Here is a 57308-nt window from a genome sequence, read left to right on the forward strand (position 1 = left end):
AACACCCCGGTGACCGCCAGCGAATGCCAGAACGTGGCGTCCTCGGTGAACAGCTCGCGGTAGTTCGCCCACCCCGCGGGCTTCGACACGCCGGCACGCAGGTCCGTGTGGCTGAACGACAGGACCACGATGGACACCAGCGGAACCAGCACGAACAGGATGAACCCGATCATCTGCGGGGTGATGAGCAGGTAACCGGTCAGCGTCTCGCGGACGCGGCGCCGTGCGACCACGACGTCCCCCTAACTCTTCTCGCGCAGCAACGGGCCGACTTCGCCGCACAGTTCGGACAGTGCCTCCGGCACGTTCGCGCCGGGCGACCACAGCTCGTCGAACACCGGCTGCGCCGCGGTCTTGATCTCCGGCCAGGTGCGCGGGTACTGGAACGCCTGCCCCTCGGTGATGCCCGGCACCAGGATGTTCGTGACCGCGTCCGGCGGCAGCGCGGTCCCGGCGTACACCTGCGTGGCGTCGGCGAGCACGGACTGGCGCGGGGGCGGGAAGAACCGGGCCAGCTCGCGCATCGAGCGTTCGCTGGTGAGGAACTTCAGGAACTCGATCGCCAGGTCGCGGTGCGGCGCCTGCTGGAACACCACGAGCCCGGCCTGCCCGGTCACCTGCGGCTGCCCGCCGGGGCCGGCGGGCAGCGGCGCGAAACCGTACTGGAACTTCGCGCCCTTCAGCTGCGACAACCGGGAGAGCTGGGTGATCGTCAGCGCCGCGTTGCCGGCGTAGAAGTCCGCCTGCGCGCCGGGCGGCACCGCGGTGCCGTCGGCGAACGCCATGCGGTGCAAAGTTCCGATTGCCCGCGCGGCTTCCGATGAGTCCATTGTGCACTCATCCCCGGAAGCGAAGCGCGCGCCGTAGGCCCGCAGCAGCGGGTCCAGCGTCGGCCACGACACCGGCAGCGGCCCGTACAGGCTGCCTTCGTTGCTCTGGAACACATAGCTCCCGCTCGGCAACGTCGACTGCAACTCGCGCGCGAGACCGGCCAGCCGGTCCCACGTCCACTCGCCGCGCGCGGCCAGCTCCGCGGGATCCGGCAGACCGGCCCGGGCGAAGAAGTCCCGGTTGTAGACGACGAAGAACGGACTGGTCGAGAACGGCACCCCGTACACGGCGTCCCCGTCCTGCCAGTTCGTGAAGGCGCTCGGCACGAAGTCGCCCAGCCGGTACGCGGGGTCCGCGCGCAGGGCGGGCCCGACGTCGGCGAGCACCTCGGTGGCGGCCATGCCGACCGCGTCCGGCGCGCCGAGCCAGCCGAGGTCCGGTGGGTCACCACCGGCGAGCCGGACGGACACCTTCGTCGTGTAATCGGCCTGCGGCACGGTCTGGATCCGCACCGGCGTGCCGCCGTGCTGGGCCGAGAATTCCCCGGCGAGCCGGTTGAGCAGGCCCAGCTGTTCCTGGTTGGACGTCCAGACGGTCATGGTGACCGTGTCGGCGCCGGCGCGGTCGCCGATCCCGCAGGCCGCGGTCAGCGCGACCGCGGAGACGGCGAACAGGCGCCCCCATCGCTTTCTCATGCAACCTCTCCGTTGGGGTCGTCAGTCTCAGGCGCGGGTGAGCGTGGTCCCCTCGTGCTGGGGGCACTCGACGGTGCTGATCGCGTCGCCGCCGCCCTCCACCGCGGCCAGCAGCTGCTCCAGCGCGCGGCGGCCGACCAGGCGGCCGGGAATGCCGTAGCCGGACCAGTGCTCGTCCGCGCTCTCCTCGGAGATCCCGGCCACGGCGATCGGCAGGCCGGGGGCCACTGTCCGCACCGCCTCGGCGTAGCCGGTGTTCTCGGCGACGACGGCGGTGACCCCGCTCTCGCGCAGTTCCCGCACGAACGCGGGGGAGATCTCGTCGAGCTTGGGGAAGGACGACGACACCACGAGATCGCCGTCGCGCAGCCCGGCGAGCCGGTCGGCGGTGGCGGGCAGACCGGAATTGGCGCCCACGTACCGGACCTCGCGGTGGCCGAGCGCGGCGATCCGGCCGGCCAGCACGCGCCCCGCGCCCCGGTAGTCCGGCGACACGTTGGGCACCTCGCGCCCGTCGTCGAGGAACCGCCGCCCGATGAAGACGAACGGGTACTGCTCGGCGACCAGCTGCTCCAGGTCGGCGGGGATCTCGTCCCGCCCGAGCAGCACGGCGCCGTCCACCAGGCGCAGCTTGTTCTCACCGCCGGCGTAGATGCTGCGCACCGGCCCGGACATCGCGGCGCTGGTGAACAGCAGCAGGTCGTTCCCGGACTCCTCGGCGGCTTCCTCGATGCCCAGCAGGAACGGGTGGTAGAGGCTGCGTTGCGCGGTGCCGAACACGCGCTCGTAGGTGAAGATCCCGAGCAGCTGGCTGCGCCCCTTCGCCAGGCGACGCGCGAGCGGATCGGCGCGGTAGCCCATCTCCCGGGCGATGTCGAGCACCCGCCGCCGGGTCTCCTCCGGGATCGTCGTCGCCTTGTCGCGCAGGATCAGCGATACCGCCGCCTGGGTGACCCCGGCGCGGCGCGCGATGTCCGCCTGCGAGACCCGGCGTGGCCGGCCCTGGCCAGTTATGCGCATAACTAAACGATGTCAGCCGTGGATCTGGTCTGTCAAGCCCGGCTGGAGTAGAACGAGATCATGGCGATGGAGCTGAAGGTGGACACCGACCCCGCCGAGGTGGGGTTCGACCCGCGGCGGCTGGACCGGATCGAGGCGCACTTCGCCCGGTACGTCGACGACGGGCTGCTGCCCGGATGGCTCGCCGTGGTCAGCAGGCGCGGCAAGATCGCCTACGTCGCGCGGCGCGGGCACCGGGACGTCGAAGCGGGCCTTCCGGTGGAGGTGGACACGCGCTGGCGCATCTTCTCGATGACCAAGCCGGTCACCTCCGTCGCCGCGATGATCCTGTACGAGGAGGGCGCCTTCGAGCTCACCGACCCGATCGCGCGGTGGCTGCCCGAGTTCGCCGCGCCGCGCGTGTACGTCAAGGGCTCGGCGCTCAAACCGGTCACCGAACCGGCCACCGAGCCGATCCGCGTGTGGCACCTGCTCACCCACACCGCCGGGCTCACCTACGGCTTCCACCACGCGCATCCGGTCGACGCGATCTACCGCGCGCACGGCTTCGAGTGGGGCACCCCGCCCGGCGCCGACCTCGCCGAGTGCACGCGGCGGTGGGCCGAGCTGCCGCTGGCCTTCCAGCCGGGCGCGGAGTGGAACTACTCCGTGGCCACCGACGTTCTCGGCCGGTTGATCGAAGTGGTGTCCGGGCAGCCGCTCGACGAGTTCTTCGCGCGGCGGGTGTTCGAGCCGCTGGGCATGGGCAGCACCGGCTTCGCCACCGACTCCACCGAGAAGTTCGCCGCGCTGTACGTGCCGGATCCCAGCACGCGCAAGGCGGTCCGCAACGACGCCTTCGGCCGGAGCGGCCTGGCGAAACCCGCCTGCCTGTCCGGCGGTGGCGGGCTGGTGTCCACCGCGGCCGACTACCACCGGTTCACCCAGTTCCTGCTGGGCCGCGGCGAACTCGACGGCGTCCGGCTGCTCGGCCCGCGCACGGTCGGCCTCATGGCGAGCAACCACCTGCCCGGTGGCGTGGACCTGGAGGCCTACGGCCGGCCGCTGTTCGCCGAAATGCCCTTCGACGGGTTCGGGTTCGGGCTCGGGTTCTCCGTGCTGGAGGACCCGGTGAAGGCGAAAACCTTGTCCAGCAAGGGCGAATACGCGTGGGGCGGCGCGGCGAACACGGCGTTCTGGGTCGATCCGGCCGAGGAGATCACGGCGCTGTTCTTCACGCAGCTGCTGCCGTCGAACACCCACCCGATCCGGCAGTACCTGCGGCAGCTGGTGTATCAGGCGGTCGTCTGACGGTGCAGCCGCCGCAGCGCCAGCGCGAGCTGCAACCGCAGGCGCCCGCACGGCTCGTGCACTGACCAGCCCAGCACGGTCTTCGCGTGAGCCAACCGGTCCTGCAGCGTCGAGTGGTGCACGGTGAGCGCGGCAGCGGCCGCGCGCAGGCTCGCGCTGGTGGCGACGGCGTCGAGCGTGGCGAGCATCCACGGCGCGCACGCGGCCGCGCGTTCCAGCGCGCGCACGTCCGGCACCGGTTCGCTGCCCGGTCCGACGGCCTCGGCGAGCACCGCCAGCCCGCCCAGTTCGTCGAACCGGACCACGCGCGGGCCGGGGTCCTCCGGCGTGCCCTCGGCGGTGAACCGCAACGCCGTCCGGGCCGCGGCCAGCGACGCGGGCAGGTCCAGCACCGGCACCAGGGGACCGATGCCCGCGCGGGCACCGGCGGGCGCGGTGATCACCACGCCCGTGGTCCCGTCGGCGTAGGCGACGGCGCGCGCGGTCGACGACAGGCCCAGCCGCCGCGCCGCCTTCCGCCGCGCCTCCGGCGAGGCCGTCTCGTCCAGCACGATCTCGACCGGCTCGGGCACGCGGTTCCGGTCCAGCACGAGGCGGACCGCGGCGGCGGCGCGTTCCAGGATCATCGCGTCCACCGCGGAGGCCGGGCCCGGTCGTTCCAGCCACACCCCGCCCACGCCGGGCCACTCCGGGTCGATCTCACCGCCGGGGGCCGACCGCCGTCCGTCCGCGGTCACCCGCACGCGGTGCCCCGGCACGTCCAGGCGGGCGGGGCAGGACGCGAGCGTTGCCGCCCCGCGGACCAGCGCCTCCAGCCCGGCGTGCCCGTCGACGAGGCGGTCGAAGTAGGCGATCACCTTGACCGCGGCGCCCGCCTCCGGGTCGAGTGCGGCCAGCCGCCCTGCCAGCTCTCTCACGCGACCATGGTGTCACTCCGCGAGCATGCGGCGCAGCCACCGGAGCCGGGTGGCCCGGGCCTCCTGGGAGAGCGCGGCCCGCGGCGCGAACGCGTCGAACCCGTGGTAGCCGCCCGGCCACACGTGCAGCTCCGCCGAGCCGCCGGCGAGCCAGATGCGCCGGGCGTAGTCGACGTCCTCGTCGCGGAACGACTCGGCCGAGCCGACGTCGATGAACGCCGGCGGCAGCCCGGACAGGTCCGTCGCCCGCGCGGGGGCGGCGTAGGGGGAGACGTCCGGGCCGCCCCGCGCCTCACCCAGCAGGGCCGTCCAGCCGGTCTCGTTCGACGTGCGGTCCCACACGCCGAGCCCCTTCATCTGGTGGGTGGACGGGGTCTCGTTGCGGTCGTCGAGCATGGGCGCGATCAGCAGCTGACCCGCCAGCCGCGGTCCGCCGCGGTCCCGGGCCATCAAGGCGACCGCGGCGCCCAGGCCACCGCCCGCGCTGCCGCCGGCCACGATCAGCCGCGCCGGGTCGATGCCCAGTTCCCCGGCGTGCTCTGAGGTCCACCGCAGCCCGGCGTAGCAGTCCTCGACCGGCACCGGGTGCGGGTGCTCGGGCGCGAGCCGGTACTCCACCGACACCACGACGAGCCCCAGTTCGAGGGCCCAGTCCAGCGGCTCCTCGATCCCGACCCGGTTGGTGCCCACGACCATGCCGCCGCCGTGGATCCAGAAGATCCCCGGGGCCGTCGTTCCCAGGTCCGCCGGCCGGGCGACCAGCACGGACACCTCGTCCGACACCCGCCGGTCCACCAGTTCCAGCCGCCCGTCCCGGCTCAGCTCCGCGTCGGACGGCAGGCGCGCGCTCCTGGCCGCGCGCAGCGCGGGGATCATGTCCGCCGTGACCGTGGGCGGGACCTCCTCGGCGATGACGGCGAGCATGGCGGCGGCTTCGGGGTCGAACGCGGGCGGCGGGCCGTACGGGGTGCTGGTGGTCATCGGGCCTCCTGGAGTCACGACGGTGTGACCACCATCGTCACCCGGGCGGGACGCGCCGGGTGGCGGGTGTTGCCCGCCACCCGGCGGGTGGTCATCCCAGCTTGCCGATGATCTCCTCGCCGTAGGCGTGCAGCGTCTGTTCGCGCTGGTCGTGCATCAGGTACACGGCGAACTGGTCGACTCCCAGCGCGGCCAGTTCCTGCAACCGCGCCACGTGCGCCCCCGCGGGGCCGGTCAGGCAGAACCGGTCGACGATCTCGTCCGGGACGAAGTCGGTCGACGGGTTGCCCGCCTTGCCGTGATGGGCGTAGTCGTAGCCCTGCCGCTCGCGGATGTAGTCGGTCAGCTCGTGCGGCACCGGCCCGGATTCGCCGTAGCGGGCGACCAGGTCGGCGACGTGGTTGCCGACCATCCCGCCGAACCACCGCAGCTGGTCCCGCTGATGCGGCAGGTCGTCCCCGACGTAGGCGGGCGCCGCGACGCAGATCGTGATGCCGGCCGGGTCCCGTCCCGCCGCCCGCGCCGCTTCCCGGACCGAGCCGATGGTCCACTCCGCGATCGCCGGGTCGGCGCACTGCAGGATGAACCCGTCGGCCTGTTCACCGGCCAGCCGCAGCGCCTTCGGCCCGTAGCCGGCCATCCACATCTCCAGCCGCCCGCCGCGCACCCACGGGATGCGCACCGGGGTGTCGCCGAGCACGACCTCCCGGCCCTCGGCCAGCTCCTTGACCGCGTGCATCGCGTCCCGGACCGTGGCCAATGTGGACGGACGCTTGCCGATCACCCGGTGCGCCGAGTCGCCGCGCCCGATCCCGCACACCGTGCGGTTGCCGAACATGTCGTTGAGCGTGGCGAACAACGACGCGAGCACCGACCAGTCCCGGGTGCCCGGGCTGGTCACCATCGGGCCGACCGTCATCGCCGAGGTGGCGGCCAGGATCTGCGAGTAGATGACGAACGGCTCCTGCCACAGCACCACGGAGTCGAACGTCCAGCCGTAGCCGAACCCGCAGTCCTCCGCGGCCTTCATCAGCCGGATCACCTCGCGCGCGGGCGGATCCGTCTGCAGCACCACACCGAAGTCCATGACGGCTCCCTAGTTCAGGTACTGGCACAGGTCCCGGGACAGGAACTTCCCGTGCCCGGCGCTGCCGGAGAACCCGGACGGCGACACGATCACCCTGCCGCGGGAGAGCACCGTCTCGACCTTGCCGGTGATCTCGAAGCCTTCGTACGCCGAGTAGTCCACGTTCATGTGGTGGGTCTCGGCGGACAGCGTCTGCTTCGCCGCCGGGTCGTAGACCACGATGTCGGCGTCCGAGCCGGGCGCGATCACGCCCTTGCGCGGGTACAGGCCGAACATGCGCGCCGGGGTGGTCGAGCACGCCTCGACCCACCGGCCCAGCGAAATCTCGCCGGCCACCACACCCTGGTGCAACAGGTCCATCCGGTGCTCGACCCCCGGCATCCCGTTGGGGATCTTCGAGAAGTCCCCCCGGCCGAGCTCCTTCTGGTCCTTGAAGCAGAACGGGCAGTGGTCGGTCGACACCACGCTCAGGTCGTTCGTGCGCAGCCCGCGCCACAGGTCGCCCTGGTGCCACTTCTCCCGCAGTGGCGGGGATGCCACGTACTTCGCGCCCTCGAAGCCCGGCTTGGCGAGGTCCTCGATGGACAGGTAGAGGTACTGGGGGCAGGTCTCGGCGAACACGTTCTGCCCGGTGTTGCGGGCTTCCGCGACGGCCGCAAGCGCTTGCGACGCCGACAGGTGCACGATGTAGAGCGGCGCACCGGTCACCTGTGCGAGCCGGATCGCCCGCGAGGTCGCCTCGCCCTCCAGCTCCGGCGGCCGGGTCAGCCCGTGCTGCACCGGATCGCCCTTGCCCTCGGCCAGCGCCTGCGCGACCAGCTGGTCGATCGCGATGCCGTTCTCCGCGTGCATCATGATCGTGGCGCCGGTCTCGGTCGCCTGCTGCATCGCGCGCAGGATCTCGCCGTCGGTGGAGTAGAACACGCCCGGGTAGGCCATGAACATCTTGAAGCTGGACACCCCGGCGTCGATGCAGGTCTGCATCTCCTTCAGCGTCGTGTCGTTGACGTCGGACAGGATCATGTGGAAGCCGTAGTCGACGGCGCAGTTGCCGCCGGCCTTCTCGTGCCACTTGTCCAGCGTCGGCTGGAGCGTCGATCCCTTGGGCTGCACCGCGAAATCGATGATCGTGGTGGTGCCGCCCCAGGCGGCCGCGATCGTCCCGGTTTCGAAGGTGTCGTGCGAGAACGTGCCGCCGAACGGCATCTCCATGTGCGTGTGGGCGTCGATCCCGCCGGGCATCACGTACTTCCCGGTCGCGTCGATCACCTCGTCGGCCGTGCCGAACAGCCCGGGCGCGGCGACCGCGGCGATCGTCTCGCCCTCGACGAGCACGTCCGCGCGGCTCGCCCCGGTGGTGGACAGCACCGTGCCGCCCTTGATCAGCGTGCGCATGCGTTCTCCCTCAGGGCGCCACGAGCGGGTCGTAGGAGTCCGGGCGGCGGTCGCGGTAGAACTGCCACAGGTTGCGCACCTCGGACAGCTTGTCCATGTCCAGGTCCCGCACCACGACCTCGTCCTCGGTGTCGGAGGCGGCGTCGCCGACCAGCTCGCCGCGCGGGTCGACGAAGTAGGTCTGACCGTAGAAGTCGTTGTCGCCCAGCGGTTCCACGCCGACCCGGTTGATCGCGCCGACGTAGTACTCGTTCGCCACGGCCGCCGCGGGCTGCTCCAGGCGCCACAGGTACTGCGACAGGCCGCGGCTGGTCGCCGACGGGTTGAACACGATCTTCGCCCCCGCCAGGCCGAGCGCGCGCCAGCCCTCCGGGAAGTGCCGGTCGTAGCAGATGTAGACGCCGATCCGGCCGACCGCGGTGTCGAACACCGGGTAGCCGGTGTTGCCGGGCCGGAAGTAGAACTTCTCCCAGAAGCCCTTGACCTGCGGGATGTGGTTCTTCCGGTACTTACCCAGGTACCTGCCGTCGGCGTCGATCACCGCGGCGGTGTTGTAGTAGACGCCGGCCTGCTCCTCCTCGTACATCGGCGCGACGATGACGATGCCGTGCCGCTCGGCGACCTCCTGCAGCAGCTTGGTCGTCGGGCCGTCCGGGATGCCCTCGGTGTAGGAGTAGTAGTCGGCGTCCTGCACCTGGCAGAAGTACGGGCCGTAGAACAGCTCCTGCAGGCACACCACCTGCGCGCCCTGCGAGGCGGCCGTGCCGATCGCCTCGACGGCGCCGGCGATCATCGAGTCCTTGTCACCCGTCCACCGCTGCTGTACCAACGCGGCTCGGACCAGACTGCTCACGGGTTTCCTCCTTCGGTTGACGGTGCGCCCACGACAGCGCGAGGTAGACGACGAAGGCGCCGACGAGACCGGCGACCCAGCTGTAGTCGTAGAGGGGTTTGAGGAACGGGATCAGCCCGTCGGCGGGGAACGGGCCCTGCGAACCGGGCGCGGTGTAGGCGCCGCCGACCGCGAGCAGCCCGCCCACGGCGGTGGCGACCAGCGCGCGCCAGTTCCAGCCGGCGCGGAACCAGTACCGGCCGCCCTCGGCGTAGAGCCCGGCCAGGTCCAGGTTGGTGCGCTTGACCACCCAGTAGCCGGCCACCAGCACCCCGGCGACCGCGCCGAGCACACCGCCGTAGAAGCCCAGCCAGGCGAAGATGTAGATGTCGGGGTCGGAGTAGAGCTTCCACGGCATGATCACCACGCCGATCACGCCGGTGATCAGCCCGCCGACGGCGAAGGTGATCCGCTTGGGGAAGGCGTTGGAGAAGTCGTAGGACGGGCTGACCACGTTCGCCGCGAGGTTGGCCGAGATCGTGGCGAGCACCAGCGCGATCAGCGCGACCACCACCAGCGCCGGGCTGGAGAACCGGTCGGCCAGCTGCGCCGGGTCCCAGATCGCCTCACCGTAGAGCACCTGGCCGCCCGAGGTGGTCAGGATCGCCACGATCGCGATGAACGTCATCGTGGTCGGCAGGCCGAGCACCTGGCCGCGGGCCTGCGTGCGCTGGCTGCCGCCGAAGCGGGTGAAGTCCGGCATGTTCAGCGACAGCGTCGACCAGAACGCGATCATCGCCATCAGCGACGGCGCGAAGATCGTCCAGAATTCGGTGCCCCAGCCCAGCTTCGCCGGCTCGGACAGGATCGGGCCCAGGCCACCGGCCTTGATGAGGACGTACGCGAGCAGGATCAGGAACCCGACCGACACCAGCGGCGCGGTCCAGTTCTCGAACCGCCGCACCGCCTCCATCCCGCGCCAGATGATCAGCATCTGGACCACCCAGAAGACGCCGAACGACAGCCACAGCGTCCACGGCTGGCCGCCCACCTCGGCCGCGTTGCGCCACCCGGACCCGGTCAGCTTGCCGACCAGGATGTAGATCGCCTCGCCGCCGACCCAGGTCTGGATGCCGAACCAGCCGCACGCGATGAACGCCCGCAGCAGCGCCGCCAGGTTCGCGCCCCGGATCCCGTAGAAGGCGCGGGCGAACACCGGGAACGGGATGCCGTACTTGGTGCCGGCGTGGCTGTTGAGCAGCATCGGGATCAGCACGATCAGGTTGCCCAGGGTGATCGTGATCAGTGCCTGGAGCCAGTTCATCCCCAGCGCGATCAACGAGGCGGCGAGCGCGTAGCTGGGAATGTTGTGCGCCATTCCCATCCACAGGGCGAAATAGTTGTAGGTGCTCCAGGTGCGCTTTTCCACCGGAACCGGAGCGAGCTCGTCGTTGTAGAACCGGCTACCACGGATCGGCGCGGTGTCGCTGAGATCCACCCGGCCGTCGGGTCGCGTGATCTGCGAGGTGGGTTCCATTGCGGAATCGTGCTCGTCCCCGGCGCGGGGGAGGCACTGTCAGAGTGTTCACCGTTGCCCGCGTCGGAACGCATAGTGTCGATTGCGCCCGGCGCGGGCCGGTGCATCACCCGGACGTGCAAGCCGCTCGTGACAGCCGGTCAATCTGAGCGAAACACGGATTCAGAATTCGAAGACCCCGGCGGACTCCGCGGCCGCGGCGCACTTGTTGCCGTAGGTGTGGGTGTAGACCACCGGCTTGCCGCGCCAGTGGCCCTTGGCGGTGGCGGCGACCGGGCTGTAGATCATCGGGCACACCGTCGCCTCACCGGGGATGCGGTCGATGTCACCGTCCACAGTGGTCAGCGTCGTGCAGGCCTTGGCCTTGCGGGGGTGGCTGCCGCCGGGCGGGTGGCAGTCCAGGCTCACGGTGACGACCCGGCCGGCGCCGTCCTGCAGGGAGAGCATGAGGCTGGCCGCGGGCGTCTGGGCCGGCGGCGCGGCCAGGGCCAGGACCGACGCCGCGGCGGGGAGTAGGGCGGAAAGAGGCATATCGGGGCTATCGGCTGGACCGCGGGGAAACTGTGTTACCGGTTCGGGTGATCGTCGGACAGATCATGGGCCAGCAGCGCGAGGTAGAGCGACAGCATCGATTCAGGGTCCTCCAACGGCACGCCCAGGACCTGCTCGATGCGCGCGAGCTGCTGGTAGTAGGCGGTGCGGGAGGTGTGCGCCGCCGCGGCCGCCGCCGACTTGTTTCCGCCGTGCTCGCAGTAGTGCCGCAGGGCCTGGACCAGCCGGGTGCCCGACGCCGCGTCCCGGGACAGCAGCGGGCCCAGCTCGCGCTCGGCGAACGCGCGGACCCGCTCGTCGTCGGCGAGCAGGTGCAGCAGCCCGCGCAACCGGACGTCCCGCAGGCAGTGCACCTCGCGGTCGGTGTCCGAGCGCAGCGCCGCCGCGGCGACGTGCGCGGCCTCGACCAGGCTGCGGCGGGCGTGGGCGGCGGTCTCGACCACGGTGCCGACGGCGAGCACAACCGGCACCGAGGTGGGCCGCGCCCGCAGCTCCGCGGACAGCCGGCTCAGCACCGCGTCGATTTTGGCCTGCGGCGACAGCGACAGCAGCGCGCGCACGCTGACGTCGTCGACGACCGCGACGAGCGCGGACACCTTCGCCCGGCGCGTGGCCAGCGAGACCGTCTCGGCGAGGTCCCGCAGCACGGTCGGCGCGGACGCCGCCTGGCGCTGCGACGCGGTCATCCGCGGCCGGACCGCGACGCCCACCAGCCGCCCGGACAACGGCGAGCCCAGCGCGGCCGCGCGGGCCAGCAGTTCGGTGGACGGGGCGGGCGAGGTCATCAGCTCGGCGAGCACCGCCCGGTGCGCCTGCCGCTCCAGGCTGTCCGCCTCGCGGGCGACCAGCCGGTGCACCGCGAGCGCCGATGCCGCCCGCTCGGCGACCACGACGTGCCGGTCCGGCGGCGGGTCGTCGCACACGATCACCAGCCGTCCCCAGTCGTGCCCGCGCGCGCCGACGACGGTGACCAGCCAGCCCGCGTCGGCGTGGTAGCCGGTGCGCTCGCCCAGGTGCACGGTGCGGGAGCGGGCCGGCCAGCCGGTCAGCAGCTCGGCCGGATCACTGCCCGCGGAGTCGTAGGCGAGCACCTCGTGCGCCAGGGTTTCCAGCACGACCGGCGACTCGGTCATGCGCGCGACCTCGCGCAGCACCTCGGCCGGTTCCGCGCCGGCGACGGTGAGCTGCGTGAACACCTGGTGCACGTGCTCGGCGGCACGCAGCTCGGCGACCTGGGCGTCCACGATCAGCCCGTTCACCGCCTCGGTGACCGCGACGTAGCGCGTCTCGCGGGACAGGGTGATCAGCGGCAGCTCGTGCCGCGCGGCGGCGTCGACCAGGGCGCGGGGCAGCGCGTCGCTCCAGTGCCGGACCAGCTCGACCACCAGTCCCGCGGCCCCGGCCTCGGCGAGCCCGTCCACGTACTTCGCCAGCTGCGTGGCGTCGTCCGGCAGCGCGATCCCGGTCGTCAGGACCAGTTCCCCGCCCTTGAGCAGGTGCCCGATGTCGGCGACCTCGGCGACGTGCACCCACCGCACCCGGGTGTCCAGCCGCTGCCCGCCCGCGACCACCTTCGGGCGGCCGTGCCGCAGCACCGGCAGGGCCAGGACGTCCGCGACCGTCGGGTACAAGCGCCACCTCCTCGCCAGAAAGCAGACTGTACGGCCGATCCGGCCATTGGGTACATGTTGTGTGTGGTGGCCGGGCGCGACGGCCACCGAGACTGGCGGGCATGAGCGAATCGGAGCTGCTGGCCCGGCACCGGGCGGTCCTGCCGAACTGGCTGGCCCTGTACTACGACGAGCCCCTGGAGATCGTGCGAGCGCAGGGGAGGCGGGTCACCGATTCCTCCGGAACCACCTATCTGGACTTCTTCGCCGGCATCCTCACCAACGCCATCGGCTACGACATCGCCGAGATCTCCGACGCCATCCGCGCCCAGGTCGACTCCGGCGTCCTGCACACCTCGACGCTGTACCTGATCCGCAAGCAGGTCGAGCTGGCCGAGCAGATCGCTCAGCTGAGCGGCATCCCGGACGCCAAGGTGTTCTTCACCAGCTCCGGCACCGAGGCCAACGAGACCGCGCTGATGCTCGCGACGCAGTACCGCCGCTCCAACCAGGTGCTCGCGATGCGCAACAGCTACCACGGCCGGGCGTTCGCCACGGTCGGCATCACCGGCAACCGCGGCTGGTCGGCCAGCTCGCTGTCCCCGGTCAAGGTCTCCTACGTGCACGGCGGCTACCGCTACCGGGACGCGTTCCGGAACCTTTCCGACGCCGGCTACGTGCGTGCCTGCACCGACGACCTCCGCGACGTCCTGGAGACCACCACCTCGGGGGACGTGGCCGCGTTGATCGCCGAGCCGATCCAGGGCGTCGGCGGGTTCAACGTGCCGCCGGACGGGTTGTTCGCGGCCTTCAAGGAGGTCCTCGACGAATACGGGATCCTGCTGATCTCCGACGAGGTCCAGACCGGCTGGGGCCGCACCGGCGAGCACTTCTGGGGCATCCAGGCGCACGGCGTGACCCCGGACGCGATGACGTTCGCCAAGGGCCTGGGCAACGGGCTGGCGATCGGCGGCGTGGTGGCCCGCGGTGAGGTGATGGACTCGATCACCGCCAACTCGATCTCGACCTTCGGCGGCAACCCGGTGTCCACCGCGGGCGCGAAGGCGACCCTGGACTACCTGCTCAGCCACGACCTGCAGGGCAACGCCGCGAAGCAGGGCGCGCGCCTGATGACCGGGCTGCGCGACCTCGCCGAGCGCTACGACGTCGTCGGCGACGTGCGCGGCAAGGGCCTGATGATCGGCGTCGAGCTGGTCGAGCCGGACGGGTCGCCGAGCCCGGAGTCCGCGCGCCTGGTGCTGGAGGAGACCCGCGCCCGCGGTCTGCTGGCCGGCAAGGGCGGGCTGCACGGCAACGTGATCCGGCTGGCTCCCCCGATGACGTTGACCGACGAGGAAACCGGTGAGGCGCTCGAAATCCTCCGGGAATCGATCGCCGCCGTGCAGGAGGCGCGGAAGTGACGCAGCGGATCAGCCACTGGATCGACGGCAAGACCTGGGCTGGGGTAGCGGACCGGACCGGGGAGGTGTTCGACCCCGCCACCGGTGAAGTACGCGCTCGCGTGGACTTCGCCGGTGGCGGGCAGGTGGACGAGGCCGTCGCGGCGGCCGCGCGTGCCTTCCCCGGCTGGCGGGACACCTCGCTCGCGGCCCGGTCGCGGGTGCTGTTCCGGTTCCGCGAGCTGCTCACCGCCCGCAAGGACGAGCTGGCCGCGATCATCACCGCCGAGCACGGCAAGGTGCTCTCCGACGCGGCGGGGGAGATCGCCCGCGCCATCGAGAACGTCGAGTACGCCTGCGGCGCGCCGCAGATGCTCAAGGGCGGGTTCAGCGAGAACGCCTCCACCGGCGTCGACGTGTACTCGATCGCCCAGCCGCTCGGCGTGGTCGGGGTGATCTCGCCGTTCAACTTCCCGGCGATGGTGCCGCTGTGGTTCGTGCCCAACGCGCTGGCCTGCGGAAACACGGTCGTGCTCAAGCCGAGCGAGAAGGACCCGTCGGCGTCGCTGTTCATCGCCGAGCTGTTCGCCGAGGCCGGGCTGCCCGACGGCGCGCTCAACGTGCTGCACGGCGACAAGGTCGCGGTCGACGGGCTGCTGGAGCACCCGGTGGTGAAGGCGATCTCGTTCGTCGGCTCGACGCCGATCGCGCGGTACGTCTACGAGACCGGCACCCGCCACGGCAAGCGGGTGCAGGCGCTGGGCGGGGCGAAGAACCACATGGTCGTGCTGCCCGACGCCGACCTCGACCTGGCCGCCGACGCCGCGGTGTCGGCCGGGTTCGGGTCGGCGGGGGAGCGGTGCATGGCGGTGTCGGTGGTCGTCGCCGTGGACCCGATCGCGGACGAGCTGGTCGCCAAGATCGCCTCCCGGATGGCCGGCCTGACGGTCGGTGACGGGCGTGAGGCGGAGTCGGAGATGGGCCCGCTGGTCACCGCGGCGCACCGGGACCGGGTGCGGTCCTATGTGGAGGCCGGGGTCTCGGCGGGGGCGTCGCTGGTCGTGGACGGCCGGTCGGTTTCCGTGTCCGGCGGCGGGTTCTGGCTCGGCCCGACCCTGTTCGACCACGTGCGCACCGACATGCCGATCTACACCGACGAGATCTTCGGCCCGGTGCTGTCGGTCGTCCGGACGGGCAGCTACGACGACGCGCTCGCGCTGGTGAACGCCAACGCCTACGGCAACGGGACGGCGATCTTCACCAACGACGGCCGGGCGGCGCGGCGGTTCCAGAACGAGGTCGAAGTCGGGATGGTCGGGCTCAACGTGCCCATCCCGGTGCCCGTCGGGTACTACTCCTTCGGCGGCTGGAAGGACTCCCTCTTCGGCGACAGCCACGCCTACGGGCCGGAGGGCTTCCACTTCTTCACCCGCACGAAGGTCGTCACGTCCCGCTGGCCGGACCCGTCCCAGGGCGGGGTGAACCTGGGCTTCCCGCGCAACTCCTGAGCGCCCGCTCACCGAGCTGGGACACGCCGCCCGCCACTTCCGTAAACTCGTGGTGAGATACCGCCCGTACGGTTCGGAGGTGAGGCGTGCCCAGCTCGGAGGAGCGTCGCTTCGAGGTCCTGCGCGCCATCGTCGCGGACTACGTGTCGACCCAGGAACCGGTCGGCTCCAAGGCTCTCGTGGACCGGCACAGCCTCGGCGTGTCCAGCGCGACGGTGCGCAACGACATGGCGGTCCTGGAGGAGGAGGGGTACATCACCCAGCCCCACACCAGCGCCGGCCGCATTCCCACGGACAAGGGGTACCGGCTCTTCGTCGACCGGTTGTCCGAGGTCAAGCCGCTCAGCTCGGCCGAACGGCGGGCCATCATCAGCTTCCTCGACGGGGCGCTCGACCTGGACGACGTGCTGCGCCGCTCGGTGCGGCTGCTCGCCCAGCTGACCCGGCAGGTCGCGGTCATCCAGTACCCGACGATGTCCAACTCGTCCCTGCGCCACCTCGAAGTGGTGCCGCTCACACCGGCCCGCCTGATGCTGGTGATCATCACCGACGCCGGACGGGTGGACCAGCGCACGGTGGACCTCGGCGACGTGATGACCGAGGAGAACGTCGCCCGCATCCGCGAGATGCTCAACGCCGCGCTGGCCGGCCGTCGCCTCACCGACGCGGCCTCGCGGGTCACCGAGCTGCCCGACCAGGCGCCCGGCGAACTGCGCGACGCGCTGGTGCGGATCTGCACGCTGCTGGTCGAGCACCTGGTCGAGCACCCCGAGGAACGCCTGGTCCTGGGCGGTACGGCCAACCTCACCCGCAGCGTCGCCGACTTCCCCGGATCGCTGCGCCAGGTGCTGGAGGCGCTCGAGGAACAGGTCGTGGTGCTCAAGCTGCTCGCCGCGGCGCGCAACCCCGGTGCGGTGACCGTGCGCATCGGTGAAGAGAATGAGGACGAGCAGATGCGCAGCACCTCGGTCGTGTCGATCGGCTACGGCAAGAACGACATGCTGCTCGGTGGCATGGGTGTGGTCGGTCCGACCCGGATGGACTACCCCGGCACGATCGCCGCGGTGCGCGCGGTGGCCAACTACGTGGGGCAGATCCTGGCCGGCGGCTAGCCAGGGTGATGCTCGTCTAGGAGGACGGTTCAGAAGGTGGCCAGGGACTACTACGGCATCCTCGGGGTGCCCAAGAACGCGAGTGATCAGGAGATCAAGCGCGCCTACCGCAAGCTCGCCCGCGAGCTGCATCCCGACGTCAACCCGTCCGAGGACGCCCAGCACAGGTTCAGCGAGGTCACCACGGCCTACGAGGTCCTGTCGGACCCGCAGAAGCGCAAGATCGTGGACCTCGGCGGCGACCCGCTGGACAACGGCGCCCGCGCCGGTGGCGGCGGTGACCCGTTCGGCGGGTTCGGTGGTCTCGGCGACATCATGGACGCCTTCTTCGGCGCGGCCACCGGTGGTGGTGGTCGCGGGCGCGGCCCGCGCAGCCGGGTCCAGCCGGGCTCGGACGCGCTGATCCGGATCAGCCTGAGCCTCGAGGAGTGCGCGACCGGGGTCGACAAGGAGATCACGGTCGACACGGCGGTGCTGTGCGACCAGTGCCACGGCAACGGCACGGCCCCCGGCGGCACGGTCAAGACCTGCGACACGTGTGGCGGGCAGGGCGAGATCCAGTCGGTGCAGCGGTCGTTCCTCGGGCAGGTCGTCACGTCGCGGCCGTGCCCGGTGTGCCGCGGCTTCGGCGAGGTCATCACCGACCCGTGCCGCCAGTGTGGTGGCGACGGCCGGGTGCGCGCGCGCCGCTCGGTGACGGCGAAGATCCCGGCCGGGGTCGGCGACGGGATGCGGATCCGGTTGTCGGCGCAGGGCGAGGTGGGTCCCGGTGGCGGCCCGGCGGGCGACCTCTACATCGAGGTCGACGAGGAGCCGCACGAGGTGTTCGTGCGCGAGGGCCACGACCTGCACTGCAACCTGCGGATCCCGATGACGGCGGCGGCGCTGGGCGCCACGGTGCCGCTGGAGACCCTGATCGACGGCGAGTACGAGCTGTCGGTCGACCCGGGCACCCAGTCGGGCACCGAGCTGGTGCTGGCGGGCATGGGCATGCCGCGGCTGCGGTCGTCCGGGCGGGTCGACGGGCGTGGCGACCTGCACGTCCACGTGGACGTCACGGTGCCGACCAAGCTCGACGACGCCCAGCGGGAGCTGCTGCAGCAGCTGGCCCAGCTGCGCGGCGAGGAGTCCGGGATGTCCAACGGGCGGCACCAGGGCGGGCTGTTCTCGAAGCTGCGCGCCAAGAGCCACAAGTAATGCCGTCCACCACGCCGCCGGTGTTCCTCGTCGAGGAGGTGCCTGCTTCGGGTGACCTGGTGCTCGACGGCGAGGAGGCCCGGCACGCGGCGACCGTGCGGCGCATGCGGGCGGGGGAGCGGCTGGTCGTGTCGGACGGCCGGGGCTCGGCCGCGGAGTGCGTGATCGCCGGGGTCCGGCCCGGCCGCGAGCCGGTGCTGGACCTGTCGGTGTCCCGGCGGTGGACCGAGCCCGGGCCCGCGGTGCGGGTCGTCGTGGCGCAGGCGCTGGCCAAGGGCGACCGCGGTGAGCTGGCGGTGGAGCTGACGACGGAGGCCGGGGCGGACGAGATCCTGCCGTGGCGCGCCGAGCGCAGTGTGGTGCGCTGGGAGGAGGGCCCGCGCGGGGCGAAGGCGCTGGCCCGCTGGCAGAACACGGCGCGCGCGGCGGCGAAGCAGGCCCGGCGGGCGTGGGTGCCGCCGGTTCGCGAGCCGGTGACCACGGCGCAGCTGGCCGAGGTGGTGGCGCGGGCGGCCTGCGCGGTGGTGCTCGAAGGCAGCGCTTCGCGGCGGCTGACTTCGTTGTCGCTGCCCGAGGCCGGTGACGTGGTGCTGGTGGTGGGCCCGGAGGGCGGCATCACGGACGGCGAGCTGGAGACCCTGACCGCGGCGGGCGCCGTCGGGGTCCGCCTGGGCCCGACGGTGCTGCGAACCTCAACCGCGGCGGCGGTGGCGCTGGGCGCCCTGGGCGCGATGACGTCCCGCTGGGCTTGATTCCGGCTGGGCCGGTGGCGGCTGGGCCGCCCTGGGCCCAATGCCCCCCCCGCTGCGGTGCCGACCTCCCCAAGTCCGCCACGGCGTGGCGCATTCCACGCCCAGCCCAACCTCCGCGCTCGAACCCCTCACCGGCCGCGCCGGGCCACCCCCGATCGTCACGCAGCGTGGTCGCCGTTCCGGGCGAATCAGCCCGGTGGCGGCGCCCGCGAACCCGCGCCCCACCGGCGCGGACGCCCATTCGCGTACCGGCCGTCTTCGGAACCTGGAAAAAAAATGGGTGTCGACTGTGGCGCACGAGCCGTCGCACCCATTACCCTGGCCCACACGACACCTGGGGTGGCCCCCGGGTGCCCAAAGCCCCGCCGGACACCTCCCCCCTCGGTCCGGCGGAGCCGCGGAGGCGGTGGAGCGACCCCCAGGCTCCACCGCCCCGCGGCGTCTCCCGCGATCCGCGACTTCCCTTGTGCCACCGGGCATCCCGGCACGCGATAGGGTTCGCCGCATGAGTGATGCCGAGACGTTGTTCGAGCGGATCATCGCGGGCGAGATTCCGAGCGACAAGGTGTACGAAACCGAAACAACTTTCGCGTTTCGTGATATCCAGCCGCAGGCCCGCGTGCACGTGCTCGTGGTGCCGAAGAAGCGTTACCGGAATGTCGCCGAGCTGGCCGCGGCCGATCCGCAACTGCTGTCCGACGTGCTGACCACCGCCGCGAAGGTCGCCGAGCTGGAGGGCATCGCCGAGTCGGGCTACCGCGTGGTCTTCAACACGGAGGGTGACGCCGGCCAGACCGTCTTCCACGTGCACGCGCACGTCCTGGGCGGGGAGCAGCTCGGGTTCTTCGGGCGACTCGCGAAGTAACCGACTGCGCGCGACCCGCCCGGCCCGCTAGCATCGATGGGGTAAGCAGGAAGCGAGCAGCGGAAACGCAGAAGGCAGGCCCGAGGAAACTTGGCCGGAACCGCACAGGGTGGAGCCGCCCGATCGGACGTTCCCGACAGCGCCGGGGACGTCACTGAGACCACCGGAACCGCACGGAGCACGCGCAGCGCCCAGTCCCGGTTCCCCATCCCGGACGGCGCCGTGCTGACGCTGCTCGGATCCCGCGACGAGAACCTGCGGGTCGCCGAGGAACTGCTGGCCGCCGACGTGCACGTCCGGGGCAACGAGGTCACCCTCACCGGGGAGCCCGCGGACGTCGCGTTCGGCGAGCGCGTCTTCGCCGAGCTGGTCGCCCTGGCCGGGCGCGGCCAGCAGGTCGGCCCGGACACCGTCCGCCGCACCGTCGGCATGCTCTCGGCGGGCGGCACGGAGTCGCCCGCCGAAGTGCTCAGCATGGACATCCTGTCCCGGCGTGGCCGCACCATCCGCCCCAAGACGCTGAACCAGAAGCGCTACGTCGACGCCATCGACAAGCACACGATCGTGTTCGGGGTCGGCCCAGCCGGCACCGGCAAGACGTACCTGGCGATGGCGAAGGCCGTGCAGGCACTGCAGGCCAAGCAGATCACCCGGATCATCCTCACCCGCCCCGCGGTCGAGGCCGGGGAGCGGCTCGGCTTCCTGCCGGGCACGCTGTCCGAGAAGATCGACCCGTACCTGCGGCCGCTCTACGACGCGCTGCACGACATGGTCGACCCGGACTCGATCCCGCGCCTGATCCAGGCCGGCACGATCGAGATCGCGCCGCTGGCCTACATGCGCGGCCGCACCCTCAACGACGCGTTCATCATCCTCGACGAGGCGCAGAACACCACGCCCGAGCAGATGAAGATGTTCCTCACCCGGCTCGGCTTCGGCTCGAAGATCGTGGTGACCGGCGACATCACGCAGGTCGACCTGCCGACCGGGCAGAAGTCGGGCCTGCGGGTGGTGCGTGACATCCTGGAAGGCGTGGAAGACTTGCATTTCGCCACGCTGACCAGCTCCGACGTGGTGCGCCACCGGCTGGTCGGGGACATCGTGGACGCCTACGAGAAGTGGCAGGCCGAGCAGGACACGGGTCGAGGCCCCGGCAGTGTCAGTTCGGGCTGGCGGGGCCGGCACTGAGCATGACCATCGAGATCGCGAACGAGTCCGGTGTCGCGGTGGACGAGACCTCGATCGTCGCCGCCGCGCGCTTCGCGCTGGACCGCATGGAGGTCAGCCCGCTCGCCGAGCTGTCGGTGGTGCTGGTGACCCTGGACGTCATGTCCGACCTGCACGAACGCTGGATGGACCTGCCCGGTCCCACCGACGTCATGGCCTTCCCGATGGACGAGCTGGACGCCGCCCGCCGCCCGGACGCCGGTGACCCGTCACCGGCGTTGCTCGGCGACATCGTGCTGTGCCCGGCCTTCGCCAGGGACCAGGCCCGCACGGCCGGTCACTCCCTGCTCGACGAGCTGCACCTGCTCACCGTGCACGGCGTGCTGCACCTGCTCGGCTACGACCACGCCGAACCGGCCGAGGAACGCGAGATGTTCGGGCTGCAGAAGCGGATCCTCGCCGACTTCCAGGCCGCGGTCGCCGAGGCCAAGCGGCGCGACGCGCAGCGCACGGCCGACGACCGGCTGCTGGGAGCCGCGGGCCTGGACGGCCCGGCCGACGCCGAGAGCTGAGGCCACCGGAGATGGCGAGTTCAGCCGCTCTGCTGGTGATCGCCGTGGCGCTGGTGCTGCTCGGCGGCCTGCTCGCGGCCGCCGACGCGGCGGTCAGCAGCGTGTCGAAGGCCCGCGCCGAGGGGCTGATCCGGATGGGCCGCCCCGGCGCCCGCCAGCTGGCCATGGTGATCGACGAGCGGCGACGGCACATCAACCTGCTCGTGCTGCTGCGGCTGGGTTGTGAGCTCACCGCGACGGTCCTGGTCACCGTGGTGTTCCTGCGGTGGATCGAGCCCGAGGCGCTGGCGGTGGTGGTGGCCGCGCTGGTGATGCTGCTGGTCAGCTACGTCCTCATCGGCGTCGGTCCGCGCACGATCGGCCGCCAGCACCCCTACCGCGTCGGCACGCTGGTGGCCTGGCCGGTGCGGGTGCTCGGCTCCGTCCTCGGACCGCTGTCCCGGCTGCTGATCATCATCGGCAACGCGATCACCCCCGGGCAGGGCTTCCGCGAAGGCCCGTTCACCACGGAAATCGAGCTGCGTGAGCTGGTCGACCTGGCCGAGGAGCGCGGGGTGGTGGAGCCGGGCGAGCGGCAGATGATCCACTCGGTGTTCGAGCTGGGCGACACGGTCGCGCGCGAGGTGATGGTGCCGCGCACCGAGATCATCTGGATCGAGCAGACCAAGAGCGTCCGGCAGGCGCTGGCCCTGTCGCTGCGCACCGGCTTCACGCGGCTGCCGGTGATCGACGAGTCGGTGGACGACATCGTCGGCGTGGTCAACATCAAGGACCTGGTGCGCGCGCAGCTCGAGGGCGGCGAGGCCAGACCGGTGGCGGACCTGATGTACCCGGCGAGCTTCGTGCCGGACTCCAAGCGCCTGGACGACCTGCTGCGGGAGATGCAGGTGTCGCACAACCACCTGGCGATCGCGGTCGACGAGTACGGCGGCACCGCGGGCCTGCTGACCATCGAGGACATCCTGGAGGAGATCGTCGGCGAGATCACCGACGAGTCCGACCAGGAGGAGCGGCCGCCGGTCGAGCACCTCGACGACCGCACGGTGCGGGTGTCGGCGCGGCTGGGCGTCGGCGACCTGGGCGAGCTGTTCGGACTGGACCTGGAGGACCACGACGTGGAGACCGTCGGCGGCCTGCTCGCGCAGCGGCTCGGCCGGGTGCCGCTGCCCGGCGCCGAGGCCGAGGTGGACGGGCTGCGGCTGCACGCCGAGGGCGGCAAGGACCGCCGCGGACGGATGCGGATCACGACCGTGGTGGTGCAGGCGGAGAGCGACGAGCTGGCCGGACGTAGGGTGCGTACCGGAAACGGTGACCACGACGAGGCCGACAGGAGTGTGGACCATGCCTGAGCTGGACCCGGAGGACGAGAAGATCGTCATCCTCGCCCGATCCGCGCGGGCGCGGAACTCCGCCGCCGAGGGCGCCGCGGTGCGCGACACCGACGGCCGCACCTACGCGGCCACCACGGTCGACCTGCCGTCGTTCAAGATCACCGCGCTGCAGGCCGCGGTCGCGGCGGCGGTGTCCAGCGGGGCGGAGGGCCTGGAGGCGGCCGCGGTCGTCACGGCCGAGCCGTTCGTGGCCGAGGCGTCCGTGCAGGCCGTGCGCGACCTGGCGAAGACGGCGGCGATCCTGCGGGCCGACCCGTCCGGAACCGTGCGGGAAATCCTGTGACCCACCGCTCCGGTTTCGCCTGCTTCGTCGGCCGCCCCAACGCCGGCAAGTCCACCCTGACCAACTCACTGGTCGGCACCAAGGTCGCGATCACCTCGAGCAAGCCGCAGACCACCCGGCACGCCATCCGCGGCATCGTCCACCGCGACGACGCCCAGCTGGTCATCGTGGACACGCCGGGCGTGCACAAGCCGCGGACCCTGCTCGGGCAGCGGCTCAACGACGTCGTGCGCGAGACGTGGTCCGAAGTGGACGTCGTCGGGTTCTGCGTGCCCGCCGACGAGAAGGTCGGCCCCGGTGACCGCTACATCGCGAGCGAGCTGCGCAAGGTCGCCCAGCGCACGCCGGTGATCGGGATCGTCACCAAGACCGACCTGGCCAAGCCGGAGCAGATCGCCGAGCAGCTGCTGGCGCTGCAGGACGTGCTGGACTTCGAGGAGCTGATCCCGGTGTCCGCCGTGGACGGTTTCCAGGTCCAGCAGCTGGAGGACCTGCTCGTCGCGCGGCTGCCGGAGGGCCCGCAGCTCTACCCGGACGGCGACCTGACCGACGAGCCCGAGCAGACGCTCGTGGCGGAGCTGATCCGCGAGGCGGCGCTGGAGGGCGTGCGCGACGAGCTGCCGCACTCCATCGCGGTGACCGTGGAGGAGATGCTGCCGCGCGAGGACAAGCGCGACCTGCTCGACATCTACGCGACGGTGTACGTCGAGCGGCCCAGCCAGAAGGGGATCATCCTGGGCCACCAGGGCGAACGCATGAAGGCGGTGGGCGCGCAGGCGCGGCAGCAGATCCAGAAGCTGCTGGGCACCAAGGTCTACCTCAACCTGCACGTGAAGGTCGCGAAGGACTGGCAGCGCGACCCGAAGCAGTTGCGCCGCCTGGGTTTCTAGCCGGTTCCTGGTCCGCTGCGGATCACCGGGTACGCTGCCGCCCGACGTGATCCACTTCGAGGGGGAATCCAGTGACCAATCCCTACGGCCAGCCGGGCCAGCCACCTTACGGGCAGTACCCGCAGACCGGCCAGCAGCCCTACGGCCAGCCCTCGGGCGGGTTCCAGCAGCCGTACGGCCAGCCCGGCTATCCCCAGCCCGGTTACCCGCAGAGCCCGGCGTACGGGATGCCGCAGGGGCATCCGGGGCAGCCGCCGTACGGCCGCATCCCGCCGATGCCGGGACAGGCGCACATCGTCGTGCCGGGCTCGCAGATCCAGTTCCCGCACACGCCGCCGCTCGTGCTCGCCACGATGGGCAGCCGGTTCCTCGCCCGGATCGTGGACGGCCTGATCATCGCGGTGCCGCTGATGATCCTGGTGCTGGTCCTGCAGCTCGCGGTGCTCGCCGGTGACCCGGGCACGTGGTGGATCTTCCTGCTGTTCCTGCCGCTGACGTCGCTGTCCGTCCTGGTCTACGAGGGCACGATGCTCGCCACGCGCGGTGCGACGGTGGGCAAGAACGTGGCCGGCATCCGGATCGTCACCGAGCAGTCGGCGGGGCAGCCGGGCGCCGGGATCGGTGGCGGGCCCGCCTTCACCCGGTTGGCCACGATGGTGCTGCCGGGTCTCATCCCGTGCATCGGTGGCCTGGTCGAGCTGCTGGTGGTCCTCTCGCCGTTCTTCGACGAGCAGGCGCGGCAGGGCTGGCACGACAAAGCCGCGAAGACTTACGCCATTTCGACGAAGGCGCTGTACTGAAGTCATGACGGTGCGGCGGTCGTGGCGGAGCGTGCGGGTGACCCCCGCCGTGGCCGCGGCCGGTCTCGCGGCCGGCGCGGCGCTCGGCACGGGGGTGCTCCGGATCCCGTGCTGGTTCCACGCCCTGACCGGCCTGGACTGCCCGTTCTGCGGCGGGAGCCGGGCGCTGGGCGCGTTGTTGCACGGGGACGTCCTCGCGGCTCTGTCGTACAACGCGTTCGCGCTGGTGGTGCTTCTGCCGCTGGCGGTGGTCACGCTGGTCGACGCGGCGCGATGGGAGGCGGGGCGGGCCCGGCGGTGGTGGCCGGCCGGTGCCCGGGGGCGGTGGGTCACGCTGGTGGTCGTGGGCCTCGCGCTCGTGTGGTGGGTGGGGCGGAACCTGCCGTTCGCGCCGTTCACCGGGTTGTCCGCGTACGCGTGAGACCATGGGGACGTGAGTCTTTATCGCGACACCGGTGTGGTGCTGCGGGTCCACAAGCTGGGTGAGGCGGACCGCATCATCACCTTCCTCACGCGGCGCTACGGCAAGGTCCGGGCCGTCGCGAAGGGGGTGCGCCGCACGACGTCGCGGTTCGGGGCGCGGCTGGAGCCGTTCGGGCACGTCGACGTGCAGTTCTACACCGGCCGCACCCTGGACGTGATCACGCAGGTCCAGACGGTCGACGCGTTCGCGCTGCCGCTCGTGGGCGACTACCAGCGCTACACGGCGGCCAGCGCGATCGCCGAGACCGCCGACCGGCTCACCGTCGAGGAGGGTGAGCCGGCGATGCGGCTGTACCTGCTGGTCGTCGGGGCGCTGCGGGCGCTGGCCGACGGTCAGCGGGACGCCTCGCTGGTCCTGGACGCGTTCCTGCTGCGCGCGATGTCGTTCGCCGGGTGGGCGCCCGCCATCACCGAGTGCGCCCGCTGCGGCCTGCCCGGCCCGCACGCCGCGTTCAACGTGCAGGCCGGCGGCTCGCTGTGCGGCGACTGCCGGGTCGCGGGCTCGGTGCACCCGGCGCCGGAGGTGCTGGTCCTGCTGGAGTCGCTGCTGCACGGCGACTGGGACGTCGCGGAGGCGTCGGTCCCCGCGGCCCGCCGGGACGCCAGCGGCATCGTCGCCGCTCACCTGCAGTGGCACCTGGAGCGGCAGCTGAAGTCGTTGCCGCTCGTCGAGAGGCGTGCCAGGGAGCTCCAGCCGGGCAAGTAGGGTCGGAAGCCGCAACCCGAGGCAGTGGGAGGATCAGGTGCGGCTCAAGGCACGTGCGGTGAGTTCGGCTGCGGTGGAACTGCGGGCCCCGGACCCGCACCCGTCCGGCGCGAAGCCGCCGGCGATCCCCGCCGAGCTGGTGCCCAACCACGTCGCCCTCGTGATGGACGGCAACGGCCGCTGGGCCAACCAGCGCGGCCTGCCGCGGATCGAGGGGCACAAGCGCGGTGAGGCCGTGATGATCGACGTCGCCAGCGGCGCGGTCGAGCTGGGCGTCAAGTGGCTCTCGGTGTACGCGTTCTCGACGGAGAACTGGAAGCGCAGCCCCGACGAGGTGCGGTTCCTGATGGGCTTCAACCGCGACACGATCCGCCGTCAGGTCGACTACCTGGGCTCGATCGGCGTGCGGATCCGGTGGGCCGGGCGCGCGCCGCGGCTGTGGCGCAGCGTCATCAAGGAGCTGCAGGCCGCCGAGGAGAAGACCAGGCACAACACGCTCATGAACATGACGATGTGCGTGAACTACGGGGGACGCGCGGAGATCGTGGACGCGGCCCGTCAGGTGGCGCGGCTGGCCGCCGAGGGCAAGATCAACCCGGACAAGGTGGACGAGCGGATGCTCGCCAAGTACCTGTACCAGCCGGACATGCCCGACGTGGACCTGTTCCTGCGGCCCTCCGGTGAGCTGCGGACGTCGAACTTCATGCTCTGGCAGTCGGCCTACGCGGAGTTCGTGTTCCAGGACACGCTCTTCCCGGACTTCGACCGCCGCCAGCTGTGGGCGGCGTGCGAGGAGTACGCGCGCCGGGACCGCCGGTTCGGGGCCGCGGTGGACGCGGCGAAGGGGGCGTCGTGAACACGGAGGCGGCCGACACGGCGGAGCTGCTGAGCCGGGCCCGGGAAGCGCTCGAAACGTACCTGGAGGTCCACGTCGATGATGACGGTGCGCTGACGTTCTCCCACAACGGCGTGCCGTGCGTGGTGCAGTCGACGCAGCTCGCGGAGGGCCTGACGGTGCTCAGCCTGACCTGCGTGGTCGGCTGGGACCTGCCCGACGACCCGGCCTTCGCGGCGAAGGCGGCCGAGCGGGCGGGCCAGGGCCTGTTCGGAACGCTGGGGGTGCAGCACGCGGAGCGCGGGCTGGACCTGACGCTGCGGTACGCGTTCCCCGCGCAGGGGCTGGAGATCTCCGCGCTGGGGACCCTGCTGATGCTGGTGGTCTCGACGGCGTCCCAGCTGCGCTCCGAGCTGACCTGACCCCGGCCGGGGTGGTGTGAGCGGCAGCCGCTCTCGCTCGGCGGCCCCGCGCACCCGCTGCACGCTGAGACAGCGCGAAAGGACCGCCTCACCGAACGGCCCACCACGAACCGGCCCCTCACTCACGCGACCTCGCCGAGCTGGAGTGGCTGCGGGCTGCCTGTGCCGGTCACGCGACCGCGCCGGGCCGGAGCTGCCTGTGCCGGTCACACGGTCGCGCCGGGCCGGAGCTGCCTGTGCTGGTTACGCGACCGCGCCGGGCCGGAGCTGCCTGTGCCGGTCACACGGTCCCACGGAGCCGGAGCTGCCTCTGCCAGTCACACGGTCCCACGGAGCCGGAGCTACCTCTGCCACTCACGCGACCGCGCCGGGCCGCACCTGCCACCCACGCGACCTCGCCCAGCCAAGCGGCTACCCGCCGCGCGCCGGTCAGCATCAACCGCCTCTCGTCCCGGCCTGCCGCGGGTCCAGTGGCCACCCTCCCGCCCCAGCACGAACGGTCCACTCGCGCACCAAACTTCTCCACGAAATGGTCATCTCGTGCGCCTCACTACACGAGATGGTCCACTCGTCGACCCGGCCCGCCGTTCCTGTCGCCCGTCCCTGGCAGTATCGGCCCCGTGAGCGAAGTACTGGACCGAACCGAGCCCGAGGGCAAGCGGCGCCGGGGGCGGGTCACCTCCATCGAGGTGCTCTGCGCCCTCCTGATCGTCGCCGTCCTCGGGCAGGGCTGGCTGCGCGACGTGCTCGACGTGCCCGCCCTGCGGACCGGGTCCACGGTGTTCGTCGCGGTGTGCGTCCAGGCCCTGCCCTTCCTCGTGCTCGGCGTCCTGATCAGCGGGGCGATCGCGGCGTTCGTCCCGGCACGTGTCCTGCGCCGGGTCATCCCGCGGAACCAGGCGGGCGCGGTGGGCGTCGCGGGCCTGGCCGGCGTCGCCCTGCCCGGTTGCGAGTGCGCGTCGGTGCCGGTGGCGCGCCGCCTCATCGGCCAGGGGGTCGCCCCGGCCGCCGCGCTCACCTTCCTGCTCGCCGCCCCGGCGGTGAACCCGGTGGTGCTCGTCGCCACCGCGGTCGCCTTCCCCGGCGAGCCGGCGATGGTGCTCGCCCGGTTCCTCGGCTCCTTCGCGACCGCCGTCGTCATGGGCCTGCTCTGGGCGCGGTGGGGCAAGCTCGACTGGATCGTCCAGCGCGCCCTGGAACGGCTGCCCGAGGGCGGCGGGAAGTGGCGCACCTTCGCCGAAACCGCGCGCGCCGACCTGGTCGAGTCGGCCGGGTTCCTGGTGCTCGGCGCGCTCATCGCCGCCGCCATGAACGTCCTCGTGCCCGCCGCCTGGTTCGAGGTCCTGAGCAACCAGATCGTGCTGGGCGTGCTGGTGATGGCCGTCCTCGCGGTCGTGCTCGCCCTGTGCAGCGAGGCCGACGCGTTCGTGGCCGCCTCCCTCACCGCGCTCCCGCTGCTGCCGCGGCTGGTGTTCCTGGTGGTCGGCCCGGCGATCGACGTGAAGCTGTTCGCGCTGCAGGCGGGCACCTTCGGGCGCTCGTTCGCGGTACGGTTCGCCCCGGTGACGTTCGTCGTGGCGACCGCTTGCGCGGTGATCGTCGGGGTCCTCGTCCTGGGAGGTGCGAGATGATCCAGCAACAGCCACGGGCCGGGCTCGCGGTGGCATCGGCCGCGCTCGGCGCCGTCGGGGTCGTGATGGCCATGTCGGTGTGGGTGACCTGGGCGTTCGTCCGGCCGCGCGCCGGGGACGCGCTGCCGTCACCGCTGGCCGTCGTGCTCACGCTGGTGCTCGGCGCGCTGTGGGTCCTGATCCTGGTGATGGCGGTGCTGGCCGTCCTGTTCGGCGTCCTCAGCCGCGACGCCGCGGGTGGGCTGGCCCGGGCCGGGATCGCGTTCGGGGCGGTCGCTGCGCTGCTCGCGATGGCCGGTGCCGTCGCGTTCGTGGTCTCCGCGGCCGACTGGCTGACGATCGTGCCGGCACGGTAGGGGAGGGACCTGGTGCGTCGCGAAACGCAGAACATCCTGCTGGTGCTGCTCGGCGGGGCGCTGCTCAAGATCGGCATCAACGGCGACTACCTGCGCTACGTCAAACCCGCGCAGCAGCCGTGGGTGGTCGCCGGGGGCGCGGTGATCCTGCTGCTCGGCGCGGTCGCGATCGTCCGGGACGTGCTGACCGCCCGCCAGACCAGGACGGTCACCGGGGGACAGGACCACGACGACCCGGCGCGGTCGGCCACCCATCAGGCCGGGACGGACACCGCCGGGCACGACCACCACCACCCGGCGCGGTCGGCGTGGCTGCTGGTCGTCCCGGTGCTGGCGGTGTTCCTCGTCGCCCCGCCCGCGCTCGGCTCCGACTCGGTCATCCGCACCTCGGCGGGCGCGCCCCGCTCAGCGGTCGCCCAGGACGCCGCCGCCTTCCCACCGCTGCCGGCCGGGGACGTGGTGCCCCTGACCCTCACCGAGTTCGTCACCCGCGCCGGCTGGGACTCCCGCGGCTCGCTCAACGGCCGCACGGTCCGGCTGAGTGGTTTCGTCGTGCACGCGAAGGAGGGCGTCCTGCTGGCCCGGATGGTGATCCGGTGCTGCGCGGCCGACGCCTCCCCGATGACGGTCCGCCTGACCGGCCCACAAGCGGCCCGCTTCCCCGACGACAGCTGGCTGGAGGTGACAGGCCAACTCGTCCCCGGCACGGCAACCGCCGCGAACGGCTACACCCCGGACGTCACGGTCACCGCACTCCAGCCGATCCCCGCACCCCAGGACGCCTATGAGTACTAGCTCCCGCTGAGGGATGCCCGCGCCCCGCGCGGGGAGTGGTTCCGGCCCCGCCGCGGCTGACGAGGAACCGCGCCCAGCCACGGTTCCAGCCCCCGCGCGCCCCTGGGGCTGCGCCCGCGAACCCGGACAGCGTCGCCCGGCCACCACCCAGGCATCCGGCTACCCGGGCCGGCGACCGAACCTAGCTCCCCAACCGCTTCGTGCACTCCGCGCACGTGCCGACGATCTCCACCGTGTGCCGGATGTCCGAGAAGCCGTTGCCGGACGCGACCTTCTCCGCCCAGCGCTCCACCGCCGGACCCTCCACCTCCACCGTGAAACCGCAGTGCCGGCAGACCAGGTGATGATGGTGGTGCGTCGAGCAGCGGCGGTAGATCGCCTCGCCGGACTCGGTTCGCAGCACGTCCACCTCGCCGGCCTCGGACAGGGACTGCAGCGTCCGGTACACCGTGGTCAGGCCGATGCCGTCGCCACGTTTGCGCAGCTCGTCGTGCAGTTCCTGCGCCGACCGGAAGTCGTCGACCTCCGACAGCAGGTCGACCACGGCCGCGCGCTGCTTCGTCGACCGGCGGCCGGGCACCGGCGCCCGGCGAACCTCGCTACTCGTCATGAACCCTCCTGGACGTGGGCCACCGCGTCCATCACGATGTGCGCCAGATGATCGTCCACGAGCCGGTAGACCACCTCACGGCCCCGGCGCTCACCTCGCACCACACCGGCCGCCTTGAGCACGCGCAGATGCTGGCTGATCAACGGCTGCGCCACGTCGAGCGCGTCGACCAGCTCGTGCACGCACCGGTCGGCGTCCCGCAGCTGGAGCACGATCGCGATGCGCACCGGCGCCGACAGGGCCCGCAGCAGCTCACCGGCCTCGGACAGCGTCGCGGCGGGCTGGGGCGGCGTGCGTGGCTTCAGCTCGTCGGCGGCGTGGACCTGGTCGGCGTCGTCGGGCAATCCGGGCAACGCGGCGTCCGGACGAGCCATCGGCATAGCCATCTCCAGCCTCGTGTCAGTCGGTATCACCCCATCCTAGTGTTCTCCCGGTAGTGGTTGCCGTTATCGCCTCCCCCTCGCCATGTCAAGCCCCGCGCCGGGCCGCGACGAGGGCCGGATACGCTGAACGGAACCGATAACCGTCCCCGCATCTGATGGAGAGCGTGGAGTGCCCGCCAACATTGAGACCGTCGTCAGCCTGTGCAAGCGTCGTGGCTTCGTCTTCCCGAGCGGGGAGATCTACGGCGGAACCCGGTCGGCGTGGGACTACGGACCGCTCGGCGTCGAGCTCAAGGAGAACATCAAGCGCCAGTGGTGGCGCACGATGGTCCAGAGCCGCGACGACGTCGTCGGCCTCGACTCCTCCGTGATCCTGCCCCGCCAGGTGTGGGTGGCCTCCGGTCACGTCAACGCCTTCCACGACCCGCTCGTCGAGTGCACCGCGTGCCACCGCCGCTTCCGCTCCGACCAGCTGGCCGAGGACTACAGCGCCCGCACCGGCAAGGAGACCTCCGAGGACGACCTGTCCGACGTCCCCTGCCCGAACTGCGGCACCCGCGGCCAGTACACGCCGCCGCGCGAGTTCAACATGATGCTCAAGACGCACCTGGGCCCGGTCGAGTCCGAGGAGGGCCTGCACTACCTCCGCCCGGAGACCGCGCAGGGCATCTTCGTGAACTTCCTCAACGTGCTGACCACGTCGCGGAAGAAGCCGCCGTTCGGCATCGGCCAGATCGGCAAGTCGTTCCGCAACGAGATCACGCCCGGCAACTTCATCTTCCGCACCCGCGAGTTCGAGCAGATGGAGATGGAGTTCTTCGTCGAGCCGGGCGAGGACGAGCGCTGGCACCAGTACTGGATCGACCTGCGCACCGAGTGGTACACCGACCTCGGCATCAACCGCGGCAACCTGCGGCACTACGAGCACCCGAAGGAGAAGCTGTCGCACTACTCGAAGCGCACCGTCGACATCGAGTACCGCTTCGGTTTCTCCGCCGGCCAGGAGTGGGGTGAGCTCGAGGGCATCGCGAACCGCACCGACTTCGACCTCACCACGCACTCCAACCACTCCGGCGTCGACCTGGCCTACTTCGACCAGGCCACCAAGGAGCGCTACCGGCCGTTCGTCATCGAGCCGGCCGCCGGTGTGGGCCGCCCGATGATGGCGTTCCTGCTGGACGCCTACCACGAGGACGAGGTGCCCAACGCCAAGGGCGGCGTCGACAAGCGCGTCGTGCTCAAGCTCGACCCGCGCCTGGCGCCGTTCAAGGTCGCGGTGCTGCCCCTGTCCCGCAACGCCGACCTGACGCCGAAGGCGAAGGACCTGGCCGCCCAGCTGCGCCGCAACTGGAACGTCGACTTCGACGACGCCGGCTCGATCGGCAAGCGCTACCGCCGCCAGGAGGAGGTCGGCACCCCGTTCTGCGTCACCGTGGACTTCGACACGCTCGAGGACCAGGCCGTGACGGTGCGGGAGCGCGACAGCATGCAGCAGGAGCGCGTGGCGATCGACAAGGTGGAGGCCTACCTCGCCGCCCGGCTCCCCGGCTGCTGACGAAGACCGTTCGAAAGCCCTGGTCACGCACTGTGTGACCAGGGCTTTTCGGTATGCGGGTGGAATCGGCGCCGGCGCGCCGTCGCGCGCATCCGCCGGCGCCCTGGTCACGACCGCACCCGGGCCGCGCGAGCCGCGACCGCCCCGGGAGTGCGCGAGCCGCTACCGCGGCGGGCCGGGCGAGCCACCACCCGTGGCCGCGATGCGCGCGGGCCGCGGCGGGCGAGCCGCCCACTGCGGCGCGGGGTGCGCGAGCCGCCCACCGTGGCCGGGCGGGCGAGGCCGCGACGCGGCCGGGGTGCGCGAGCCGCTACCGCGGCCGGGGTGCGCGAGCCGCCCACTGCGGCGCGGGGTGCGCGAGTCGCCCACCGTGGCCGGGCGGGCGAGGCCGCTACCGCGGCCGCGACGCGCGAGCCGCTACCGCGGCCGCGACGCGCGAGCCGCTACCGCGGCCGCGACGCGCGAGCCGCTACCGCGGCCGCGACGCGCGAGCCGCTACCGCGGCCAGGGCCCGTCAGCCGCCACTGCGGCCGGTCACCACACCGCCCGGCCCGCCACCGTGCTCACCCGGCGGCGTCGCCGGCCGCACCCGAGGGCTCCCCAGGTGCGGTCGCTGGGCTCAGAGCCTCCTGAAGTAGAACGTCGTCGGCTTCAGCGTCCCTGCCGGGTCGGCGGCGTAGTCCGGCACCGTGCCGGCCTCCGTCCAGCCCGCCGACTCATACAGCCGCGACGCGGGGCTGCCGGTCTCCGTGTCCAGCACCAGCAGCGTGATCCCGGCCCCACGAGCGCCGCGTTCGGCCTCCGTCAGCAGTGCCCGGCCCAGCCCGCGGCCCCGTGCGTCGCGGTGGACCAGCAGTTTCGCCAGCTCCGCGCGGTGCGGCGCGTTCGGCAACCGGGCCGGCCGGACCTGCACCGTGCCCACCAGGCGGGAGCCGTCCCACGCCGCCCAGACCAGGACGCGCCCCTCGGCCACCTCACCGGCCAGCTCCTTCCACCACGCCTCGGCCGCCGACGCCTCGAGCGGTGCCAGGAACCCGACGGACGCGCCGCCGTTGGTGCAGTCGGCGAGCACCTCCGCCAGCGCGGGCACCGCGTCGGCGAACTCCGCCGCGGACAGTCGCGTGATCACGGCATCACCAGGACCAGCAGGTAACGGGCCGCCTCGGGACCTGAACACCGGAACCGCGTCGGCCCCCACAGCCGGAACCGCAGGCAGTCACCGGGGCCCAGCGCGTGCGTCTCGCCCTCGACGGTCAGCTCCAGGGTCCCCTCGAGCACCCACACGTGCTGCTCCAGCCCGGGCACGGACGGCGCGTCGTACCGGATGTCCGCCCCCGGTCGCAGCGTGCCCTCGACGACCTCGGCCCGCAGCGCCGGGTGCGGCGGCGACACCGAACGGCGCACGAACCCGCTGTCCTCGTCGGTCCACACGCTCTGCGCCGAAGCCCGCACGACCTGCGCGCCCTCGGCCTCCACCTCGGTCAGCAGGCGCGACATCGGCCGCTCGTACACGGTGCACAGCTTGCCCAGCAGGGACGCGGTCGGGCTGATCTCGCCGCGTTCCACCCGGGACAGCGTCGACCGGCTGATTCCCGAGCGGTCCGCGAGGTCGTCGAGCGACCAGCCCCGTTGCGCCCGCAGCTCCGCCAGGCGCGCGGCCAGGCGATCCTCCATCGTTCTCACATCGGGGAGCATATCCCATATCTGGGAAACGAGCCCTGACACTTGTCACGGTCAGGTCGTGACGCTCGGCCTGCGAACCGCGGCCGTCGCGGCGGCACGCTGAGCACATGGACGGAACACAGACCCTGACCCGGGCCGCGGTGCGGCTGTCGGGCCTGCGCAAACACTACGGCGAGGTGCGTGCCGTGGACGGTGTCGACCTCACCATCGCACCGGGCGAGGTGGTCGCGCTGCTCGGCCCGAACGGCGCCGGGAAGTCGACGACCGTCGACATGCTGCTCGGCCTGACCACCCCCGATTCCGGTGAGGTGTCGATCTTCGGCGCGACCCCGGCCGAGGCCGTGTCCCGCGGCGCGATCGGCGCCATGCTCCAGGGCGCCGCGCTGCTGGACGACGCGACCGTCGGCGAAATGGTCGGCATGATCGCTTCGCTGCACCGCAAGCCGATGCCCGTTGCCGAGGCCCTGCGCCGTGCGGGCATCGAGGACCTGGCGAACCGGCGCGGCACCAAGCTCTCCGGCGGCCAGAAGCAGCGCGTGCGGTTCGCCGTGGCCCTCGTCAGCGACCCGGACCTGCTCGTCCTCGACGAGCCGACCGCCGCGATGGACGTCCCGAGCCGGCGCGAGTTCTGGAAGTCCATGCACGCCTACACCAACACCGGCCGCACCGTGCTGTTCGCGACGCACTACCTGGAGGAGGCCGAGGAGTACGCCGACCGCGTGGTGCTGATGCGCGCCGGGCGGATCGTCGCGGACGGCTCCGTCGCGGAGGTGCGCGCCCTGGCCAGCGGCCGCACCCTGCGCGCCGCCGTACCGGGCGCCACCGCGGCGGCGGTCGCGGACCTGCCCGGCGTCACCGAACACGAGGTGCGCGGCGGCCGGATCGCGGTGTCCACATCGGACTCGGATGCCACCCTGCGGGCCCTGCTGGCCCGCTTCCCGGACGCGCACGACATCGAGATCACCGCGATCGGGCTGGAAGGCGCCTTCCTCACCCTGACCGCCGACGACGAGGAGGACCAGCGATGAGCCTGAAGTTCCTGACCCTGGAGATCCGCCGCGTGCTGCGCTCGACGCGGTTCCTGGTCTTCACGGTGGCGTTCCCGGCGCTGATGTTCCTGCTCTACGTCGGCATCTTCGCCCACGGCGACCAGGACGCCGTCGCGCCGCTGATGGTCGGCATGACATCGTTCGGCGCCATGTCGGCGGCGCTGTTCATCGGCACCCGGGTGGCCGTCGAGCGCAAGGCCGGCTGGCAGCGGCAGCTGCGGCTGACCCCGCTCACCGGCGCCGGCTACCTCACCGCGAAGGCCGCGACGGGCCTGACGCTCGCGCTCGCGCCGGTGGTCCTCGTGCCGCTGGTCGGGGCGCTCACGCAGGGCGTGTCCCTGGACGTGGGCAGCTGGCTGCGGGTCACCCTGGGGGTGTGGCTCGCCGCGATCCCGTTCGCGCTGATCGGGCTGCTCATCGGGCAGGTCGGCACGGCCGACTCGGTCCAGCCGATCACGCAGCTGGTCATGCTGCCGATGGCCCTGCTGGGCGGCATCTTCATCCCGATCGAGGCGATGCCGCACTGGCTGCTGCAGATCTCGCACGCGCTGCCCAGCTACTGGATGGCGCAGGTCGGCCGCGGCACGGTGACCACCGACCTGACCACCAGCCTCGGCCAGGACGTGCTGTGGCTGGCGGCGTGGACCGTGGCCGTCGGGATCGCCGTGGTCCGGCGCTACCGTAAGGACTCCGCGCGGGTGTGATGGGGAGAAGCACGGTGGCCGACGACAGGGCGCAGTGGTGGAACGAGCACGCCGCCGGACGGCCCAGCCCGAAGTTCGTGCGCCGCTGGCCGCTGGCCGGGACGATCTTCTACCTGGCCAGCGCCGTGCCGGTCGGCCAGCGCCTGGACCCGCTGCTCATCGTGCTGCTGGTGGCCTACGGCGCCACCTACGTGAGCTTCCCGTACTTCCTGCTGTCGAACCGCCGGTTGCGGGTCCGGTTGCCGTTCGCGGTGCTGATGCTCGCGCTCGGGTGGGCGGTGCTGCTCCAGGGCACCAGCATCTACATGCTCCTCTACGCCACGCTCGCGATCGCGATGAGCATGCCGCCCGGATGGGTGCTGGTGTTCGACGGCGCGGCGCTCGCCGGGTGCGGGGTGCTGCTGCTCGTCCACGACAACGTGCCGGGCACGCCGTCGGACATCGGCGCCGTCGTGGGCCTCACCACGACGGCGTTCTTCATGGGCCGGCTGTCCCAGACCGTGCGGCGGCTCCGGCGGGCCAACGAGGAGATCGCCGTGCTGGCCGTGAGCGCGGAACGGGAACGGCTGGCGCGGGACCTGCACGACATCCTCGGCCACAGCCTCACCACCATCGCGGTCAAGGCCGGCCTGGCGCGGCGGCTGATCGAGACCGCGGCCGACCCGGGCCGGGCGGTCAGCGAGATCCGCGAGGTCGAGGGGCTGGCGCGCAGCGCGTTGTCGGACGTCCGCGCGACGGTGTCGGAGTACCGCGAGGTGTCGCTGTCGGCCGAGCTGGTGGGGGCGCGCGCGGCGCTGCGGGCCGCGGAGATCGAGGCGGAGCTGCCGAGCGCGGTGGACAACGTGCGGCCGGAGCTGCAGAGCGTCTTCGGGTACGTGCTGCGGGAGGCGGTGACCAACGTGCTGCGGCATTCCGCCGCGACCCGGGTCAAGGTACGGCTGGGGCGGAACTGGATGGAGATCTCCGACAACGGCCGCGGCGGCGAGCCGGACAGGGCGGGCAACGGGTTGCGCGGGCTGGCGGAGCGCCTGGCCGAGCTGGGTGGCACGCTGCAGGTCCGGGCGCGGCCCGGGGAGGGGTTCCAGTTGCGGGCCGAGGTGCCCGTGGCGACGCCGGTGGAGGTTGCGTGATCCGGGTGCTGCTGGCCGACGACCAGGCGATGGTGCGGGGCGCGCTGGCGACCGTGCTCGGCCTGGAGCCGGACATCGAGGTGGTCGGCCAGGTCGGGTCGGGCGACGAGGTGCTGGCCGCGGCGACGGAGACCGCGCCGGACGTGGCGCTGCTCGACGTCCAGATGCCGGGCAAGGACGGCCTGACCGCGGCTGCCGAGCTGCACGCGGCGCTGCCGTCGTGCGGGATCATCGTGTGCACGACGTTCGGCAGGCCCGGGTACCTCGCGCGGGCGATGGCCGCGGGGGCGGCCGGGTTCGTGGTGAAGGACTCGCCGCCGGAACAGCTCGTCGACGCGGTCCGCCGGGTCCACACCGGACTGCGCGTGGTCGACCCGGCGCTGGCCGCCGAGTCGCTGGCGACCGGGGCGAGCCCGCTGACGCCACGGGAGCACGAGGTGCTGCGGGCGGCCGGCGACGGCGGCACGGTGTCCGATGTGGCCCGGCGCCTGCACCTGTCCGAGGGGACCGTGCGCAACCACCTGTCCGCCGCGATCGGCAAGACCGGCGCCCGCACGCGGGCCGAGGCGGTCCGGTTGGCGGAGGAGCGCGGCTGGCTGTGAGGGCCCGTCTGGGAGGATGGCCGGGATGGGTGATCGGGTGAGCTGGGTGCGCCGGGCCGTGCTGGGCACGGTGCTGGTGCTGGTGATGGTGGTCGGCGGGACGGCGTTCCGGGTGTGGCAGGTCGCGCGCGAGGACGACCGCACGCACGCCGACGCGATCGTGGTGCTCGGCGCGGCGCAGTACAACGGGAAGCCGTCGCCGATCTTCCAGGCGCGGCTGAAGCACGCGATGCAGCTGTACGAGGACGGGGTGGCCGAGAAGATCGTCACCGCGGGCGGCAACAAGGCCGGCGACGCCTACACCGAGGCGACGGCCGGGGCGAACTGGCTGATCGAGCAGGGCGTGCCACGCTCGGCGACGCTGGCGGTCGGCGAGGGCAGCGACACGCTCGGCAGCCTGCGCGCGGTGGCCGGCGTGTTCGGCGAGCGGGGCTGGCGGACCGCGGTGCTCGTCAGCGACCCGTGGCACTCCCTGCGGGCCCGCACGATGGCCAACGACGCGGGCCTGCAGACGTGGACCTCGCCGACGCACAGCGGGCCCATCGTGCAGACCCGGGAGACGCAGTTCGCCTACATCTACCGGGAGACCGGGGCGCTGCTGTTCTACCGGCTGACCAAGACCCCGGCGGACAACATCGGCGGGACGGGGTTGGGCTGAGGTTCGGGGAGGTAACCCCGGCGGGCTCGGTCTTCGGGGCCGGCTCCCGCTGGACTCCGCCGGCACCGGCTGTGTCTTCGGCGCTGGGCCGCGGGACTGTTCGGTGCTGGTCCGCGGGACTGGCCGCCCCCGGTTCGTCCCACCGCACCCAGCCCTCACTGGCTGCGGTTTCGGCGCCGGTCGGGGCCGCGGGACTGGTCGCCCTGTTCTTTCGACCTCGGCTGCGCTCGTGGGTGGGGTGCGGCGGCTGGAACGGCCGTCCCCGGTTCACCGCCGCAGCCTGCCCTCACGGGCTGTGTCTTCGGCGCTGGTCCGGCCGCGAGGCCGGTCACCCTCTACCCAGGGCTGCGCTCGTGGGTGGGGTGCGGCGGCTGGAACGGCCGTCCCCGGTTCACCGCCGCAGCCTGCCCTCACGGGCTGTGTCTTCGGCGCTGGTCCGGCCGCGAGGCCGGTCACCCTCTACCCAGGGCTGCGCTCGTGCGTGCGGCGCGGCGGCTGGAAGGGCCGTCCCCCGGTTCACCCGGCCGCAGGCTGCCCTCGCTGGCTGTGTCTTCGGGGCCGCGAGGCGGGTCCCCTTTACCCCCGGCTGTGCTCGTGGGTGCGGTGCGGCGGTTGAAAGGCCGTCCCCGGTTCACCGCGCCGCAGCCCGCCCTCACCGGCTGTGTCTTCGGCGCCGGTCCGGGCCGCGAGGCCGGTCACCCTCTACCCCCCGCCGCGCACGTGGGTGCGGCGCGCCCGCCGGACCCACCGTCCCCGGCTTCCAGTCGCGCCCGCACGAGTGCGCATCTCGTGTGTCCTGGTCAGAACCCTGCCCACGAGCCCCGGAATTGTCGGTGGGTGCCCGTAGAGTTGCGGGGTGTACAGCGAGCACGATCGACAGCGGTGGCTCGGCGAAGCGCCGAAGCGGGCGGCGCTCACCGGGTCGCGGCCGGACGGCCGGAGTGCGTTCGCGCGGGACCGGGCGCGCGTCCTGCACTCCGCGGCGCTGCGCCGGCTGGCGGGCAAGACCCAGGTGGTGGGGCCTGGGGAGGGCGCCGAGGTCAGCGGGGTGCCGCGCACGCGGTTGACGCACTCGCTGGAGGTCGCGCAGATCGGGCGCGGCATCGCCGAGGAGCTGGGGGCCGATCCGGACCTGGTGGACACGGCGGGGCTGGCGCACGACATCGGGCACCCGCCGTTCGGGCACAACGGCGAGCGGGCGCTCGACGAGGTGGCGCAGGTGTGCGGCGGGTTCGAGGCGAACGCGCAGACGCTGCGCATCCTCACCCGGCTGGAGCCGAAGGTCGGCTCGGCCGGGCTGAACCTGACGCGCGCGTGCCTCGACGCGGCGACGAAGTACCCGTGGCCGCGGCGGCCGGGCACGGCGAAGTTCGGGGTGTACGACGACGACCGGGAGGTGTTCGACTGGATGCGGGAGGGTGCGCCGGAGGGCCGCACCTGCCTGGAGGCGCAGATCATGGACTGGGCCGACGACGTGGCGTACTCGGTGCACGACGTCGAGGACGGCGTGCTGGCGGGCCGGTTGTCGTTGTCGGTGCTGGCCGACCCGGGGGAGCGGGCGGCGGTGGCCGAGCTGGCGGCCAAGCACTTCTCACGGCTGTCGGTGTCAGCGCTGGAGGGTGCCGCGCGTGACCTGCTCGATTTGCCCGTCGTGGCCGAGCTGGCGCGGCCCGGTTTCGACTCGACGCCGCAGGGGCAGATCGCGCTGAAGCGGATGACGAGCGAGCTGGTCGGCCGGTTCGCGTCCGCCGCGGTCACCGGAACGCGCGCGGAGCACGGCGACGGCCCTCTCACCCGCTACGACGCGTGCCTGGTGATGCCCGAACGCGTGGCGGCGGAGGTCGCGCTGTTGAAGGCGCTGGCGCTGCGGTACGTCATGAGCGACCCGCGCAGGCTGGCCATGCAGGCCGGCCAGCGCGAAATGCTGGCCGAACTGGTGACGATCCTGGCCGAGCGCGCGCCGGACCCGCTGGAAGCCGCGTTCCACCCCGCCTGGCACGCCGCCCCGGACGACCCCGCGCGGCTCCGCGTGGTGATCGACCAGGTCGCCTCCCTGACGGACGCCCAGGCGCACGCCTGGCACCGCTGGCACACCGGGCGCCACTGAGGCCCCGGCCGTGACGTGCCGGCCGTTCCCGGCCGGGCGTGAGACGCTGTCGGCGGCCGTTGGGTTGTCCACAGGGAACGCTGCGACGGCCAGGCGCACGCCTGGCACCGCTGGCACACCGGGCGCCACTGAGGCCCCGGCCGTGACGTGCCGGCTGCTCCCAGCCGGGCGTGAGACGCTGTCGGCGGCCGTTGGGTTGTCCGCACGGAATGTGCGACGGCCAGGCGCACGCCTGGCACCGCTGGCACACCGGACGCCACTGAGCCCCCGCCGTGACGTGCCGGCCGCTCCCAGCCGGGCGCGAGACGCTGCTGGCGGCGGTTGGGTTCTCCGCATGGAATGCTTGCGGCGAGAAGGCGCGTCGACCGATTCCCGGTGGCTGGCCGGGCGCCGGTGGGATTGCCCGCCACCGGCGGTCGCCGGTCGCCGTCGTGCGCTGGCGATACCCAGCTCCGCTCATCGCCACTGGCCGTGGCCGACGCCGCGCCGGCTCGCCCGGTCCCGGCCTCCCGCCGGAAGCGAAGCGGTGTCACCCACGTGCGCCCCATGCCCGCGCCCCACCGAACCTCGGCCTCCCGTCCGGTAGCGTCGGGGGCGTGACCACGCCGGAACGTGAGCATCTGCGCTTCAGCCTCGCGGTGCACCGGGTCGTCGGTGGCGACGGGGGCGACTCGGTGGTCTCGCCGTACTCGATCGCCAGCGCACTGGGCCTCGCGAGCCAGGCCGCGGACGGCCCGGCCGCCGAGGAGCTGCTCCGGCTCCTCACCGGCGGCGACCCGGACATCGCCAAGCAGGCCGACCTCCTCCGCGCCGCCGCGACGCTCGACAACACCACCCGGCAGGAGGACCCGGTCCTCGCCGTCGCCAACACGCTCTGGGCCTGGGACCAGCTGCCCGTCCGCGACACCTTCCTCGCCGACCTCGCGGGCTGGCCGGGCGCGAGCACCAAGACCGCCCCGTTCGTCGCCGACCCGGACCGCGCCCGCCGCGCCATCAACGCCGACGTCGCCGAAACCACCCGCGACCTCATCCCGGAACTGCTGCCCCCGGACTCGGTCGGCCCGGACACCGTCGCCAGCCTGGTCAACGCCCTCTACCTCAAGGCCGCCTGGCAGCACCCGTTCCGCGACGCCAACACCCGCGACGAGCAGTTCCACAGCCCGGCCGGCCCGCGCCGCGTCAAGATGATGCGCCAGTCCGAACACCTCGGCTACGCGCACCAGGACGGCTGGCAGGTCGTCGAGCTGCCGGCCGCCGGCGTCACCGCCACGGTCCTGCTGCCCGACGGCGACCTCGCCGACCAGGAACCGCACCTCGACGACGCGAAACTGGCCACCCTGCTCGCCGCGCCCCGGCGCGTCCAGCTCGACCTGCGCCTGCCGAAGATCGACCTCGACCGCCCCGCCGACCTCACCGGCGCCCTCAAACAGCTGGGCGTGCGCACCCTGTTCGAGCCCGGCGCGTCCCCGCTCGGCCGCCTCACCCCGGACCCGCGCGCGTTCGTCTCGGCCGTCCAGCACCAGTCCGTCCTCGAGCTCGACGAGCAGGGCCTGGAGGGCGCCGCCGCCACCGCGGTCATGATCCGCACCCTGTCCATGGTCACCCCGGCCGACCCGGTCGAGGTGCGCGTCGACCGGCCTTTCCTGCTCCTCGTGCGGCACGCCCGGACCGGTGTGGTCTACTTTTTCGCCCGCGTAGTCGAGCCCTGAGGGTGAAAGAGTGACCGCTTTGCTGCAGGCGCCCGAGACCGTGCCCGAGGTCGGAGAGGAACGGCGCCGGTTCGGCCGCGCCGACGCACTGGTCATCGCCATCTACATCGTGGCCGCGTTCATCCTCTACGCCGGGCTGTGGGTGAACCTGGGCAGCGGCGGCTACATGTACAACAGCGGCCAGGACCAGAACATGTGGGAGTGGTTCTTCGCCGTCGCCGCCCACTCGGTCTTCCACTGGGAGAACCCGCTCGGCACCACCCTGCAGAACTACCCGGTCGGCGTGAACCTGATGGCCAACACGGCCATGTTCGGCCTGAGCATCCCGCTGTCGCCGATCACCGAGCTGTTCGGTCCCACCGTGACCTGGGCGATCGCGCTCACCGGCGGTCTGGCCGGCACGTCGATCGCCTGGTACTGGGTGTTCTCCCGCCACCTGGTCACCTCACGCACGGCCGCGGCGATCGGCGGCGCGTTCTGCGGCTTCGCGCCGGCGATGATCTCGCACGGCAACGCGCACCCCAACTTCGTGGTGCTGTTCCTGATCCCGTTCATCGTGATGCGGCTGATCCGGCTCGCGCAGGGGCACCGCCCGGTGCGCGACGGCATCATCCTCGGCCTGATGCTCGCCTACCAGGTGTTCCTGGGCGAGGAACCACTGCTGATCATGATGATGGCGTTCGTGCTGTTCGCCGCCGGCTACGCGGTGTCGCGGCCGCGCCAGGCGCTGCGGATGGTCAAACCGATGGCCGGAGGCCTGACGGTAGCGGCGGTCGTCGCCATCGCCATCGCGATCTACCCGCTGTGGTGGCAGTTCTTCGGCCCGCAGAGCTACCTCACCCTGGAGCACGGCCCGGTCGGCAACGACACCGCGGCGTTCACCCGGTTCGCGACCGAGTCGATCGCCGGCCAGCCCGAGGCGGCCGCGGACGTGTCGATGAACCGCACCGAGGAGAACGCGTTCTTCGGCTGGCCGCTCATCATCCTGGTGGTGGTGCTGACCGTCTGGCTGTGGCGCAACGTCGTGGCCCGCGCCATCGCGATCTCGATGTTCCTGATGGCGTGGCTGTCGCTGGGCGTCGAGATGGTCGTGAACCACGAGGAAACCGGGATCCCCGGCCCGTGGAAGCTGCTGTACGAGCTGCCGCTGTTCGACTCGCTGCTGGAGTCGCGGCTGGCGATCGGGTGCATCCCGGCGGTCGCGGCACTGCTCGCGATCGCGACCGACCGGGTCTTCGAGGCCGCGCCGGCCTTCCGGGACCGGAACCTGCCCGTCCGGTTCCTGTGGCTGGGAGCGCTGGCCGCGGTGCTGCTGCCGATCGCGCCGACGCCCTACAAGACCTACGTTCGCCCCGAGGCGCCGGCCTTCTTCGCCGACGGCGCGTGGCGGCAGTACGTCGGGTCCGGTTCGGTGGTCGTCGTGCCGCTGCCCAACGGCGGCGACGCGCGAGCCCTGCACTGGCAGGTGGAGGCCGACCTGGGCTTCCCGCTCGCCGACGGGTACTTCGTCGGGCCGAGCGGACCGGACGACAAGCGCGGCCGCTACGGCGCGGTGAACCGCCCGACGGCCGACCTGCTGGCCGACGTGCGCGACAGCGGCGAGGTGCCGACCGTGACGCCAGCGCAGCGCGCCCAGGCGGTCGAGGACCTGAAGTACTGGAAGGCCGACGCCGTCGTGCTCGCCCCGGTGACCAACGGCAACGCCCTGCACGAGACGGTGGACCAGCTGCTCGGCGGGCAGGCCGTCTACGTGGACGGCGTGTGGGTGTGGGACGTCCGCGCCCTGCGCGGCTAGCGTGCCTGGTGCTTGAAGACCTCGAACACCGCCAGGTAGTTCTTGCCGCCGTGGCCGTCAGCGATCGCTCGTGCCGCGATTTCCCTCATCAGGCGCGGCTGGTCGGTCTGCACGCCCTGCTCCTGGGCGGTGCGCGCGATGTGGTCCAGCGCGTTGAGGTTCATCTCCAAGGTGCCGAGATCACCCGGGTACTCGCCCTTGTCCAGGACCGGTGCCTCCTCGGCGAGCATCGGGCCCAGCACCGCGGGCAGGAACCAGCCGATGGCCAGTTCGGCGAACTCCACCGCCGGCACCCCGGCCGAGCCGGCCATCGCGGTGGCGTGCAGGTATCCGTTGATGGTGGCGTACATCATCTCCAGCAGCGCGGTGTTGTACAGCACCGCCAGGCCGGGATCGGAGCCGAGGTACCGGGGGTCGCCCATGCTCGCCAGCGTCGGCCGGTGCTCGTCGAACACCTCCCGCGAACCGCTGTAGAGGAAGACGGATCCGGGGTGCCCGACCATCGGCGGCGGCACCATGATCGCGCCGTCCAGGTACGACACGCCGCGCTCGGCCGCCCACCCGGCCGCCGCGTGCGCCTCCTTCGGAGTACCGGAGTTGAGGTTCACCAGCACCCGCCCCCGCAGGGCGTCGCCGGCGGAGCCGAAGACCTCGTACATGGTCTCGTAGTCCTTGAGGCACATGATCGTGACCGGGCTCGCGGACACCGCCTCGGCGACGGTCGCCGCGCGGCGGACGCCCGTGGCGACCAGGCGATCGGCCTTTCCCGGGGTGCGGTTCCAGACGGTCGTGCGGTGGCCGCGGCCCCGGAGCGCCCCGGCGAGGGCGAGGCCCATGGGCCCGAGGCCGACGACGGTGACGGGCGCCTGCCGCGCGCTTGCTGATTGTTCGTTCGTCATGCGAATAGACTGCGATCTCACACCGATGAGAGAGTCAACTGAACGTGGTGGTCGTCATATGCGCATGGGCGAGTTTTCGCGACGGACCGGGGTCAGCCAGCGGCTGCTGCGGTATTACGAGGAGCAGGGCTTGCTCACGCCGTCGCGGCGGCCGAGTGGCTACCGCGAGTTCACCGAGGAGGACATCGCCACGGTCCGGGGCATCCGGATACTGCTCGGCGCCGGCCTCAACACCGCCACCATCGCCGAACTGCTGCCCTGCATGATCGACGACGGCCGGATCCTGGCTGCGGCGTGTTCCGGCACGCTGGCCGGCCTGGACCGGGAGCGCGAACGCATCGACCAGGCCGTGGCCGGTCTGCTGGCCGCCCGCCGCACCCTGGACGCCATCATCGCCGCCACGGACCCGGCCGTGACCGGCGATCCGGAAGCCTGCGTGGCGGCCGGTTCCGGGATCCGGCCCGACGACACCGGTTCGCTGGCTGGCGCCACCACGTGATGCGGCGCCGGTCTGTCACATCTCGCGAAGCCGTCTCGTCCCCTTCGTAGGACCACGAAGGAGGACCCCATGCCACGCATCCCCGCGGTGACCGAACAGGACGCCGGACTGCTCACCAAGCTCGTCTACCGCTACGCGCGCAAGCGGTTCGGCGCCGTGCCCGAGCCGTTCGCCGTCGTCGCACACCGGCCTGCCCTGATGCGCGCCAGCGGGATCCACGAGATGCTCGTCGAGAAGGCGGTCAAGCACCTGCCGGTGAACGTCGCCGAGCTGGCCCAGTACCGGACGGCCGTGCGGCTGGGCTGCTCGTGGTGCGTCGACTTCGGCACGATGCTGCAGAAGCACGCCGGGCTGGACATCGACCGCCTGAAGAACATCGACGCCTACGCCACCTCGGAGCTGTTCACCCGCCAGGAACGCCTCGCCCTGGCCTACGCCGACGCGATGTCCGAAACGCCGGTCGCGGTCACCGACGAGCAGGTCGCCGAGCTGGAGCGGGAGTTCGGCCGCGCCGGGCTGGTGGAGCTGACCTACCTCGTCAGCCTGGAGAACCAGCGCGCCCGCGTCAACAGCGCCCTCGGCATCACCGACCAGGGCTTCACGTCCGGGGACGCGTGCCGGGTGCCGCAAGCCGGGTGAGCTTGTCCGGGTTGGCCTGGTCGTAGATCGCGGTGATCCGCCCCTCCCGGACGGTGAACATCTCCAGGTGCGCGTCCAGCGGCCGGTAGCCGTCGCCGCCCGGGGCGGGCGGCAGGTAGAACCCGAGATCGCCGTTGACCAGCAGCGGACGCCCGTCGGTCAGCGCTTCCGGCCGGTAGAACCGCCGCAGGCCGAGGAAGAAGCGGATGACCTTGTCCGCGCCCACCATGACCTGCACCGAGGTCTTGGCCTTGCCGTTGCTGTCACCGATGAGCACGACGTCGGGGTGCAGCACCTCGGCCACCGCCCGGACGTCGCCGTTCGCCAGCGCCCGCATGAACCGGTCGAGCACCTCCTGCTGCTCGGCCAGGTCCGCGCGCGGCGGCGGCTGGGCGTCGTCCAGCGCACGGCGTCCGCGCGAGGCGTGCTGACGGGCCGTCGCGGTGGTCACCCCGAGGATCTCCGCGATCTCGTCGAACGGCACGGCGAACGCGTCGTGCAGCACGAACGCCACCCGCTGCTCGGGCGTGAGGCGGTCGAGCACGACCATCGCCGCCATGCGGACACCCTCGTCGCGGACCGCGGCCTCCAGCGGATCGTCCCCGGCCGGCGCGCCCAGCGGCGTGATGATCGGCTCCGGCAGCCACTGGCCGACGTACCTCTCCCGCCGCGCCGTCGCCGACCGCAGCCGGTCCAGGCAGATCCGCCCGACCACCGTGGTCAGCCACGCTCGCGGCTCCTGGATCTGCGTGCGCTTGCCCTCGCTCAGCGCGGCCAGCCGCAGCCACGACTCCTGCACCGCGTCCTCGGCGTCGCTCACCGAACCGGTCAGCCGGTAGGCGACGGCCGTCAGGTGCGCGCGCAGCCCGGCGAACTCCGCGGCGAGGGCATCCAGCGTGGTCACGCACCGAGTGTGCCGTACGGCCCGGCCCCGCCGGTCACTAGACTGGTCGTCGTGGCAGGCCGGATCCGGGAAAGTGACATCGCGGAGGTTCGCCAGCGCAACCGGATCGACGAGGTCGTGGGCGACTACGTGGCGCTGCGCAACGCCGGCGGGGGAGCGCTGAAGGGGCTGTGCCCGTTCCACGACGAGAAGACCCCGTCGTTCAACGTCCGCCCCACGCACGGCACCTTCCACTGCTTCGGCTGCGGCGAGGGTGGCGACGTCATCAAGTTCCTGATGAAGATCGACCACCTCCCGTTCGTCGAGGCGGTCGAGCGGCTGGCCGACCGCGTCGGGTTCCGGCTCACCTACGAGGGTGGCGGCGGCAGCGTCCAGCGCGACCGCGGCACGCGCTCCCGCATGGTCGAGGCGCACAAGGTGGCCGCCGAGTTCTACGCCGAGCAGCTGCGCACGCCCGAGGCCCGGATCGCCCGCGACTTCCTCGCCGAGCGCGGCTTCGACGAGACCGCGGCCCGCACGTTCACCTGCGGCTACGCCCCGGCCGGCTGGGACAAGGTGACGAAGTACCTGCTCAACCGCGGGTTCGAGTTCAGCGAGCTGCTCAAGGCCCAGCTGGTCAAGGAGGGCCGCCAGGGGCCGATCGACCGGTTCCACCGGCGGCTGGTGTGGCCGATCCGGGACCTGTCCGGCGACGTCGTCGGGTTCGGCGCGCGGCGGCTGCACGACGACGACCCGATCCAGGCCAAGTACCTCAACACCAGCGAGAGCCCGGTCTACAAGAAGTCGCAGGTGCTGTTCGGGCTCGACCTCGCCAAGCGCGAGATCGCCAAGCGGCACCAGGTGGTCGTGGTCGAGGGCTACACCGACGTGATGGCGATGCACGCGTCCGGCGTGCCCACCGCGGTCGCCTCCTGCGGCACCGCGTTCGGCGAGGACCACATGAAGGTGCTGCGCCGGCTGCTGATGGACGACGACGCGTTCCGCGGCGAGATCATCTTCACCTTCGACGGCGACGAGGCGGGCCAGAAGGCGGCGCTGAAGGCGTTCGAGGGCGAGCAGACCTTCGCCGGCCAGACCTACATCGCGGTCGCGCCGGACGGCATGGACCCGTGCGACCTGCGGCTCGCCAAGGGGGAGTCCGCGGTGCGCGACCTGGTGGCCCGGCGCACGCCGCTGTTCGAGTTCGCGATCCGCAGCATCCTCAAGGAGTACGACCTCGACTCGGTCGACGGCCAGGTCGCCGCGCTGCAGCGCACCGTGCCGCTGGTCGCGCAGATCAGGGACCGCGCGAAGCGGGACGGCTACGCCACCAAGCTGTCGTGGTGGGTCGGCTGGCAGGACGAAGCCATGGTCGTGCGGCGGGTGCGGGAGAGCGCGGGCGGCGCGGTCCGGGGCAACGGCCGCCGTCCGGCGCAGCGCGTCAACGGCACCGCGGTGGCGGACGTGCCGCGGCCGGACCCGAACGACCCGCGGCTGATGGCGCAGCGCGAGGTGCTCAAGGCGGCGCTGCAGGAACCGGCGTACGCGGGCCCGGAGTACGACGCCCTGCCCGAGGAGGCCTTCACGCACCCGGCGTACGTGGCGGTGCACCGGGCGGTGCTGAAGGCCGGTGGTGCCAGCAGCGGGTTGTCCGGGCCGGCGCTGATCGACGCGGCGAGCCCGTACACGCCGGAGGGGCCGGTGCGGTCGCTGCTGTCGGAGCTGGCCGTGGAACCGTTGCGCGCCAAGGGCGAGGCCGACGGCCGCTACATCGGCAGCATGATCGCCGCGGTGCAGGAGAACCTGGTGGGGCGGCAGATCGCGGAGATCAAGTCGCGCCTGCAGCGGCTGTCGCCGATCGAGGCGGCCGACGACTACCGGGCCCTGTTCGGCGACCTCGTCGCGCTGGAGGAGTACCGCAAGGCGCTCAAGGTCCAGGCCATCGGCGGGATGGACTAGCGCGTGCGGTGGCTGCGACGGCTGATCGGCGACCCCCTGCCGGAGGACTTCCCCGGGCGGCTGGTGGAGTCGGAGAACGCGATCGGGTCGGCGCCCGTGCGCGGCGGGCACCTCGTGGTGACCGAGCTCGGGTTGTGGATCCCCGTGCCCGAGGGCGCCCGGCGCATCGGGTGGCACCTGATCAGCAAGGCGACCTGGGGTGACGGGACGCTGACGGTCACCGAGGCCGAGGAGACCGGCACGGCGGGGGCGGCGGTCGTGCTGCGTGATCGGGAGCCGGTGCGGTTCGAGCTGCCGCGGCCGGGCAAGGTGCCGTGGCTGGTCCGCCAGCGGGTGGACGGCTCGATCCGGGGCCGGCACCGCGCCGAGCTGACCAGCGGCGGGGTGTGGTTCGTGCAGCGGAAGCTGCCCGGGCGGGACGGGGTCGTGCTGCAGGCGCGGCCGGATGCCGGGGTGGACCTCGAGGTCGTCGCCGCGATCGCGCGCGAGGCCGCGGAGAAGCTGGCGCCGCCCCAAGCCTAGCAGTACGCTCGTACTGTGTGGGATCCGGTGAAGTACCTCGACTACGCGGACCTGCGGGGACGCCCGTTCTACGACCTGATCGCCCGGATCGGCGCGACTGACCCGCGGCGGGTCGTCGACCTGGGCTGCGGCCCCGGCAACCTCACGGTGTCGCTGGCTTCGCGCTGGCCGGGGGCGAAGCTGGAGGCGCTGGACAGCTCGCCGGAGATGGTCGAGGCGGCGCGGGCCGCGGGGGTCGACGCGCAGGTGGGCGACGTGCGGGAGTGGTCGCCGTCGCCGGACACGGACGTGGTGGTCACCAACGCGGTGCTGCAGTGGGTGCCGGAGCACCGTTCGTTGTTGCGGCGCTGGGTGGAGGAGTTGCCCGCGGGCGCCTGGTTCGCGATGCAGGTGCCGGGCAACATGGATTCGCCGTCGCACTCGCTGGTTCGTGAGGTGGCTGGTCGTGCGGAGTGGGCTTCTCGCGTGGGCGGGCTGCGTGGCGTCGAGGCGGTCGACTCACCCCTGGAGTACGCGGAGTTGTTCGCCGACGCGGGTTGCTTCGTCGACGCCTGGGAGACGACGTACGTCCAGCGGCTGAGCGGGCCGGACGCGGTGCTGGAGTGGATCACCGGGACGGCGTTGCGGCCGGTGCGGGCGGCGCTGGACGACGGTGAGTGGGCGCGGTTCCGGGCGGAGCTGGCGCCGCTGCTGAACGAGGCGTATCCGCCGCGGCCGGACGGGACGACGTGGTTCCCGTTCCGGCGGGTGTTCGCGGTGGCGCGGGTGTGAACGTCTAACATCCGCGGGTGGCCTCCTACGACGATCTTTTCGAGCACCTGGACGTGGCGTCACTGCCCGAGCGGCAGCAGCGGATCCTGGTCGCGATCCGCGATTGGGTGAACCGGTACGGGTACGCGCCGAACACGCGGGAGATCGGGGAGGCGGTCGGGCTGCGGTCCTCGTCGTCGGTGTCGAAGCACCTGGCGGCGTTGGAGGAGAAGGGTTTCCTGCGCCGCAGCGCGACGATGTCCCGGCCGATCGACGTGCGGGCGTTCCTTTCCGGTTCTTCGTCGCGGGCGGATTCCGGTGACTCGGTGCCGGTGCCCGTGGTGGGCGACATCGCGGCCGGCACGCCCATCTCGGCGATCGAGCAGCTGGACGACACGCTGACCCTGCCGCGCGAGCTGACCGGCCGGGGCACGGTGTTCGGCCTACGGGTACGCGGCGATTCAATGATCGACGCAGCGATCTGCGACGGCGACATCGTGGTGGTGCGCCAGCAGTCGGAGGCGCACTCGGGCCAGATCGTCGCGGCAATGATCGACGAGGAGGCGACGGTGAAGGTCTACCGGCGCCGCAACGGGCACGTGTACCTGGAACCGAGAAACCCAGCGTACGAGGTGATAGACGGCGACCGGGCGGTGATCCTGGGGGCCGTGGTGTCGGTGCTGCGCAGCGTCTGATCTTGGGGCCGGGGAGGTGGAGACCTGGGCTTCTGCTGTGGTGACTCGCCCTGCCTCTTCGGCATTTGCCACGTCTGTTCGCGCTAGTTTCGCCCCTGTTGATGTCACGATTTGATGTCAGCGGTGGGTCGCCGGGCGGACGCAAAAACGCTGTTCAAAGCGTTGCGCCTGGACCGTGCTCCACCTTTCCGCGATCCAGAGCCGCCCGTAACCGGGTGGAGCGCTGTCAACCCCTTGTAACTGATCACGCCGCACAGCCGAACTACGAGATGTGACTGTGCGTGCACGAGCCGACCACCAGAGGCACGATCGGTGCGAAGCGGGGTTGACGACATCCGGCCCGGATTTGTTTGTCCGGCGATCGCACAAAGGTGCTGCCTCCCGTCGGCCGCCTGCCTCTGCTGGCCGCGCGGCAGGCAGGGTGCCGTGATGCACAATGATGCTCTTGTGACGCACCGGCTGCCGCAGACTGTGGGCTGTCTGTTCGGACGGCTCGCACGGGCTCGCGCTGAGCGTCCAACATTCATCGTCGAGTGAGCCTCGTAAGGAGCTTTGTGAGCACACTGGGTAGTTTCATCTGGTCGATCGCCGACCAGCTTCGGGGTCCCTACCGCCCTAACCAGTACGGCAACGTGATTCTGCCGCTCACGATCCTGCGCCGCCTCGACTGCATCCTCGAGCCCGACCGCGAGACGGTGCGTGAGCTGGCGGCGAAGTACGACAATCCGAACCGGCTCAGGATCGAGGTCAAGAAGGCGACCGGCCGGCCGTTCTACAACACGTCGAATTACTCCTTCGCCAACCTGCTGGCCGACGCCGACGGGCTGGCGGACAACTTGGCCGACTACATCGACCGGTTCTCGCCCGATGTCGACGTCTTCGAGTACTTCGACTTCAAGAAGGAAATCCTCGCCTTGGAGAAGGCGGGGCTCCTGCGCGAGGTCATCACGTCCTTCAAGGCCGTCGATCTGCATCCGGACGTCGTGTCCAACGCCGACATGGGCGATGCGTTCGAGTACATCATCCGCAAGTTCAACGAGGCCGCGAACGAGACCTCCGGCGATCACTACACCCCGCGGGACGCGATCCGGCTGCTGGTCGACTTGCTCTTCGCCGAGAGGGACGTCGACTTGGCCGAGGCCGGCATCGTCCGCACGCTGTACGACCCCACCGCAGGCACCGGCGGCATGCTCGCCCTGGCCGAGGAGCACCTGCTCGCACAGAACCGCGGCGCGAAGCTGAGCCTGTATGGCCAGGAGTACAACCCTCAGTCGTACGCGATCTGCAAGTCCGACCTGCTGGCCAAGGGGCATGACGCGACCAACATCGCCTTCGGCAACACGCTGACCGATGACGCGTTCAAGGGCCGCCAGTTCGACTTCTGCATGTCCAATCCGCCGTACGGCGTCGACTGGAAGCAGTACGCCAAGGCAGTCACGAGGGAGCGCAACGAAGCCGGCCCCTATGGCCGGTTCGCCCCTGGTCTCCCGGCGACGTCGGATGGCCAGATGCTCTTCCTGCTCCACCTGGCTCACAAGATGCGGGCGCCGGAGGATGGCGGCGGCCGGGCCGGGATCGTGATGAACGGCTCACCGCTCTTCAACGGTGGCGCCGAGTCCGGCCCCTCCAACATCCGTAGGTGGCTGCTGGAGAACGACCTGGTCGATGCCATCGTCGCGCTGCCGACGAACATGTTCTTCAACACCGGTATCGCCACCTACATCTGGATTCTTGACAACGCGAAGCATCCCGACCGCAAGGGCAAAGTCCAGCTCATCGACGGAACGTCGTTCTGGACCAAGATGCGCAAGAATCTCGGCGCCAAGAACCGTGAGCTCAGCGACGCGGACCGCGCCAAGATCGTCCGGCTGTACGCCGACTTCGAAGACGCAGACCCCGACTTCTCCAAGGTGCTGCGCAACGACGAGTTCGGCTACTGGACCATCACCGTGGAGCGCCCCCTCCATGACGAGAATGGCAAGCTGGCGGTGGACCGTAAGGGCAAGCCCAAGCCGGACACCAAGAAGCGCGACACCGAAAATGTCCCGTTCACCTACGGCGGCTCGACCGCCGGTGCGGCCGGCAAGTTCGAGGTCATCCAGGCGTACTTCGACGCCGAGGTAAAGCCGCACGTCCCCGACGCCTGGATCGATTGGGCCAAGGTCAAGACCGGCTACGAGATTCCCTTTACCCGGCATTTCTACAAGTACGTCCCGCCGCGTCCCCTCGCTGAGATCGATGCCGATCTGGAGAAGCAGGTCGCCAAGATCCTTGACTTGCTGCGGGAGGTGGAACAGTGACGGGGCCGCTGTGGGAGACGTTGCCTGAGGGCTGGCAGGCAGGACAGGTCAAGCACGCTGCGACGGTCACACTCGGCAAGATGTTGCAGAGCAATGATTCGGGCGGTGACGTTCGTGCACCCTACATGCGTGCCGCAAATGTGCAGCCCGACGGAGCGTTGTCCCTCAATGACGTGAACGAGATGTGGTTTAGCGAGGCGGAACTGGAGCAGTTGAGCATCCGAGCGGGGGACGTGGTTGTTGTCGAGGGCGGCCAAGGCGGGTTCGGCCGTGCTGCGTATGTCGACGAGGAGCTATCTGGCTGGGGATTCCAGAACTCGATCAACCGGCTCCGACCGATTGGCGGCTTCGATGGCCGCTTCATCGCGTTCTACCTGATCGCGCTGCGGGCTAGCGGTTTTGTTCATGCCTATTCCAACGTTGTCTCGATGCCGCACCTCACGGCGGAGAAGCTCGCCAGGATTCCGATTCCACTGCCCCCGCCAGAGGAACAGCGCACCATCGCCAACTACCTCGCCCGCGAGACCGCCCGCATCGACACGCTGATCGAGGAGCAGCAGCGCCTGATCGAGATGCTCCGCGAGCGGCGCCGGGCAGTGCCTATGCATGCCATTCTCCAGCCGACAGGTTCGGCGACAGACAAGCTTGGACGTACGGCTCGTATCGGCAATGGGTCGACTCCAAGACGGGATAGCGCTATCTATTGGCGCGGCGGGCACGTCCCTTGGCTGAACAGCTCCGTCGTCAACAAGTCTCGGGTCAGCGGAGCCGAGCAGTTTGTGACTGCCGTGGCGCTCCGCGAATGCCACCTGCCGGTTGTTGCTCCTGGCTCTGTCCTGGTTGGCCTGACCGGCCAGGGAAAGACACGCGGGATGGCAACGATTCTCGACATCGAGGCCACGGTGAACCAGCACGTTGCGTACGTAACTCCTGATCGGAGCCGGTGGTTGCCGGAGTACCTTTTGTGGTCGCTCAGAGCGGCTTATGACGAGCTTCGACGGCTTAGCGAGGAAAATGGAAGCACGAAGGGCGGCCTCACGTGCGAGGCGCTGAAGCAGTTTCGGCTCGCCGTACCTCCACTCGACGAGCAGCGCCGCATTGCAGCGTATCTCGACGAGCAGACCGCCAAGATCGACACTCTCATCGCCGAGACCGAGCGGTTCATCGAACTCGCTCGCGAGCGTCGTGCGGCGTTGATCACGGCGGCGGTGACGGGACAGATCGACGTGCGAGAGGCGGCGTGATGGCCGGTCACAACGAGGTTGTCTTCGAAACCGAGATCTGCGAGTACCTGGCCGAACATGGGTGGCTGTACTCGGAGAACGACAACGGCTACGACCGCGAACGCGCCCTGTTTCCCGAGGACCTCTTCGCGTGGCTGAAGGAGACCCAGCCGGCGGCGTACGGGAAAGCCTTGAAAGCCGCGGGGTCGGAGGCGAAGTTCCTCGACGTGCTGACCACGGCGCTCGACAAGCCCCTGGAACACGGTGGCGGGACGCTGAACATCCTGCGCAACGGGGTGCAGTACATCGGCGGTGGCCGGTTGAAGATGGCGCAGTTCCGCCCCGAGACCAGCCTGAACGCAACCACCAACGAGCGGTACGCGGCGATGCGTGTGCGGGTGATGCGGCAGGTGCATTTCTCCACCGCCGACCAGCGCAGCATCGACCTGGTGTTCTTCATCAACGGGCTCCCGGTCGCCACCGTCGAGCTGAAGACCGACTTCACCCAGTCGCTGGATGAGGCGATCAACCAGTACCGCAAGAACCGGCACCCGCTGACCAACGGCCGTCCGGAGCCGCTGTTGTCGTTCGGACACCGGGCGCTCGTGCACTTTGCCGTCTCCAACGACCTGGCCGCGATGACCACCCGGCTCGAGGGCGAGAAGACCCACTTCCTGCCATTCAATACGGGCCACAACGGGGGCGCGGGGAACCCGCCGGCTGAGGACGGCCGGTCGGCGACGGCATACCTGTGGGAGCGGGTCTGGGAGAAGCACGCCTGGCTCAACATCGTCGGCCGGCTGATGATCGTGGAAACCAAGGAGGAGTGGGATGTCACCACTGGCACCTCGGTGCGGCGTACGACCATGCTTTTCCCGCGGTTTCACCAATGGGAGGCCGTGACGAACATCGTGGACGCGGTGCGCGAGGAGGGCGTGGGGCAGCGCTACCTGATCGAGCACTCGGCAGGGTCCGGGAAGACGAACACCATCGCCTGGACTGCGCACCGGCTGGCGCGGCTGCACGTGAACGACGAGAAGGTCTTCGACTCGGTGATCGTGGTCGTGGACCGTACCGTCCTCGACGGGCAGCTCCAGGAGGCGATCCGGCAGATCGACGGGTCGGGGAAGATCGTGGCCACGATCAGCCCGGAGGACGTCCGCAAGGCGGGGGCGAAGTCGAAGTCCGGGCTGCTGGCGACCGCGCTGAAGAACGGTGAGCTGATCATCGCGGTGACGGTGCAGACCTTTCCGTTCGCGCTCGACGAGATCCGGGCCGACCAGGGGCTGAAGGGGAAGCGGTTCGCGGTGATCGCGGACGAGGCACACTCCTCGCAGTCCGGGCAGATCTCCTCCAAGCTCAAGGCCGTGCTGACCGCGGAGGAGGTCAAGGAGATCGAAGAGGGCGGCTCCGTCGACGTCGAGTCGATCCTGGCCGCGGAGATGACCGAGCGGGCCGAGTCGGAGAACATCTCCTACTTTGCGTTCACCGCGACGCCGAAGAACAAGACCTTGGAACTCTTCGGCCGCAAGGGTCCTGACGGCAAGCCGGTCGAGTTCCACCTCTACTCGATGCGGCAGGCAATCGAGGAGGGCTACATCCTCGACGTACTCAAGGGCTACCAGTCCTACGACACCGCACTGAAGATCGCTGGTCAGGCTGAGAGCGGTGACGGCGATGTGGTGGTGGAGGAGGCCGCAGCGCGGAAAGGGCTGATGCGGTGGGTGAAGCTGCACCCGACCAACATCAGTCAGAAGGTGCAGATCATCGTCGAGCACTTTCACGTCAACGTCGCCCACCTGCTGGAGGGCAAGGCGAAGGCGATGGTCGTGACCGACTCGCGCAAGGCCGCAGTGAAGTACAAGAAGGCGATCGACGCCTACATCGCCAAGCGAGCCGCCGTGGATTCCTCGTACAACTATCGCACTCTGGTCGCCTTCTCCGGCTCGGTGACCATGGCTGAGGACGAGGAGTGGGTCTCGGACTGGGGGCCACAGCCGAGCAAGGACGACGAGTTCACCGAGACCAACCTGAACCCGGGCGCCGGCTCTGATCTGGCCGCAGCCTTCAAGGGCACGACGTACAAGATTATGCTGGTCGCCAACAAATACCAGACGGGGTTCGATCAGCCGCTCCTCTTGGCAATGTACGTGGACAAGAAACTCTCCGGGGTCACGGCCGTGCAGACCCTCTCCCGGCTCAACCGGACCCACCGCACCGCGGGCGGGGAGCAGAAGCGCAAGACGTTCGTCATCGACTTCGTGAACAAGCCCGAGGACATCCGGGCTGCATTCGAGCCCTACTTCACCAATGCCACCCTGGAGACCGAGACCGACCCATACGTCGTTGTCCACCTAGCCATGAAGCTCGCCCAGGCTGGGATTTACACGCCGGAGCAGGTGCGACAGGTGGCCGAACTATGGGTCACCCGCAAGGGCAACAACGCGCTCTCGGCAGCGATCAGTCCCGCCAAGGACGAGTTCGCCCGCCGCTATGCGAAGGCGATCGAGGCCGACGACAAGGTCACTCTCAACACCCTCGATCTGTTCCGCAAGGACGTCTCCACTTACGTCCGGCTTTACGACTTCATGAGTCAGATCGTCGACTACGGCGACCCGTACATGGAGATGCTGTCGATCTTCTTGCGGCTTCTCGAGAAGGTCATCGCAGATTCATCGTGGGCAGCCGAGGTCGACCTCTTCGACGTGGTCCTGGTCGGCGTCAAGCACACCAAGGGGACACCGGTCGACATTTCGCTGACCGGCGACGGGGAGCTCAAGGGCATCAGCGCCGCAGGCACTGGGGAGCGGAAGGAGCCGAAGTACGTCGCCCTCCAGGTCGTCATCGACAAGATGAACGATCTCTTCGGCGCCGAGTCGTTCACCGAGTCGCAGGTCCGGGAGTTCGTGCAGGGCCTGGTGCGGCGGCTGCTCGCCTATCCGGACCTGGTCAACCAGACCAAGGTGAACTCGAAAAAGCAGTTCATGGAGTCGCAGGATTTCCAAGCCGCGGTCACCGAGGCGGTCGTCGAGAACCAGTCGG

At 71.2% G+C, this 57308-nt stretch carries 55 protein-coding genes (2 of these 55 cut by a window edge); 38 read left to right on the top strand and 17 right to left on the bottom strand.

All coding sequences use genetic code 11. The features are described from left to right. The 3 genes in view from L1857_RS11960 to L1857_RS11970 are tightly spaced (at most 27 nt apart) and all read right to left on the bottom strand, a layout consistent with a single transcriptional unit that may run on beyond the window. Positions 1-233 carry the beginning of a carbohydrate ABC transporter permease gene (locus L1857_RS11960; RefSeq protein WP_249465107.1) on the bottom strand. The gene continues 655 nt to the left of window position 1, outside the view, so the window shows 233 of its 888 coding nt (coding positions 1-233); its start codon is at positions 231-233; its stop codon lies off the left edge, out of view. Between the two features lie 9 nt (positions 234-242). Beyond that, the gene (locus tag L1857_RS11965) at positions 243-1526 is read right to left on the bottom strand and encodes an ABC transporter substrate-binding protein (protein ID WP_249465111.1); all 1284 of its coding nucleotides are present in this window, start codon (positions 1524-1526) and stop codon (positions 243-245) included. A gap of 27 nt (positions 1527-1553) precedes the next feature. Further along, positions 1554-2546, bottom strand: coding sequence for a LacI family DNA-binding transcriptional regulator (locus L1857_RS11970; protein ID WP_116114212.1), 993 nt, complete (start codon positions 2544-2546; stop codon positions 1554-1556). A gap of 60 nt (positions 2547-2606) precedes the next feature. Between L1857_RS11970 and L1857_RS11975 the strand changes: the two genes are divergently transcribed. After that, positions 2607-3836, top strand: a complete 1230-nt coding sequence (locus L1857_RS11975) for a serine hydrolase domain-containing protein (protein ID WP_116114209.1) — start codon at positions 2607-2609, stop codon at positions 3834-3836. On the opposite strand, the gene L1857_RS11980 is transcribed toward L1857_RS11975, so the two are convergent. The 8 genes from L1857_RS11980 to L1857_RS12015 form a co-directional block, all read right to left on the bottom strand. Further along, complete coding sequence (locus tag L1857_RS11980) at positions 3821-4753, bottom strand: helix-turn-helix domain-containing protein (protein WP_249465115.1); 933 nt, start codon at positions 4751-4753, stop codon at positions 3821-3823. The genes L1857_RS11975 and L1857_RS11980 overlap by 16 nt on opposite strands. A 12-nt stretch (positions 4754-4765) precedes the next feature. Further along, a complete protein-coding gene (locus L1857_RS11985; protein ID WP_116114204.1) occupies positions 4766-5734 on the bottom strand; it encodes an alpha/beta hydrolase in 969 nt (322 codons plus the stop codon). A gap of 91 nt (positions 5735-5825) precedes the next feature. Next, positions 5826-6821, bottom strand: coding sequence for a TIGR03842 family LLM class F420-dependent oxidoreductase (locus L1857_RS11990; RefSeq protein WP_116114201.1), 996 nt, complete (start codon positions 6819-6821; stop codon positions 5826-5828). 9 nt (positions 6822-6830) lie between these two features. Beyond that, positions 6831-8216 (bottom strand): dihydropyrimidinase, encoded by a 1386-nt coding sequence (gene hydA / locus L1857_RS11995; RefSeq protein WP_094008852.1) that lies wholly within the window; start codon positions 8214-8216, stop codon positions 6831-6833. A gap of 10 nt (positions 8217-8226) precedes the next feature. Beyond that, the gene (locus tag L1857_RS12000) at positions 8227-9069 is read right to left on the bottom strand and encodes a nitrilase-related carbon-nitrogen hydrolase (RefSeq protein ID WP_094008853.1); all 843 of its coding nucleotides are present in this window, start codon (positions 9067-9069) and stop codon (positions 8227-8229) included. Further along, on the bottom strand, positions 9020-10585 hold the full coding sequence (locus tag L1857_RS12005; RefSeq protein WP_116114197.1) for an NCS1 family nucleobase:cation symporter-1: 1566 nt from the start codon (positions 10583-10585) through the stop codon (positions 9020-9022). The genes L1857_RS12000 and L1857_RS12005 overlap by 50 nt, the downstream gene beginning before the upstream one ends. A gap of 162 nt (positions 10586-10747) precedes the next feature. Next, the gene (locus L1857_RS12010) at positions 10748-11116 is read right to left on the bottom strand and encodes an SSI family serine proteinase inhibitor (protein ID WP_094008855.1); all 369 of its coding nucleotides are present in this window, start codon (positions 11114-11116) and stop codon (positions 10748-10750) included. A 35-nt stretch (positions 11117-11151) separates the two neighbouring features. Continuing rightward, positions 11152-12768, bottom strand: a complete 1617-nt coding sequence (locus L1857_RS12015) for a PucR family transcriptional regulator (protein WP_116114191.1) — start codon at positions 12766-12768, stop codon at positions 11152-11154. 101 nt (positions 12769-12869) lie between these two features. Between L1857_RS12015 and L1857_RS12020 the strand changes: the two genes are divergently transcribed. The 19 genes from L1857_RS12020 to L1857_RS12110 all read left to right on the top strand — a co-directional run bounded on the left by L1857_RS12020 (position 12870) and on the right by L1857_RS12110 (position 29912). Continuing rightward, positions 12870-14168, top strand: a complete 1299-nt coding sequence (locus L1857_RS12020; protein ID WP_094008857.1) for an aspartate aminotransferase family protein — start codon at positions 12870-12872, stop codon at positions 14166-14168. Further along, positions 14165-15655: a CoA-acylating methylmalonate-semialdehyde dehydrogenase gene (locus tag L1857_RS12025; RefSeq protein ID WP_249465121.1), complete on the top strand. Its 1491-nt coding sequence runs from the start codon at positions 14165-14167 to the stop codon at positions 15653-15655. Before L1857_RS12020 ends, L1857_RS12025 begins: the two co-directional genes overlap by 4 nt. Before the next feature lie 86 nt (positions 15656-15741). Further along, positions 15742-16767 (top strand): heat-inducible transcriptional repressor HrcA, encoded by a 1026-nt coding sequence (hrcA, locus tag L1857_RS12030; RefSeq protein WP_094008859.1) that lies wholly within the window; start codon positions 15742-15744, stop codon positions 16765-16767. Positions 16768-16803: 36 nt separating this feature from the next. Further along, positions 16804-17964, top strand: a complete 1161-nt coding sequence (dnaJ, locus tag L1857_RS12035; protein WP_094008860.1) for a molecular chaperone DnaJ — start codon at positions 16804-16806, stop codon at positions 17962-17964. Further along, positions 17964-18716 (top strand): 16S rRNA (uracil(1498)-N(3))-methyltransferase, encoded by a 753-nt coding sequence (locus L1857_RS12040; protein WP_094008861.1) that lies wholly within the window; start codon positions 17964-17966, stop codon positions 18714-18716. The genes dnaJ and L1857_RS12040 overlap by 1 nt, the downstream gene beginning before the upstream one ends. A gap of 505 nt (positions 18717-19221) precedes the next feature. Next, on the top strand, positions 19222-19581 hold the full coding sequence (locus tag L1857_RS12045) for a histidine triad nucleotide-binding protein (protein WP_094008862.1): 360 nt from the start codon (positions 19222-19224) through the stop codon (positions 19579-19581). A 90-nt stretch (positions 19582-19671) separates the two neighbouring features. Further along, positions 19672-20769 (top strand): PhoH family protein, encoded by a 1098-nt coding sequence (locus L1857_RS12050; protein ID WP_116114181.1) that lies wholly within the window; start codon positions 19672-19674, stop codon positions 20767-20769. Positions 20770-20771: 2 nt separating this feature from the next. Next, on the top strand, positions 20772-21320 hold the full coding sequence (gene ybeY, locus L1857_RS12055; protein ID WP_094008864.1) for an rRNA maturation RNase YbeY: 549 nt from the start codon (positions 20772-20774) through the stop codon (positions 21318-21320). Between the two features lie 11 nt (positions 21321-21331). Further along, entirely contained in the window at positions 21332-22669 is a 1338-nt protein-coding gene (locus L1857_RS12060) for a hemolysin family protein (RefSeq protein WP_094008865.1), read from the top strand. Beyond that, positions 22662-22994 carry a cytidine deaminase gene (locus tag L1857_RS12065; RefSeq protein WP_094008866.1) on the top strand — a complete coding sequence of 111 codons (333 nt, stop codon included), beginning with the start codon at positions 22662-22664 and terminating at the stop codon, positions 22992-22994. Before L1857_RS12060 ends, L1857_RS12065 begins: the two co-directional genes overlap by 8 nt. Then, positions 22991-23884, top strand: a complete 894-nt coding sequence (gene era, locus L1857_RS12070; protein WP_094008867.1) for a GTPase Era — start codon at positions 22991-22993, stop codon at positions 23882-23884. Before L1857_RS12065 ends, era begins: the two co-directional genes overlap by 4 nt. 71 nt (positions 23885-23955) lie before the next feature. Beyond that, entirely contained in the window at positions 23956-24684 is a 729-nt protein-coding gene (locus L1857_RS12075; protein ID WP_116114176.1) for an RDD family protein, read from the top strand. Positions 24685-24688: 4 nt separating this feature from the next. After that, positions 24689-25105 (top strand): DUF2752 domain-containing protein, encoded by a 417-nt coding sequence (locus L1857_RS12080; protein WP_249465128.1) that lies wholly within the window; start codon positions 24689-24691, stop codon positions 25103-25105. 12 nt (positions 25106-25117) lie between these two features. Next, the gene (gene recO / locus L1857_RS12085; protein ID WP_094008870.1) at positions 25118-25873 is read left to right on the top strand and encodes a DNA repair protein RecO; all 756 of its coding nucleotides are present in this window, start codon (positions 25118-25120) and stop codon (positions 25871-25873) included. A 37-nt stretch (positions 25874-25910) separates the two neighbouring features. After that, positions 25911-26729 carry an isoprenyl transferase gene (locus L1857_RS12090; RefSeq protein WP_094008871.1) on the top strand — a complete coding sequence of 273 codons (819 nt, stop codon included), beginning with the start codon at positions 25911-25913 and terminating at the stop codon, positions 26727-26729. Continuing rightward, positions 26726-27130, top strand: coding sequence for a hypothetical protein (locus L1857_RS12095; RefSeq protein ID WP_094008872.1), 405 nt, complete (start codon positions 26726-26728; stop codon positions 27128-27130). Before L1857_RS12090 ends, L1857_RS12095 begins: the two co-directional genes overlap by 4 nt. A gap of 620 nt (positions 27131-27750) precedes the next feature. After that, complete coding sequence (locus L1857_RS12100; protein WP_094008873.1) at positions 27751-28761, top strand: permease; 1011 nt, start codon at positions 27751-27753, stop codon at positions 28759-28761. Then, positions 28758-29117, top strand: coding sequence for a hypothetical protein (locus L1857_RS12105; RefSeq protein WP_094008874.1), 360 nt, complete (start codon positions 28758-28760; stop codon positions 29115-29117). The genes L1857_RS12100 and L1857_RS12105 overlap by 4 nt, the downstream gene beginning before the upstream one ends. 12 nt (positions 29118-29129) lie before the next feature. Then, complete coding sequence (locus L1857_RS12110) at positions 29130-29912, top strand: TIGR03943 family putative permease subunit (RefSeq protein WP_094008875.1); 783 nt, start codon at positions 29130-29132, stop codon at positions 29910-29912. 181 nt (positions 29913-30093) lie between these two features. Here the strand turns inward: L1857_RS12110 and L1857_RS12115 are convergent, their stop codons facing one another. Together L1857_RS12115 and L1857_RS12120 are read right to left on the bottom strand one after the other, a co-directional pair. Next, positions 30094-30522 (bottom strand): Fur family transcriptional regulator, encoded by a 429-nt coding sequence (locus L1857_RS12115; protein WP_094008876.1) that lies wholly within the window; start codon positions 30520-30522, stop codon positions 30094-30096. Next, entirely contained in the window at positions 30519-30902 is a 384-nt protein-coding gene (locus L1857_RS12120; protein ID WP_094008877.1) for an ArsR/SmtB family transcription factor, read from the bottom strand. The genes L1857_RS12115 and L1857_RS12120 overlap by 4 nt, the downstream gene beginning before the upstream one ends. A gap of 172 nt (positions 30903-31074) precedes the next feature. Here L1857_RS12120 and L1857_RS12125 point away from each other — a divergent pair, with 172 nt between their 5' ends. Further along, complete coding sequence (locus tag L1857_RS12125) at positions 31075-32460, top strand: glycine--tRNA ligase (protein ID WP_116113085.1); 1386 nt, start codon at positions 31075-31077, stop codon at positions 32458-32460. 619 nt (positions 32461-33079) lie between these two features. Here L1857_RS12125 and L1857_RS12130 read toward each other — a convergent pair. Together L1857_RS12130 and L1857_RS12135 are read right to left on the bottom strand one after the other, a co-directional pair. Continuing rightward, positions 33080-33589 carry a GNAT family N-acetyltransferase gene (locus L1857_RS12130; protein WP_116113083.1) on the bottom strand — a complete coding sequence of 170 codons (510 nt, stop codon included), beginning with the start codon at positions 33587-33589 and terminating at the stop codon, positions 33080-33082. Further along, positions 33586-34134 carry a helix-turn-helix domain-containing protein gene (locus L1857_RS12135; protein WP_249467410.1) on the bottom strand — a complete coding sequence of 183 codons (549 nt, stop codon included), beginning with the start codon at positions 34132-34134 and terminating at the stop codon, positions 33586-33588. Before L1857_RS12135 ends, L1857_RS12130 begins: the two co-directional genes overlap by 4 nt. Before the next feature lie 116 nt (positions 34135-34250). Here L1857_RS12135 and L1857_RS12140 point away from each other — a divergent pair, with 116 nt between their 5' ends. From L1857_RS12140 to L1857_RS12175, 8 genes are all read left to right on the top strand, one after another. Continuing rightward, positions 34251-35171, top strand: coding sequence for an ABC transporter ATP-binding protein (locus L1857_RS12140; RefSeq protein ID WP_249465132.1), 921 nt, complete (start codon positions 34251-34253; stop codon positions 35169-35171). Further along, the gene (locus L1857_RS12145; RefSeq protein WP_116113075.1) at positions 35168-35896 is read left to right on the top strand and encodes an ABC transporter permease; all 729 of its coding nucleotides are present in this window, start codon (positions 35168-35170) and stop codon (positions 35894-35896) included. The genes L1857_RS12140 and L1857_RS12145 overlap by 4 nt, the downstream gene beginning before the upstream one ends. A 14-nt stretch (positions 35897-35910) precedes the next feature. After that, entirely contained in the window at positions 35911-37026 is a 1116-nt protein-coding gene (locus tag L1857_RS12150; RefSeq protein ID WP_249465137.1) for a sensor histidine kinase, read from the top strand. Continuing rightward, a complete protein-coding gene (locus L1857_RS12155; RefSeq protein WP_116113070.1) occupies positions 37023-37628 on the top strand; it encodes a response regulator transcription factor in 606 nt (201 codons plus the stop codon). The genes L1857_RS12150 and L1857_RS12155 overlap by 4 nt, the downstream gene beginning before the upstream one ends. A gap of 25 nt (positions 37629-37653) precedes the next feature. Beyond that, a complete protein-coding gene (locus L1857_RS12160; protein WP_094008885.1) occupies positions 37654-38286 on the top strand; it encodes a YdcF family protein in 633 nt (210 codons plus the stop codon). Between the two features lie 856 nt (positions 38287-39142). After that, positions 39143-40393: a deoxyguanosinetriphosphate triphosphohydrolase gene (locus L1857_RS12165; protein WP_116113068.1), complete on the top strand. Its 1251-nt coding sequence runs from the start codon at positions 39143-39145 to the stop codon at positions 40391-40393. A gap of 596 nt (positions 40394-40989) precedes the next feature. Continuing rightward, a complete protein-coding gene (locus L1857_RS12170) occupies positions 40990-42102 on the top strand; it encodes a serpin family protein (RefSeq protein ID WP_116113065.1) in 1113 nt (370 codons plus the stop codon). A gap of 10 nt (positions 42103-42112) precedes the next feature. Further along, positions 42113-43897, top strand: a complete 1785-nt coding sequence (locus L1857_RS12175; RefSeq protein ID WP_116113062.1) for a glycosyl transferase — start codon at positions 42113-42115, stop codon at positions 43895-43897. Here the strand turns inward: L1857_RS12175 and L1857_RS12180 are convergent. After that, a complete protein-coding gene (locus L1857_RS12180) occupies positions 43894-44796 on the bottom strand; it encodes an NAD(P)-dependent oxidoreductase (protein ID WP_094004775.1) in 903 nt (300 codons plus the stop codon). The genes L1857_RS12175 and L1857_RS12180 overlap by 4 nt on opposite strands. Before the next feature lie 64 nt (positions 44797-44860). Between L1857_RS12180 and L1857_RS12185 the strand changes: the two genes are divergently transcribed. Together L1857_RS12185 and L1857_RS12190 are read left to right on the top strand one after the other, a co-directional pair. Continuing rightward, complete coding sequence (locus L1857_RS12185) at positions 44861-45295, top strand: MerR family transcriptional regulator (RefSeq protein WP_338024694.1); 435 nt, start codon at positions 44861-44863, stop codon at positions 45293-45295. A gap of 69 nt (positions 45296-45364) precedes the next feature. Further along, positions 45365-45934: a carboxymuconolactone decarboxylase family protein gene (locus L1857_RS12190; protein ID WP_116113060.1), complete on the top strand. Its 570-nt coding sequence runs from the start codon at positions 45365-45367 to the stop codon at positions 45932-45934. Here the strand turns inward: L1857_RS12190 and L1857_RS12195 are convergent. Beyond that, complete coding sequence (locus tag L1857_RS12195) at positions 45894-46838, bottom strand: sigma-70 family RNA polymerase sigma factor (protein ID WP_116113057.1); 945 nt, start codon at positions 46836-46838, stop codon at positions 45894-45896. The two genes, L1857_RS12190 and L1857_RS12195, sit on opposite strands and share 41 nt — an antisense overlap. A 51-nt stretch (positions 46839-46889) precedes the next feature. On the opposite strand from L1857_RS12195, the gene dnaG reads away from it, so the two are divergent. From dnaG to L1857_RS12230, 7 genes are all read left to right on the top strand, one after another. Then, entirely contained in the window at positions 46890-48776 is a 1887-nt protein-coding gene (gene dnaG, locus L1857_RS12200) for a DNA primase (protein WP_116113055.1), read from the top strand. Between the two features lie 3 nt (positions 48777-48779). Continuing rightward, positions 48780-49298 (top strand): hypothetical protein, encoded by a 519-nt coding sequence (locus L1857_RS12205; RefSeq protein ID WP_249465140.1) that lies wholly within the window; start codon positions 48780-48782, stop codon positions 49296-49298. A gap of 15 nt (positions 49299-49313) precedes the next feature. Beyond that, positions 49314-50069: a trans-aconitate 2-methyltransferase gene (locus L1857_RS12210; protein WP_249465143.1), complete on the top strand. Its 756-nt coding sequence runs from the start codon at positions 49314-49316 to the stop codon at positions 50067-50069. Between the two features lie 17 nt (positions 50070-50086). Next, the gene (gene lexA / locus L1857_RS12215; RefSeq protein ID WP_094004781.1) at positions 50087-50743 is read left to right on the top strand and encodes a transcriptional repressor LexA; all 657 of its coding nucleotides are present in this window, start codon (positions 50087-50089) and stop codon (positions 50741-50743) included. Positions 50744-51297: 554 nt separating this feature from the next. Next, positions 51298-53043, top strand: coding sequence for a type I restriction-modification system subunit M (locus tag L1857_RS12220; protein WP_094004782.1), 1746 nt, complete (start codon positions 51298-51300; stop codon positions 53041-53043). Beyond that, the gene (locus tag L1857_RS12225) at positions 53040-54287 is read left to right on the top strand and encodes a restriction endonuclease subunit S (protein ID WP_094004783.1); all 1248 of its coding nucleotides are present in this window, start codon (positions 53040-53042) and stop codon (positions 54285-54287) included. Before L1857_RS12220 ends, L1857_RS12225 begins: the two co-directional genes overlap by 4 nt. After that, positions 54287-57308: the 5' portion of a type I restriction endonuclease subunit R gene (locus tag L1857_RS12230; RefSeq protein WP_094004784.1), read on the top strand. Its footprint extends 116 nt past the window's final position; the window shows 3022 of its 3138 coding nt (coding positions 1-3022); its start codon is at positions 54287-54289; its stop codon lies off the right edge, out of view. Before L1857_RS12225 ends, L1857_RS12230 begins: the two co-directional genes overlap by 1 nt.

It is taken from the genome of Amycolatopsis thermalba (assembly GCF_023376025.1).
In the GTDB taxonomy this organism is placed as follows: Bacteria; Actinomycetota; Actinomycetes; order Mycobacteriales; family Pseudonocardiaceae; genus Amycolatopsis_E; species Amycolatopsis_E thermalba.

Excerpts from the sequence above, each read along its gene's own strand:
- L1857_RS11965 (WP_249465111.1), bottom strand. The coding sequence starts at position 1,526 with ATGAGAAAGCGATGGGGGCGCCTGTTCGCCGTCTCCGCGGTCGCGCTG.
- L1857_RS11970 (WP_116114212.1), bottom strand. The coding sequence starts at position 2,546 with ATGCGCATAACTGGCCAGGGCCGGCCACGCCGGGTCTCGCAGGCGGAC.
- L1857_RS11975 (WP_116114209.1), top strand. The coding sequence starts at position 2,607 with ATGGCGATGGAGCTGAAGGTGGACACCGACCCCGCCGAGGTGGGGTTC.
- L1857_RS11985 (WP_116114204.1), bottom strand. The coding sequence starts at position 5,734 with ATGACCACCAGCACCCCGTACGGCCCGCCGCCCGCGTTCGACCCCGAA.
- L1857_RS11990 (WP_116114201.1), bottom strand. The coding sequence starts at position 6,821 with ATGGACTTCGGTGTGGTGCTGCAGACGGATCCGCCCGCGCGCGAGGTG.
- hydA (WP_094008852.1), bottom strand. The coding sequence starts at position 8,216 with ATGCGCACGCTGATCAAGGGCGGCACGGTGCTGTCCACCACCGGGGCG.
- L1857_RS12005 (WP_116114197.1), bottom strand. The coding sequence starts at position 10,585 with ATGGAACCCACCTCGCAGATCACGCGACCCGACGGCCGGGTGGATCTC.
- L1857_RS12010 (WP_094008855.1), bottom strand. The coding sequence starts at position 11,116 with ATGCCTCTTTCCGCCCTACTCCCCGCCGCGGCGTCGGTCCTGGCCCTG.
- L1857_RS12020 (WP_094008857.1), top strand. The coding sequence starts at position 12,870 with ATGAGCGAATCGGAGCTGCTGGCCCGGCACCGGGCGGTCCTGCCGAAC.
- L1857_RS12040 (WP_094008861.1), top strand. The coding sequence starts at position 17,964 with ATGCCGTCCACCACGCCGCCGGTGTTCCTCGTCGAGGAGGTGCCTGCT.
- L1857_RS12045 (WP_094008862.1), top strand. The coding sequence starts at position 19,222 with ATGAGTGATGCCGAGACGTTGTTCGAGCGGATCATCGCGGGCGAGATT.
- ybeY (WP_094008864.1), top strand. The coding sequence starts at position 20,772 with ATGACCATCGAGATCGCGAACGAGTCCGGTGTCGCGGTGGACGAGACC.
- L1857_RS12060 (WP_094008865.1), top strand. The coding sequence starts at position 21,332 with ATGGCGAGTTCAGCCGCTCTGCTGGTGATCGCCGTGGCGCTGGTGCTG.
- L1857_RS12065 (WP_094008866.1), top strand. The coding sequence starts at position 22,662 with ATGCCTGAGCTGGACCCGGAGGACGAGAAGATCGTCATCCTCGCCCGA.
- L1857_RS12080 (WP_249465128.1), top strand. The coding sequence starts at position 24,689 with ATGACGGTGCGGCGGTCGTGGCGGAGCGTGCGGGTGACCCCCGCCGTG.
- L1857_RS12105 (WP_094008874.1), top strand. The coding sequence starts at position 28,758 with ATGATCCAGCAACAGCCACGGGCCGGGCTCGCGGTGGCATCGGCCGCG.
- L1857_RS12115 (WP_094008876.1), bottom strand. The coding sequence starts at position 30,522 with ATGACGAGTAGCGAGGTTCGCCGGGCGCCGGTGCCCGGCCGCCGGTCG.
- L1857_RS12120 (WP_094008877.1), bottom strand. The coding sequence starts at position 30,902 with ATGCCGATGGCTCGTCCGGACGCCGCGTTGCCCGGATTGCCCGACGAC.
- L1857_RS12135 (WP_249467410.1), bottom strand. The coding sequence starts at position 34,134 with ATGGAGGATCGCCTGGCCGCGCGCCTGGCGGAGCTGCGGGCGCAACGG.
- L1857_RS12140 (WP_249465132.1), top strand. The coding sequence starts at position 34,251 with ATGGACGGAACACAGACCCTGACCCGGGCCGCGGTGCGGCTGTCGGGC.
- L1857_RS12145 (WP_116113075.1), top strand. The coding sequence starts at position 35,168 with ATGAGCCTGAAGTTCCTGACCCTGGAGATCCGCCGCGTGCTGCGCTCG.
- L1857_RS12160 (WP_094008885.1), top strand. The coding sequence starts at position 37,654 with ATGGGTGATCGGGTGAGCTGGGTGCGCCGGGCCGTGCTGGGCACGGTG.
- L1857_RS12180 (WP_094004775.1), bottom strand. The coding sequence starts at position 44,796 with ATGACGAACGAACAATCAGCAAGCGCGCGGCAGGCGCCCGTCACCGTC.
- L1857_RS12185 (WP_338024694.1), top strand. The coding sequence starts at position 44,861 with ATGGGCGAGTTTTCGCGACGGACCGGGGTCAGCCAGCGGCTGCTGCGG.
- L1857_RS12190 (WP_116113060.1), top strand. The coding sequence starts at position 45,365 with ATGCCACGCATCCCCGCGGTGACCGAACAGGACGCCGGACTGCTCACC.